Origin of the sequence: Mycobacterium sp. E3251 (assembly GCF_001666835.1) — a bacterium.
Classification (GTDB): domain Bacteria; phylum Actinomycetota; class Actinomycetes; order Mycobacteriales; family Mycobacteriaceae; genus Mycobacterium.
Genome location: NZ_LZJF01000184.1, coordinates 57,050 through 103,629 on the forward strand (window position 1 = coordinate 57,050; position 46,580 = coordinate 103,629).

Below are 46,580 nucleotides of genomic sequence, written 5' to 3' on the forward strand. Positions count from 1 at the left end.
CGACCGGGGGTGGCGGGCGGACGGCGGCGATCCGGATTCTCGGCGATGTGGCAGCCGTCTCCGAGAAGTGGACAGCCATGCGCCCGGCCCCGCACACTGCGGCTACGGTGATCTCTATGACGCCGGCCAGCCGTTCCTCCGCAAAGCCGGTAAAGCGCCGCCCCAAAGACCGCAAGGCGCAGATCGCCCGGGCCGCCTCAGACGCTTTCAGCGAGCTCGGCTACCACGCGGTCAGCATGGAAAACATCGCCGCTCGCGTCGGGGTCTCGGCGGCGGCGCTCTACCGGCACTCGCACGGCAAATACGACCTGTTCCGCTCCGCGGTCCTTGAACTCGGGCAGCGGCTCGTAGACGCCACGGAGTTCGCCGATCACCTGCCCGACGACGCCGATCCTGGGGAGACGCTACGTGCACTGATCGGATCGCTGATCGACACCGCGATTGTGAACCGCACCGCGGGGGGACTTTACCGGTGGGAAGGTCGCTACCTGCACGCCGAAGACCAGAGAGTGTTGTCCGAGCAGGTCAAGCTGGTCAACCGGCGTCTGCAGCGGCCGTTGATCAGCCTCCGGCCCAAACTGCAATCACGGGAGCGTTGGGTGCTCTCGGTGGCGGCGCTGAGTGTCGTCGGCAGCATCACCGACCATCGTTCCCGGCTGGGCGACGGCGAGATTCGGGCGACGTTGGCCGACATCGCGGCCGCCGTGATGAGGTCCGACGTGCCGGTGCCACCGGCCAGCAGGCCGAAATCCCAACGGGCAGCGACGATTACGAGCGCGGTCGGTAGCTACGAATTGCTGTTGCACGAATCGGTCCGGTTGTTCAACGAACGGGGGTTCCGCGAAACCGGTATGGAGGACATCGCCACGGCTGTGGGCATACCGGTAGCGAGCATCTACCAGTACTTTCCGAGCAAGGCCGCGATACTGGCAGTCGCATACCGGCGCGGCGCCGACCAAGTCTCCGGTGACCTGTCCACTATTTTGGCCGCAGGCGGTGATCCGGAGCACTCGCTCACGCAGCTGATCGATGCCTTCGTCACGCGTTCGTTCGCCAACCCAGAATTGGCCCGTGTCTACTACACGGAGCGCAACAACCTGCCCGACACGGACGCGGTACTCCTCTACAACATCAACCGCTCCACCGTCGAGTCCTGGGCCCGGCTGGCCGTAGCGGCGCGACCCGACCTAACGCTCGGCCGCGCTCGATACGCCGTACACGCTGCGCTCGCACTCGCCGTCGACATCGGCCAGCTCGTGATGCCCGGCCCGAGCGAGCCCGCACGCATGACGGTGCGCCGCCTGATGGAAATCACGTTGCTTGGCGAATCTGACACAACTCCCCGCAAGGCCGCTAGGGGCGGGACGCAACGCCGCTGAGTCCACGGGGATGCACGCCGACTTCAGGTCGGAATGACGCTGCACTTGTTCTGGCGTCACTAAAGCGTGACGGCACGCCAGGCTGTCCCTAACACCATGCCGCTCAGGAAAACCTCTCGACCGGATGAATGGCTCCATGGCAACGAACGCTACCCAATATCTCGAATCGTGATTAACATAGTCGCCATCCGTACCGGGCGTCACGGACTCTCCACCTTGCTCTTGCGCCGACGCGCCCGGGGGAGGTTGCCGCGCGAAAGGCACGCCGATGCTGCACAGGCTTCGCCAACTACTGGACTACCAGTTGACGATCGCCGAGCTACTGGGCCTGGCCGTCCTGCTGGGCACGCCGTATCTGATCGTGGGCGTGATCTGGTCGTCCACCCATACGAGCCATCTACGTGACATGCACGGGATCGATTTGGTGGTGTCCTTTCTCGGCTCAATCGTGTCCTGGCCCGTGCTGCTGTTTGCCAACGTCTGCATGACGTAAGAATCGACATGACTAGACGCGGGCCCCTGGTTTTCTCGGTGGCCATAGTGGCCTTGGCCGCAGGACTTTTCGCGCTGCGCTTTCCGGTCTTCATCGACGCGTACGACCAGTACGGCTGGCAAGTCAAGTGCGGCAGCGGATTCACCACCGACCTGACCCAAGCGTCGAGTGCCGACAACGGACCAGATCATGTGGTCCGATCAACCGGCGCCTCGCGCTCGAATTACGTTGCACGATGTGATGACGCGCTGACGATCCGGCGCGCGTGGGCAATCCCCACGGCAGCCTTAGGCGGCCTCACACTGACATGGCTGGCCACGATGGCACTCGCACACGACCGGCGGCGCACCGAAGTCGTTACTGATCATCCAATGGCTGACCACCTGCGTGATCCGTGATCTCCCACGGAGAACAGATGGCGATGATCGCGCCGGCGCGACAGCCCGGTCCGCTGGCAAAACCACCTACCGTGTGCTCTCGTCAGGCAGGTCACGCCGGGACTGGTGCAATCCCGGGGCGTCCGGGTCATCGTCCTGGTGATCCAGTTGCTCCTGCAACTTGCGCTGTTCCTCGGTCGCCTGCCTGGCGTCCTCGGGGGCGGGTGATGGGTCGAAATTGACTTGCTGGTCCACGTGGGATCTCCTCTGAGCGTCTGCGTGCTCCAGTCAGGGTCTCCCGAATCCCACGCACCGAAACCTGTCGGCTGTCCGTGGCCGGCTAGCCGAGGTGCGCGGACAGCAGCCAGGCCCCCATCGACTTGCGGCCGTTGCCCTCGTCGCGGATGTTTGCACCCCCGAAGGCCTGGAAGCCTTCCAGGAAGCTGTCGGGCACGTTGGCGTGAATCCGGGCCGGCCGTATGTCGTCAACCACCCAGTATTTGGAGACCACGTCCCGTAGCTCGTCCTCGGTGACCGCGTTGACCGGGCCGTCGGCCGGCATGCCCGCGCGGTCGAAGACGAGCACGAAGTAGGAGGCGCCCGGCGCGGCGGCACGCACAATGGACTGCTGATAGCCCTCGCGCAACTCGACGGGCATCGAGTGAAAAAGGGTGCTGTCGACGATGGTGCCGAAGCGCCCGTCGTAACCGCCGAAAGCACTGATGTCGGCGACGTCGAACGTGGCATTGGCCAGGCCGCGCCTGGCGGCCTTCTCGCGTGCCAGTTTGATGGCGGTGGGTGACTGGTCCAGGCCCACCGTGGTGAATCCGCGCTCGGCGAGGAACAACGACACCGCCGCCTCCCCGCACCCCGCATCGAGCACGTCGCCATGGAACTTGCCGGCCTCGATGAGGGCCGCGATCTCCGGTTGCGGCTCGCCGATGCTCCACGGCGGCCGATTGCCTTCACCCATCTCGGGGGCCTCGCCCCGGTAGGCGGATTCGAACATATCTTGAGTCGGCTGAGACATACGACCCTTTATATCAACGCGCCTGATATATGTCAACGACCCTGATGCGTGCCAATCCGGACTTACCCGAGGGTCGCCGTCAGGTAACCGGAGTCTTCGCCGAACGAAGCCAGCTCGTCATCGGGCACCTGGAACCCATGGGCGGCGAAGGCCTGGTCGGTTGTCCGGATGTCGACGCGCCAGCCATGCCCGGCCAGGTACTCGGCCGCGGTGTTGCGGTCGCCGGTGTAGAAGAGTTCGGCCAGGTTGATCTTGGAGCCGAGACGCTGCGACCGTTCGGTCAGCTTCTGCGCCCAGTCCGACGGAATGTTGCGCAGATCCATGTGCTCGGTGGCGATCCGGCTGCCCGTCGCCGACAAGGCGACGATGTTGTCGAACAAGCGGTCCTGCGCCTCGGGCGGTAGGTAGACCAGCAGGCCTTCGGCGCTCCAGGCCGTCGGCGCCGTCGCGTCGAGTCCGGCCTCGACCAGCGCGGCCGGCCAGTCCTCGCGCAGGTCGATCGCCACCGTGCGGCGCTCAGCGGTGGGTGCGGCACCCAGCTCGGCCAGTACCCGCGTCTTGAACTCGATCACCTCGGGCTGGTCGATCTCGTAGACAATTGTTCCCGCCGGCCAGGCCAGCCGATAGGCCCTGGTGTCCAGTCCGGACGCCAGAATCACCGCCTGACGAATACCGGATTCGGTTGCCTGCGTGAAGAAGTCGTCGAAGTAGCGGGTGCGCACCGTAATCTGTTCGTTCACGGCCCGGCGGTTCAGCAGGGGATCGTCGGACCGGTCGACCTCGTGATCGATGAGCTTGACGAAGACGTCGCTGCCTACGGCGCGAACCAGGGGATCGGCGAAGGGGTCGTTCAGCAGGGGGTCCGGCCCCTGCGAGGCGATCGCCCGTTGCGCGGCGACCGCCGTCGCGGTCGCTCCGACGCTGGAGGCCAAATCCCACGTGTCGTTCTCGGTGCGGGCCACTACCCGCCTCCTCCCCGCTATTAGTTAGCTCATTTAAGCGACTAAGCCCACTCTACGCTTCCTGGACCGACCATTCGCCGATGCGCCCGGGGGTGACGAAGGCGCGACGACGTGTTGAGATCAGGTATGGCCGACGACATCGAATTGAGCCCGAGGGACTGGGTACGCGAGCAGACCGAGCAGATCTTGAAACAGGGCACGACCGATGGGGTCGAGATTCTCGATCGGCCCGTCGTCCTGGTGACGGTCACCGGGGCGAAGTCCGGCAAAAAGCGTTACGTGCCAATGATGCGCGTCGAGAGCGAGGGTCGTTACGCGATGGTCGCGTCGAAAGGCGGCGCCCCCGCGCATCCGTCGTGGTATTTCAATCTGAAAGCCAATCCCGAGGTCACGTTGCAGGATGGCGAGAGGGCCGTCGCGCTGAGGGCACGCGAGCTCGCGGGGTTGGAGCGCGAGCAGTGGTGGAAGCGGGCCGTCGAAGCCTATCCGCCCTACGCGGAATATCAGACCAAGACGACGAGGCAGATACCGGTCTTCGTGCTGGAGTAATGAACCGCGCGTCAACCTGTTTCGGTAAATAGCGCCGCCGGATATTTCACCGCCGCCCACGGCAAAAGATTTGCATTCGATATGCGGGCGGGCCGTCAGGTTGCGAGCCGCTTGACTGCCCCATACGTTCGATATGCATAAGGCCGTACACGCCTGGCACAACAACGACGTTTGTGGCGATCAGAAATTACCAGTGCCACAGGGCTTTACATCGCAACGATCCGGGCGCATCACGGGCTGATATCCGGCGCGCTTCCTCATGCACATCTCCAGGGAGGGCCGATGCAACACGCCGGGACGGCGGGTCGACAAGACTCCGAAACAGGTCAATCAACTCGAGCTGACCGGTGGGGTGCGGCCATGCAATATGACTTGCCGGCCTCGTTTGTGGTTTTCCTGGTGGCGCTTCCGTTGTCACTCGGGATCGCGATCGCCTCGGACGCGCCAGTACTATCCGGCTTGATAGCGGCGATCGTCGGCGGGATCGTCGCCGGGTGTATCGGCGGATCACCGTTGCAGGTCAGTGGTCCGGCCGCTGGGCTCACGGTGGTCGTCGCCGACCTGGTCTCCCAGTTTGGCTGGGCGGTAACCTGTTTGATCACGGTGATCGCGGGAGGACTGCAGGTCATGCTGGGAATCAGCCGGATTGCGCGCGCCGCCTTGGCGATCTCACCGGTTGTCGTGCACGCCATGCTGGCCGGCATCGGAATCACCATCGCGCTGCAGCAGGTGCACGTATTGCTGGGCGGCGAATCGCAGAGCTCGGCCTGGACAAACGTCATCGGCCTGCCTGCGCAGATCGTCGGCGCGCACCTGCCGGGGCTCGTGCTGGGCCTGCTCGTCATCGCCATTCTGATCGCCTGGCGGCGGGCGCCGGCGCGATTGGCCAAGATCCCTGGCCCACTGATCGCCATCGTCGTCGTTACGATCATGTCGGTCACGTTGCCGTTCAACGTATCCCGCATCAGGTTGGAAGGCTCGGTGCTGGAGGCGCTGCAGCTGCCGCAACTCCCGGATGGGAATTGGGGGGCCGTCGTGATCGCGGTGATCACTGTCACGCTGATCACCAGCGTTCAGAGCCTGCTGACCGCGGTCTCGATCGACCGCATGCACACTGGGCAGCGCACCGATTTCAACCGCGAGCTGATCGGACAGGGCGCGGCCAACATGGCGTCCGGCGCAATCGGCGGGCTTCCCATCGCCGGCGTGATCGTGCGCAGCGCGGCTAATGTCAACGCGGGAGCCAAAACCCGTGCCTCGACGATCATGCACGGGGTCTGGATTCTGCTGTTTGCCGTCCCGTTCGCGGGATTGGTCGAACAGATCCCGACCGCGGCGCTCGCCGGCTTGCTCATCGTCATCGGTATCGAGCTGCTCAAGCCTGCGCACATCGAGACAGCCTTGCGCAACGGCGATCTCATGGTCTATCTGGTGACCATTGCCGGTGTCGTTTTCCTGAACCTGTTGCACGGCGTCATGATCGGGCTGGCCGTGGCGATCGTGGTGACCGGATGGCGGGTGGTTCGGGCCAGGGTGGAGGCCAGGCATGTGGGCGACGAATGGCATGTGTTCATCGAAGGGGCGTGCACGTTCCTGGCCCTGCCCCGGCTGACGGGTGTTCTCGCGACGATCCCCGAACGCACCAGGGTCACCGTCCACCTGACGGCCAACTACCTCGATCACGCTGCCCACCAAGCCATCAGCGACTGGCAGCGTCGGCACTGTGCCACGGGGGGAGCGGTGACGGTTGACAGCGGACCGATGGAATCCTATGGGGGCGTGCGTAAGCCGTCCAAGGCCAACCGTCGCGCGGTTCACCTCAGCTTGGTCGAAGCGGACACTGGCTAGCTCCGTCGCCACGCTCAGGACGCGTAGGCCGTAGGGTTCCGCTACGTCAGGTCGGCGGCGATCCGCTTCAGCACGGCAAGGTGATCATCGACGGTCGCCAGCCCGGCGTTCATCGTGTTGACCGACAAGTGAGTGGCGCCCGCGGCCCGCCAGGCCGCGATGTCGGCGGCGGTCTTTTCGCGGTCGCCGGTCCAGCTCACGCGACCTTCCATGCCAAGGCTTTCCGCGTCGCGGCCGGCGGCCGCGGCCGCGCGCCGCACCTGTTCTCTCGCGTGGTCGAGCCCGCGGCCGGGAGCCGTCATCGGGAACCAGCCGTCCGCAAGCCGGCCCGCACGTTCCAGTCCCCGGTCGGAGGCCGCGCCGATCCACACGGGAATCGGGCGCTGGGTGGGCAACGGGGCCAGCCCCGCCGCGGTCACCGTGTGGTACTGCCCGTCGAACGTGACCGATCGTTCGGTCCACAACCGGCGCAACAGCTCGAGCTGCTCCTCGGAGCGCTTGCCGCGATTGGTGAACTTCTCGCCCAGCGCCTCGTATTCGACCGCGTTCCAGCCCAATCCGACGCCGAGCCGGAACCGGCCGCCGGTGAGCAGATCCACCTCGGCGGCCTGCTTGGCCACCAGCGCCGTCTGTCGCTGCGGCAGGATGATGACGCCGGTGACGAGCTCGAGCGACGTGATCGCGGCCAGGTAGCCGAACATGACGAACGGCTCATGAAATGTCGAGTCGATGTCGTAGGGGCCGTCCCACCCCTGGTGCACGTTCGGGTCGGCGCCCACCACGTGGTCGTAGGCGAGGATGTGGGTGAATCCGAGTCCTTCGACGCCCTCGCCGTACGCGCGCACGACCGCGGGGTCTCCGCCGAGCTCGGTTTGCGGGAACACAACTCCTATGCGCATTGGCGGTGCAACCAAGCCGCAGCGGAATTGCTTCCCGCGCGCGATGAAAAAGTCTGGGACGGTGCCGTCTTCGCGCCTCTCGGCAAGTGGTCGCTCGAAGCGACGGTTTTGAGGTGGTACCCGGGGGAATGTCCGACACCGTCGGGTCCTTCAACGAAGGGTGCCGCCCGAATATTTCGCCGAGACCCGATGATGGTCGGGTGACAACGAAAAAGATCAGGGACGCGCTGCGGATCGGTGACTTCGAGCCGACGTTCGAAGCCGAGCTGACCGCGCGCTACGAGATTCCGAAGCTCCCCGACGGCCCGGGGCGAGCCGATTTCCTGGCCGAGCACGCGGCCGACGTTCGGGTGGTGCTCACGTCGGGGTCGCCCGGCGTCGACGCCCACACGATCGCGGCGCTGCCCCACCTGGAGGCGATCGTCAACAACGGCGCCGGGGTAGACCTGATCGACCTGCCGGCGGCGCGGCGTCGCGGCATCGGCGTCAGCAACACCCCCGACGTGCTGTCGGACACCGTGGCCGACACCGCCCTGGGCCTGATCCTGATGACGCTGCGCCGTTTCGGGGCCGCCGACCGCTACGTGCGGGCGGGCAGCTGGGTGCGCGACGGCCCATTCCCCTACGCCCGCGACGTCAGCGGCCTGCAGGTCGGGATCTTGGGCCTGGGCCGCATCGGTTCGGCCATAGCGGCCAGGCTGGCCGGATTCGACTGCGCCATCGCCTATCACAACCGCCATCGCATCGACGGATCGCCGTACCGCTATGCCGACTCACCCTTTCAGCTGGCCGAATCGGTCGACGTCCTCGTCGTGGCCACCACGGGCGACCCCAACGCGCGCCATCTGGTCGACCGAAGCGTCCTCGAAGCGTTGGGGCCCGAGGGTTACCTCGTCAACATCGCGCGCGGCAGCGTCGTCGACCAGGACGCGCTGGTGGAGTTGCTGGCCGGCGGTGCCCTGGCCGGCGCGGGGCTGGACGTCTTCGTCGACGAACCCCACGTGCCGGCCGAGCTGTTCGACATGGACAACGTGGTGCTCTTCCCACACATCGGCAGCGCCACCGCAAGGACTCGCAGGGCGATGGCGCTGCTGGCGATCCGCAACCTGGAGACTTACCTCGACACCGGTGAGCTGGTGACACCGGTGCTGCGACCGCGCAAGTGACAGCGGGGGTGCGCCTCTGTCAGATGCCTCACACCAGATGGTCCGGCACCCGATTAACGGGTACTAGGCCATCCACCATGAGTGACACGACCCAACGCCAGCTCGGAGACACCGACAGTCCCATCGAGGACGAGCTCGAGGATGCCTTCAGCAGGATGCTCAGCGAGGGCACCCAGCGTCTGCACCGCACCTGACGCGGCGTGTTGGTCACCGGCTTTTTCGGCGGGACCGAGGTGGGGATCGGAGTGCTCGCCTACCTGTCGGTGCTGGACGCGACACACCGGCCACTGTTGGCCGGATTGGCTTTCTCGATCGGCTTCCTGGCCCTGCTTCTGGGCCGCAGCGAGCTGTTCACCGAGGGCTTCATCATTCCCGTCGTGACCGTGGCCGCCAAACGCGCCAGCTTCGGGCAGCTGGCCAAGCTGTGGGGCGGCACCATGCTCGCCAACCTCGTCGGCGGTTGGGTGATCATGTGGCTGATCATGACCGGTTTCCCCGAGCTGCACGCCCAGACCATCGAGTCCGGCACCCATTTCGCCACCGCGCCGGTGTCGGCGCAGAGCATGGTCCTGGCGATCCTCGGCGGCATGGTCATCACGTTGATGACCCGGATGCAGCACGGCACCGATTCCGTGCCGGCCAAGATCGCCGCGGCCGTCGCCGCCGCGTTCCTGCTCGCCGGGCTGCGGTTGTTCCACTCGATTCTTGATTCGCTGCTGATCTTCGGCGCGCTGGTCACCGGGAACGCGCCCTTCGGTTACCTGACTTGGCTGGGCTGGTTCGGCTACACCGTGGTGGGCAACATGATCGGCGGGCTGCTGTTCGTGACCTTGCTGCGGCTGCTGCGCAGCAAGGATCGGCTCGAGGAGGAACGCGCAGACGCCGAGTCGCTTTGATCCTCAAAGCAGTTGCGGCATAACCTCACTCGCCAGCAGTTCAAGGTGCGCCAAATCGGTTAGGTCCAGCAGCTGGGTGTAGACGCGTTGCACGCCGAGGAGTTTCCACGCGCCCAAGTTGTCCACGATTTCCGCGGGAGTGCCGACCAGCGGGCTGTTCGAGCGCAGCTCGTCGAGGTCGCGGCCGATCGCGGCGGCGCGGCGGGCCACCTCACGGTCGTGACGGCCGGCGCAGAGCACGAACGCGCTCGAGTAGACCATCGAGCCGGCCGGTCTGCCCGCCTCGGCGACGGCGTCCGCTACCCGCTGAAATTGCTTCTCGGCCACGTCTATCGGCGCGAACGGGATGTTGAACTCGGCCGCGTACTTCGCCGCCAGTTGCGGGGTGCGGTTGGCACCGAGACCGCCGATCACAATCGGTGGATGCGGGTGCTGCGTCGGTTTGGGCAGGGCCGGCGACCCGGTGATGGTGTAGTAGTCGCCGGCGTAGTCGAAGGTCTCTCCAGGTTTCGTCGTCCACAGCCCGGTGACAATGGCGAGCTGTTCACTGAGCCGGTCGAACCTCTCCCGCAGCGGGGGAAAGGGAATCCCGTATGCCTGGTGCTCCTTCTCGAACCAACCGCTGCCCAGGCCGAATTCGACGCGCCCCGCGCTCATGTCGTCCACCTGCGCCACCGCGACGGCCAGCGGACCCGGATAGCGGAACGTTGCGGAGGTCACCAGGGTGCCCAGCCGGATGCTTGACGTCTCCCTCGCGATCGCGCCCAGGGTCACCCACGAGTCGGTGGGACCCGGCAGTCCGTCGCCGCTCATCGCCAGGTAGTGGTCGGACCGAAAAAACGCCGCGAAGCCCAGCTGCTCAGCGGTTTGGGCTACGGCGACCTGATCGGCGTAACCGGCGCCCTGTTGCGGTTCGATGAAGGCACGGAATTCCATAGGATCCCTCTGTATGTCGTTGTACGGCAACCCGATTCCGAACGTGTACCCGCCTGTGGCCAAAGCGAGACGCGAACGGGTTTAGCACCCCACCCGCACTTGGGTATGCCCTTAGCATGACCTCACTACTTCCACCCAGGGTCGTGACGCCCGCGCGATTGACCTGCGCCGGCTCCGCCGACGCGGTCACGGCGGCGGGAATGCGCCGTGCCCTGCGCCGGTGGCTCCAGGAAGTGACCGAGGCCCCGGCCGAGGTGCGCGACGACATCATTCTGGGCGTCAACGAGGCGCTGGCCAACTGCGTCGAGCACGCATACCGCGCCCAGAACACGGTCGGCACCATGAAACTGCAGGCCAGCTACGATCCTGCCGCCCAATCGATCAGCGTTTGTGTCAGCGATCGTGGATCCTGGCAGCACCCCTCCCCGCAGCGGCTCAACGATCCGCGGCGATCCCGCGGCCTGATGCTGATGCATGCGCTCGCCGACCACTGCACCATCAACGCCCGGCCGAACGGCACGACGGTGTACCTGGACTACTCCACCAGGCCCTAGCTCACACGCCGACGGCGCGCTCGAGGTCCTTCAACGAGGTCTCCAAGTGGCCCAGCAGCCGCTGAAGGTGCGGGACGCTGCGGCGGCAACCCACCAGACCGAAGTCGAGGTTGTCGGCGTTGTTGGTGACCGTGATGTTGACCGCCTGCCCGTCGAGCGGGATGGACAGCGGATAGTTGCCGTCCAACCGGGCGCCACGCCAGTACAGCGGCTCGGAGGGACCGGCCGAGACGTTGGAGATGACGATGTTGAAGGGCGGTGAGGCCGCCGACAGGTACCCGGGGATCAGCCCGAAGAACAGGCCGCCGATATTGAACGCCGACAGGGCCAGTTGCTGGACCGGTGGCAGTTGCTGGAATACCTCTTTGGTGTCGCGGATCGACGTGCTGACGATCTCCAGGCGCCGCCCCGCGTCATCGAGGTCGGTCGCGAGGTTGCACAGGAACGTTCCGACCAGGTTGCCGCCGCGGTCGTCGTCGGTCTTGCGCAGATTGACCGGCACCATCGCGGTCAGCGGCGCGTCGGGCAGGGCATCCTGGTCCAGCAAGTAGGCCCGCAGCGCCCCGGAGCACATGGCGAGCACGACGTCGTTGACCGTCACCCCGGCCGCCGACTTGATCGCCTTGATCCGGTCCAGCGACCAGGACTGCGCGGCCACCCGCCGGGCACCGCCGATCCGGACGTTGAACATGCTGCGCGGCGCCCGGAACGGCAGGGTCAGTTGCTGTTCGAGCAGCGCCGCCCGGGCCAGCTTCAGCGTGGATGGCGCCAAGGCGAGCGCCGACCCCGCCGTGCGGCCGGCACGCTCGAGCAGCGACTGGGTTTTCTGACCCTTGCTGCGTTTGCGCGGCCCCAGGGTCCACGGGACGCGCACCTCGTCGTCGTGCGGGTCGGGGGTGAACGCGCGCTGCACCAGCCGCATCGCGGATACGCCGTCCATCAGGGAGTGGTGGTACTTCGTGTACACGGCGTACCGGCCGTCCTGGAGCCCCTCGACGAGGTGGGCTTCCCACATCGGGCGGTGACGGTCGAGCAGGCTGCCGTGCAGCCGGGACGCCAGCTCCAGCAGATCGCGGACCCGCCCCGGTTCCGGGAGCGCCGAGCGGCGCAGGTGATAGTCGAGCTCGACGTCGTTGTCGAACGACCACGCGAGGTTGGTCAGTCCGCCGAAGAAGGCGGGGTGCTTGCGGAACAGTGGCTGCACGTCAGTGCATTCGAGCATGGCCTGATAGGCCTCACGCACGAAATGGGGCCCGGCGTCCTCGGGCGGCTCGAAAAGCTGAAGCGATCCCACGTGCATCGGGTGCTCGCGGGACTCCCCGATGAGGAACAGCGCATCCGTCGGCGATATCGGTTCCATGGTCAACCCCGTTCATTTCGCTGCACCGTCCGCGCGGTACACGCCCATCTCCTAGTAGCCGCGGTGAGCGTTTGCTAATCCCGAAAGGCGATTCCGAATCCGGTCCCGGGCCGAAGGGCTTGCGGGCGCCGTCGTTTGGGTACATGGATGCGAACACTGGCGCACGGGGAGTTGAATGTCGGCGGGTTTGGAGTGTCCGAAACGGATGGAGTTCGGACCGTGCGGCGGGGTGCGACCCGACGGCCAATGCGAGATGCGGCCGGGTGCGTGCGCGTTCGACGACGTGGTGGCGTGGTCAGGCCCTCAACCCGCGGCGCGTCCCGCTCGTGCGCCGTTGGTGCTCACCGACTTCAGTTGCTCCCCGTTCGATCGCCGCGACGTCGCGGCGACCGCGGCCGCGCTGGCGCCCGGATGCGATGCCGTCCTCGTCGGGGAGCATCAGAACAAGCCCGATTTCCCGCCGACGCTCATGGGGTCACTGCTGCTCGACGCCGGCGTGACGCCGTGGATCACGCTGTCGTGCCGAGACCGCAACCGCGTGCTGCTCGAGCAGGAACTACGGGGGTTGCGCAGCATCAACGTGGAGACGGTGTTGTGCGTGACGGGCGACGGGCGCGGCTATGACGTGCGTCCGGACGTCACGCAGACCTTCGACCTCGACGGTCCCCGCCTGGCCTCGCTGGCCGCTTCGACGGGCGTGGTCGCCGCGGTGCCCGAAACGCCTACCGCCCCGCCCGTACACGCCCGGCCCGCCCGGTTGGTCGAGAAACAACGGGCAGGAGCGAGCCTGGCGGTCCTCAACCACGTGCCCCGTCCGGAGATCGTCGCCGACTTCATGACCATGGCGCGGGCCGTGGGTCTGGCGATCCCGGTGATCGCGGCGGTCGCAGTGTTCACCGACAACGCCTCCGCGGCGGTGCTAGAGGGCTTGCCCGGCCTGAAACTCGATCAGGCGGTGACGGAGCGGGTATTGGGCGCGCCGGATCCGGTGGCCGCGGGGATCGCGGCGGCGGTGGCCGAGGCCCGCGCGCTGCTCTCGATCGAAGGCGTCGACGGAGTCAACGTGTCGGGTCTGGCGTCCGCGTCGGGCGGGCGCGCGGGGGCGGAAATCAAGGCGGAGGTCGGTCGTCGAATAAGGGTGGGGGCGTCGTCGTGACAGAAGCGATGGAGGCAGAGTTCGACACCGTCGCCGAGTGGACGGCGCAAGTGGCGGCCGACCTCGGGCCGGACTATTACGTGCCCGCCGGTTGCCGGGGCAGCGGCAGTCCGGCCGCCCTCGACTGGTTGATAGCGGAGATGGCCCTGGCGCCCGGTGCCACGTTGCTGGACTCCGGGGCGGGCGTCGGGGGCCCCGCGGCCTACGCGGCCCGAGAGCGCTCGGTGCGGCCGGTACTCGTCGAGCCGGAGACGGGTGCATGCCGCGCGGCGAAGAAGTTGTTCGGCTTCCCGGTGGCGTGCGCGGTGGGGTCGGCCCTACCGGTGGCGGACTCGAGCTTCGACGCCGCGTGGGCACTTGGCGTGTTGAGCACGACACCGGATCACCTCGCGGTGCTCGAGGAGCTGCGCCGCGTCGTCCGGCCGGGCGGCCGGATCGGTCTGCTCGTCTTTCTATCCCACGGGAACGAAGCGAACGAGACGTTGGACGGCAACCATTTCCCGACGCCCGCCGGGCTAGTCGAGCTGGTTCGGCGCGCGTCGCTGCACGTCGAGGAACGGCTCGGCACCACCGACCTGCCGCCGATCTCCGACGCGTGGAACGAGCGGGTCGACGCCGTGACGGACGCCCTGAGCGACCGGCACGGGCACACGGAGGCCTGGCAGTTGGCCGAACGCCAGAGTGCGCAGATCGGGCGGTTGCTCGACAAGGGGACGCTGACCAGCGAGCTGCTGGTGCTGCGGCACGAGTGAGAATCCGTTACGCCGACTCGCGGAAGGCGGCGGTGATCTCGGCGACCCTCGGGTCGACCCGTAGCTCCTCCAGCGTCTCCGGGAGCGGGAGCCGCCAGTTCGGGTACTCGTCGATCGTGCCCGGCAGATTGGGCTGCCGAGGTTCGGCCAACACGTCGTAGGGCGAAATCAACTTCAGGCGGCTCGGCGTCGCCGCCAGCAACCGGTGCATCGCGGTGATGATCGCCGCCTCGTCCGGATCCGGACCGGTCAGCAGCCCCTCGGACCGCAGCAGCTCCAGCCACTCCGCCCGCTCCTTGTCGGCCACCGACTGCTCGCCCGCCACGTCGTCGAGCAGCCCGAGGTCGGCGCGGGCGCGCACATGCTCGGCACGCAGGAAGCCCGCGGCCGTGGGCAGGTCGTGGGTGGACAGGCTGGCGGCGGCCCGCGACGGCCATTGCGCCGGCCTCAGCAGCGGTTCCCCCGGGGCGGACTCGTCGCGGGTGAACCAGGACACCGCGCACCCCAGCATCCCGTTGTCGGCCAGCGCCTCCGTCACCTCCGGTTCGACGGTGCCGAGGTCCTCCCCGACGACGGTGGCGCCGGCCCGGTGCGCCTCGAGCGCGAGGACGGCGAGCATGACGTCGGCGTCATAGTGCACGTAGGTGCCGCGATCCGGGCCGTCGCCCGGCGGAATCCACCACAACCGCCACAGGCCGGCGACATGGTCGATCCGCAGACCGTCGGCGTAGGTCACGACGGCGCGCAGCATGTCGCGCAGGGCGGCGTAGCCGGTGGCGGCCAGGCGGTCGGGGCGCCACGGCGGCAGCCCCCAGTCCTGCCCGCGGGGAGTGAAGTTGTCGGGCGGCGCCCCGACACTCACCCCGGTGGCGAGCACATCGGCAAGCGCCCATGCGTCCGCGCCCTCGGCGTCGACTCCGACGGGGAGGTCGTGCAACACCCCCAGGGTCATTCCGGCACTTCGCGCGGTGTCGCGCACGGCGAGCAGCTGCTCGCCGCAGCGCTGCTGCACCCAGGCGTGGAACACCACCCGGGGCGCCAGCTCCCGCCGTGCCGCCGCGACGGCCGGCCCGGCGACGTCACGCAGCGGCTCCGGCCAGCGGCTCCACCGGCCACCGTGCCGCTCGGCCAGCGCGCAGTACGTGGCCCAGTCGCGCAGGCCGGTGCCGGCGGCCGATTCGTCCAGCGGACTGGGCCGGCCCTCGGCGCGCCAGAGCAGTTCCAGCGCCGACCGCTTGGCCGCCCACACGAGGTCGTGGTCGATCCGTTCGGTCGTTGCGGACACCCGCAGCGCATCCACCTCGGCGCGGGTGTCCGGGTCGGCCCGGCGGTAGGCGTCCAGGTCCTCCACGCGCAGCGCCAGCGGGTTGGCGAACCGCCGGCTGGAGGGGGTGTAGGGCGACGGCTGCACCGGATGCGTCGGCCCGGGGGCGCTGAGCGGGTTGAGCAGCACCGCGCCGGCACCGTGCTCGGCGACGGTCCAGTTCATGAACTCCCGCAGGTCGCCCAGGTCACCGATACCCCAGGAGCGGGCCGACCGGAGGGCGTAGAGCTGCAGCATCCAGCCCCAGGTGGCCGAGGCGGCAGGCACCTGGGGTGGTGCCGCGACCAGGGTGGCCTCCTGCCCGTCGCGCAGCTGCAGCCGATACCAGCCCGGTGTCAGGTCGCCGGGCAGCTCGTCGCGCACCTCGGTGCGGTCGCCGTCCTCGCTCACCAAGAGGGCCGCTCCGGGCAGCGGCCGGGGCCGTCCGTCCAGGCGCGCGGAAACGGTCGGTGGCAGGGCGCCGGCGCGGTCGCGCTCGGCCAGCTTGGCCAACTCGCGGCGACGCTCGGCCTCGCTGCCGGCGTCGACGTCGAGCAGGCCGAGCACCCGGATCACGACGTCGGCGTCGACCTCGACGGGCTCGCGCCGCTCGTTGCGGTAGGAAGTGGCCACCCCGTGGGCCGCGGCCAACCGACGCAGGTCATCGGGAACCGGCTTCGGATTCGCCATCAGCGCGCCGGCCCGGGTGTGGAGCCGACGGGGGAAATGGGACGACGAGGACGAGGAAGCACATCGCTTATATACCCAAGCCGGGGTTTCTCACACAGGCCGCCGAAAGCCGTTAAGCGGCAGCCGCTTTCGCCTAGTACCCGGTGGCCTGGAAGATGACCCGCCGAGCAATCTGAACCGCGTGGTCGGCGAATCTCTCGTAGAAGCGCCCCAACAGGGTGACATCCACTGCGGCGGCGACACCGTGCGGCCATCCGGGATCCATCAGCACCGCCAGCAATTGGTGGTGCAGTTCGTCCATCGCGTCGTCGTCGCGACGAATCTGTGCCGCTCGACGAGGGTCTTGGGCCAGCAACACTTCTCGGGCGCCGCCCGCCAACTGCTCGGCCACCGCACCCATCTCGGCGACGTGTCGGCGCACGTCCTCCGGCACGGCATTGCGGGGATGGCGCATGCGGGCGATCTCGGCCACGTGCACGGCCAGCGCCCCCATCCGCTGGGCGTCCGCGGCGATCCGAATGCCACTGACCACGGCACGCAAATCGGTGGCCACCGGTGCCTGCAATGCCAGCAGGGCGAACGCGGTCTCCTCGACGCGAGCATTGACGTCGACGAGGTCTCCCTGGCCCGCGATGACCCGTTCCGCCAGCACCAGGTCGACCGTCAGCAGCGCCTGGGTGGCCTGTCCGATCGAGTCCCCGGCCATCGCGCACATCGCCCCGAGTTGTTCGGTGAGCGAGTCCAACCGGTGGTGAAATGCGCTTCTCATGCAATAGAAGTAGGCCGAAACGCGCGAAATAAACGTCGCAGCGTGCATTGTCGCCGATTGCCGAAAAGCGGCCGGCGAAAGCCGTTCGCCCTCTACGCCTTTCGGTCTGACCGGCGGCTACCTGACGTCGTCGGCCAGCTCGCGCGCCTCCCGCTCGCTTTCCACCGCGGGGCCGGACCCGGGCAGCGGCTTCCTGGCGACCTCGGGCGTGAAGAGTAGCGTGACGGCGCCCACCAGTCCGCCGAAGATCAGCATGTAGGCGGGTGCCATGACGTTGCCGGTGCCCGACACCAGCGCCTGGGCGATCAGCGGCGTCGTGCCGCCCACCGCCGATATCGAGATGTTGTACGAGATGGCCAGCGACCCGTAGCGCACGTTGGTGGGGAAGAGAGCGGGCAGCATCGCGGGTGCCGTGCTGTCGAAGCACAGCTCCATCAGCCCGATCAGCAGCACCCCGATGCAGATCACCGGGTAGATGGCGCCGAAGCGGATGAGCAGAAACGCTGGAATGGAACCCACCACCAGCAGCGCGCAGCCCGTCCACATGATCGGTTTGACGCCGATGCGGTCGGACAACGCGGCGACGAGCACCACGGTGACCATCAGGATCGCCAACGTCACCACGATCATCACCAGCCCGGCGGTGTGGCCGACGCGCACGAACAGCTTGAGGTACGTCGGCAGGTAGCCGGTCAACATGAAGTCGGCGACCTGGGAGGTCAGCACCAGAGCCGCGCAGATCAATAGGCCCCGCCACTGATCCACGACGGTGCGCCGAAACTGTTGTTTCCGTCCGCCCGAGGGCTGCGCCCCCTCCGTCGCGTTCTGGTAGGCGGATGACTCCTTGAGCCGCAACCGCAGAAACAGCGCGAACAGGCCGAAGGGCGCGCCCAGCAGCAGGGGGATCCGCCAGCCGTAGGCCAGCATGGCGTCGTCGGGGAGCCAGGTCTGCAGCCCGGTCACCATCATTCCGGCGAGCACGAAGCCGACCAGATTGCCCATCGGCAAGAACCCGACCATCATGCCGCGTTTGTGGTCGGGGGCCTGCTCGACCAGATAGGTCATCGCGCCGACATACTCGCCGCCGGTCGATAAGCCCTGGAATATGCGGGCGATGACCAGCAGGATCGGGGCCCAGATCCCGATGGTGCTGTAGCCGGGCAGCAAACCGGTCACGGTGGTGCTCACCGTCATCATCAGAATGGTGACGACAAGGACCCGGTGTCGTCCGATGCGGTCGCCGAGCGGGCCGAAGATGAACCCGCCGAGCGGGCGCACCACGAACGCCGCGGCCAGCGTGCCGAACGTGGCGATCAGGTGGACGCCGCTGACGCTCTTACCGGGATAGAAAACCTGGGCGATGGTGGTGGCGATGTAGCCGTAGACGCCGAAGTCGTACCACTCCATGAAGTTGCCGATCGCGGTCCCCATGATGGTTTGGCGCATGGCCGGGTCGGCGACCCTGATGTCCTTGCGTGCCCATTTCCTCCGGCGGCCCCGTGCATTCATCGACGGATTGCGTACCCAGAAGTCTCGCGGGCCGAACAAATCACAACTCCCAACCGGCTCTGTCGTCTCCATCGACCGGTGGCCGATCGTAACGGCCACGGCAAGGTCGGCGGGAACTCACTGACCTTTCAGGCTGCCGATGCGAAGCGAGAAATCCTTGGGTGTCGACTGCTCCTGGGGTGTCGACTGCGTGGTGGCCTCAATTTCCTCGACGTAGCGTCGCGGGTCGCGGTCGACGATCGGTAATCCCTCGGTCGTGGGGTGTTCGGCCATGAAATCGCTGTATTGCCGACCCAGCGCTTCGCGGAGGCCGATGGGGGCGGCGCGACGGAAGTCGGACAACCCTTCGCGCTCCTCTTCGGCCATGTGCTCGTCGTTGGCCTCCCGGGTGCGGCCGACGGCCGCCCACCACTGCTCGGTGCCGGCCCGGGCCGCGTTGGCGTCGCGCACCCCGTCGCGAATGTCGTTGTGATCCCCGATGGCGTCGAGCGTCTCGCCCTCGGCGTCGTCGGTGCCCCGCTTCAGCAATTGCGGGTAGAAGATCTTCTCTTCGATGTAGGCGTGCACGTCCAGCTTGTCGGCGAGGGGACGCCACACCCGCTCCAGCGCGCTTTCGTCGGTCGGTGTCTGCGCCTGCAGGTAATCCAGCTGAGCGAACTGTTCGCGGAACCACTCATGATCAGCGAGGATCAACATGGTGATGTCAGCCATCGCGCCGCCCCACCTCCCTCACCGCTACGGTTCGCGGCCATGGTGTCCCATAGCGGCGGGCCAGTCAACCGGCCGGGAATGCTCCAGAAGGGCTGCATACACCGTGCGGATACACTAGGGCACCAGTGTGTCGATCGCCCTTGATCGCACGCCGCAAAAATCCACCACAATCAGAGGTTGTTTTGTGCCTGAGAACCGCAGCGAGCCCGTGAGCCTAGAGCCGCATTTCGACGACGTTCAGGCGCACTACGACCTGTCCGACGAATTCTTCGCGCTCTTCCTGGACCCGACTCGCACCTACAGCTGCGCGTATTTCGAGCGCGAAGACATGACCCTGGAAGAGGCGCAGCTCGCGAAGGTCGACCTGTCGCTCGGCAAACTCGGGCTGCAAGCCGGCCAGACGCTGCTCGACATCGGCTGCGGCTGGGGCACCACCATCGTCCGGGCGCTCGAACAGTACGACGTCAACGTCGTCGGCCTGACCCTGAGCCGCAACCAGCAGGCACACGTGCAGCAGCGCCTGGACCAGCATCCCAGCCCGCGCAGCAAGCGGGCGCTGCTGCAGGGCTGGGAGCAGTTCGACGAAAAGGTGGACCGCATCGTGTCCATCGGCGCCTTCGAGCACTTCGGGCGCGACCGCTATCCCGACTTCTTCAAGATGGCCTACGAGGCGCTGCCCGACGACGGCGTGATGATGCTGCACACCATCATCCAGCCCAGCCAGGAAGAGTTCGAGGAGCGGGGCCTGCCCATCACCATGACCAAACTGCGGTTCATGAAATTCATCATGGACGAGATCTTCCCGGGCGGAGACCTGCCCGCCGCCAAGACCGTCGAAGAGCACGCGACCCGCGCCGGCTTCAGCCTCAAGCTCTACCAGCCGCTGCGCCTGCACTATGCGCGCACCCTCGACACCTGGTCGGCCGCGCTCGAGTCGCGCCGCGACGAGGCCATCGCGATCCAGTCCCAAGAGGTCTACGACCGGTACATGAAATACCTGACCGGTTGCGCCGACCTGTTCCGCGAGGGCTACACGGACGTCGCGCAGTTCACCCTGACCAAGGGCTGACGACCCCGGCTCCCATCCGGGAGGACATAACTGGCCCGGCGGGTCGGTTTATCGGCACCCCGCGCGGGGTAAATCCACGAGCAACAACCTGTTTCGGTGCGCGTCGACCATCGTCGGCGCAAAACCGCAGGGAAGGACTGATCGTGGGTGCCAAGCATCGAATGACCGCGACCCTGGAGCAAAGACCGCGGGCCGGCTCAACCGCGCGGCGCAGGCCGGGTGTCGCCACGATATGCGATGTCGTTTCCGCGTCTACGCTGTGCGCGGCGGCGTGTGCGGTCCTGGTGCTCAACGTCCCACACAGCGAAAAGCGAACGATCGAGGTGAGCCAGGAGCCGCCTGCGGCTGCGCAGCCCGTGCGGCAAGTGGGCACGGTGATCGCCGTGACGGCGGGCTCGGTCACCGCGCGCAGCGCCAACGGGTACACCCAGACCTATCTGGTCACCCCCAACACCACGCTCATCGGTCGCGGCGGCCAATCCGCTGCTGCCGCTACGCATTTCACGCTCAACGACAGTGTTGAGATCGTCGGAACCATTCAGAATGGCACCGTCCTGGCCACCGCGGTGGCCGATCGCAACGCCGGGCGCGGCGACGGGCCGCCGATGGATTACCTTGACGGTCAGATAGTTCCGGTCGGCCGCACCTGAATCCTTCCTGGCGCAAAGATCTGCCGCTCGGCGCCTTCCACGAACAGCCCTGCCGGGCTAGTCTCTGTGCCATCCAGCCAGAGGAGGGCCCATGGGCGAGCAGGAAGTAAAGATGATCATCCTGTCCACCGACGACCTCGATGAGTCGATCCGGTTCTACAGCGAGACTTTGGGCATGCCGCTGAAATTCCGCGACGGGGCGCACTTCGCCGCCCTCGACGGCGGACTGGTAACGCTCGCGCTGGCGACCTCCGTGGACCATCCCATACCCGGTCAGGTCGTCGTCGGCATCAAGACCGCCGACGTCGACGCCGCGGCCAAGGCGGTGGAGGCCAGCGGCGGCGGGATCGTCAAAGCCCCGTACGACGACGCGCACGAACGCCGCGCCGTGGTCTACGACAACAAGGGCAACGGTCTGGTGTTCTACAAACCGCTCGCCCGCTGACAACTACTTGCCGGTGCGCTCGCGGTGCTTGCACCCCGGCCAGCAGCATGGGCGGCGCTTGCCTTCTTCCAGCTCCTCCTGCGTCCGGCGGATGCGGCGCTGTCGGGTCGTTTCCTGCTTGGCGTCCTCGACCCAGCAGATGAACTCGTTGCGGGCCAGCGGCGTGATGTCCTTCCACGCGGCGAGGGCCGTGGCGTTGCCGATCAACGACTCGCGCAGGTCCGCTGGGAGCTTGTGCACCACCCCGCCGGGTATTCGCTGGCTGCTCATGGGGTTAGGCTAACCCGCCGTTCAGGCTCAAATGTGCGCTGTCGTCGTGTAATTCGTCGCGGCGCAGGCCCATGGGTGTGAGGTCTGGGACGTCCCCGCCGGCGACCACCGCGCGGGTGAGGGGCGTGAGCGCCCGAAACAGCGTCTCCACCTCGTCGTCGTCGAGCGCATTGAGCGCGGACAGCGAGAGCGCATCGGTGGAGCGTTCGATGTGGTCCTTCAGTTCCCGGCCGGCCGCGGTGAGCGAGCCGTCATCGTCCAGCAGTCCCCGTTCGGTCAGCCGCTGCTCGTGGTGCTGCCACGCGGCCTCGTCGTAGTCACGGGTCCGCGCGATGTACTCGCGCGGAACTCCGCCGGCCGCGGCATGCAACACGTTGGACTCCCGTCCCGAGATGCCGGCGGCCGCCAGCACAGCGACGTGCCCGTCGCCACGGTGCTCACGCAGCAACGTCGTCGCGTGCCACAGCGCGGCCAGCGGATCGTCCGGCCACGGCAGTGCCAGGTTCGCGGCGAACAGCGGGCGCGCGTCCAGTGGGGCGTGCCGGGCCGCCTTGCCCGCCAATTCCGCTGCGGTACGGATGTTTTCGTCATCACCCAGCCCGTAGCGGCGCAGCGCCGCGACGGCGGATTCCTGCCGGGCCCGCAACGCCGCGGCCGGGCCGGCGACCTCCCATGCCGCCGGCAGCGCCTTGGCGACGCGTTCGGGAGCGAAGTTGTAGAAGATCGCGGTGACCACCTGCCGGGGCACCGGGCCCAGCGGCGCCGATCGGGCGGCGAAGTAGCCCATCCAGAAGCCGCGGTAGCCCAGACCGTCCAGCGCCGCCCGTGCCTCCGGAGCGAAATACGTCACCGCATGTAGCGGTTCGAACCGGTCGAAGAAGCGCCGCGCCAGCGCCGGTTCCCTTTGCACGATCGCAGTTAACCACACTCGCCGCTTCGGGCGGCCCTGACGACGGCTCGCCGGATCGCCTCGTACCCGGTGCAGCGGCAAAGGTTGGAAGTTAGCAGCTCCCGCAGCCGCTCCGGGTCGTCGACGATGCCGAGGTCGGCGTCCAGCGCACCCGCCGCCAGCATCAGGAAACCCGGAGTGCAGAAACCGCACTGCAACGCGTGCTCGGCCGAAAACGCTTGCTGCAACGGGTGATCGGTGCCATCCGGTGCGGCGAGACCCTCCACCGTGCGGATCTCGCGCCCGCCGCACTGAACGGCGAACATCAGGCAGGAGCGCACAGCGTCGCCGTCGACCAACACCGTGCAGGCCCCGCAGACGCCGTGTTCGCAGCCGAGGTGGGTGCCGGTCAGCCCGCAGTCCTCGCGCAGGGCGTCGGCGAGCGTGCGACGCGGCGGCACGTCAATGACGTACTGGCGCCCGTTGACCGTCAACTCGATGTGCACGGCATCATCCTCGGGCTCGGGCCTGGACGAGGGCGCGGCGGGTGAGCACGCCCACCGCGTGCCGTTGGTATCCGATGTCCGCGTGCGGCTGGGGGATCGGCGCGGCGTCCTCCTCGGCGGCGGCACGCGCGGCGGCGGCGATGGCGGAGTCGTCGAACGGACGCCCGATCAACGCGGCCTCGGCCGCGGCCGCGCGCAGCGGTCGGTCCGCCGCGTTGACCAGTCCCACCGAGGCGGATGCGACGCGGCCGTCCGCGACGGTCACGGCCACCGCCACCGCGAGTTCGGCGAAGCTGGCGTGGGTGCGCCGATGTTCGACGAAGCCGACGGCGGTGCCGTCCGGCAGCAGGGGCAGGCGCACCTCGGCGAGCAGTTCGTCGGGGCGCCGGACCGTGGTGAACGGGCCGGTGAAGAAACCCTCCGCGCGCACCGTGCGCCGCCCGCCCGAGCCGAGCAGGTCGACTTCGGCCCCCAGCGCCACCGCGATCGTCGGCCACTCCGCCGCCGGGTGGGCGTACGCGAGGCTGCCCAGCATCGTGCCCCTGGCGCGGATCGGAGGGTGGGCGATGTGGTGGGCGACGCGGCCCAACAGCTCACCCAGTGGCCCTGGCGCGCAACCGGATTCGAACGCACGGTGCCTGACCAGCGGGCCGACCCGCAGCACCGCGCCGTCGCGCGTCATGCGGTCGAAACCCGCGACGCCGTTGATGTCGACCAGCCGCCGGGGCCGGAAGGCGCGGAAATTCATCTCCAGCACCAGGCTTTGCCCGCCGGCCAAAACGTGCGCATCGCCGTCGGCGAGCGCGGCCACGGCTTCGTCCACGCTGCGCGCGGCGACGTAGTCGAACGGCGCGGGTTTCATCGGGTGGCCCGCCAGCAGTTGTACGCGGTGAGCGGCATCTGCAGTCGGGAGGGGTCGTCGATTCCGAGCGCGTCGACGACGGCGTTGACGATTGCGGGGGGCGTTCCGATGCAGCCCGCCTCGCCGGCGCCCTTCGCGCCCAGCGGTGTGTTCGGGTTGGGCGTGCAGGTCTCCGCGAACCGCAGCGGCGGCAGCTCCGAGATGGTCGGGATCAGGTAGTCGAGCAGGCTGACCGTGGCCGGGCGACCGTCCGGGTCGTAGCGCACTTCCTCGCACATGGCCTGCCCGAGCCCCTGCACCGTCGAGCCGTAACCCTGCCCGTCGACGATCAACGGATTCACCACGACGCCGTAGTCGTCCACGGCGACGACCTTCAGCACGGCGATCTCCCAAAGCTCGGTGTCGACCTCGACCACGGCGATGTACGCGCCGAACGGAAACCCTTCCGGCGGCGCGAATATCTCGTCGGCGCGCAATTGTCCCTCCGCGGCCAGGTCGGCCAGACTCATCGCGTGGCCGCCGGCGTGCACCTCGCCCTTGCGGTATTCCACGTCGGCGGCCGGGACGGCGCGGATTTCCGCCATGCGCTGCCGGGCGGTCTCGATCAACTTGCCGGCCGCCCGGTGCAACGCGGCGCCGCCCGTCTGCATCGACCGGCTGGCGAATGAGCCGATGCCCTGGGGGATCACGGCGGTGTCCCCCTCGACCAGCCGCACCCGCTCCACGTCCACGTCGAGCACCGCGGCGACCACCTGCGGGAAGGAGGTTTCATGGCCCTGGCCCGTCGAGCAGCAGCCGGACAGCGCCACAAACGTGCCGTCCGGGCAAGCTTCGACCGCGCCGAATTCGTCACCCGCCCCGGAACGTTCGACGTAAGTGCACAGCCCGATGCCGATCGGCGGCTCACCGGCGGCGCGGCGGCGGGCCTGCTCGGCGCGCCACCCGTGGTAGTCGACCTCGCGCACGGCCAGGTCCAGGGCGGCGGCGTAGTCACCGCTGTCGTAGGTGTACCCGGTCGGGGCGGCATACGGAAACGCCTCGGGGGCAATGAAATTGCGCCGCCGCAGCTCGACCGGATCCATGCCGAGCCGCCGGGCCAGCAACTCGACCGTCCGCTCGATCGCCGACGCCGCCTCGGGGCGGCCGGCGCCGCGGTACGGGCTGGTGGGCGCGGTGTTGGTGACCACGGCGCGGGCCCGCACGTGCACGTGCGGAATCGCGTAGGCGCCGGTGGCCATCAGCGCCGTCGCCGTCGGTACGAACGAGCCGGTGTGCGGGTAGCCGCCCACGTCGGCGTCGACGTGCAGCTCGTAGGCGAGGATGCGCCCTTCGGCGCTGGCCGCCATGCGGACCCGCTGGTTCTGCCCCCGCCCGTGCGGCGCACCCGTCAGCGACTCGGCACGGTCCTCCAGCCAGCGCACCGGCCGGCCCAGCCGCCGGGCCGCCGCGACCACCGCCAGGTACTCGGGCCACGTCTCACTTTTGCCGCCGAACGCGCCGCCGACGTCCGGCACGATGACACGGACCTGCTCCGGCCGCAGCCCGAACCCGGCGGCCAGGTCGCGGCGCAGACGGTGCGGCGCCTGATGCGAAACCCACACCGTCAGCCCGCCGCCCGGCTCCGGGCGCACCACAATCGCCCGTGGCTCCATGAACATGTGCGAGACCAGTTGTTGGCGATAACCGGCCGTCACCACCACGGCCGCGTCCCGCCACACGGACTCGTCGATGCGATCGCCAAACTCCTTGTCGGTGGCGGCATTTCCCTTGCCCGGGAACAACTGCACGTCGCTGGCGGCCGCCTCGGTCGGGTCGAGCAGGACGGGCAGCGGCGCGATGTCGACACGCACCGCGTCTCGGGCGTCCTCGGCCAGATACCGATCGTCGGCGACGACGATCGCCACCGGCTCCCCGACGTAGCGCACCCGCTCGGTGGCCAGCGCCGGCCATGGCCGGCCCTCCACGGACCCCGGGTCCAGCATCGGGGGGGTGTCGGGCAGGAACGGAAGGTCGGTGTGCGACCACGCGGCGGCCACCCCCGGCAACGACCGGGCCGTCACCACGTCCACCGCGCGCAGCTCCCCGTGGGCGACGCCGCTGCGCACGAAGGCGGCATCCAGGCATCCGGGGAGGCGCAGGTCACCGACGTAGCCACCCGCTCCGCGCACCAGCCGCGAATCCTCACGGCGTTGCAGCCGCGCACCAATCATCCGGCCCATTTACCCATGTACCGGGCGTGACAAACGAATCACCCCGGGGCTCAAAGCCTCAGCAGGCGCTCGGCGTTGCGGTGGGCGATCTTCTCCCGATCGGCCTGGCTGATCGGCATCCGATCGAGAAACTCCCGGCACGCCTTGATGTTTCCATAGGGATAGTCGGCGGTGAAGACGACGCGGTCGATCCCGATGACGTTGACCATCGCCAGGTAGGCGTTGAACGACAGGCTCCAACTGGGATCCATTGCGCCGGGCCGCTGGCTGAAGAAGTCGCCGGCGAGGATGCCGCCGTAGAAGTTCTCCCGCAGGTACTCCTTCACGGTGCGCTTGAGGCCCGTCTCGGCCGGCGGAAACGAATAGTCGGTCCGCCATCCCATCCAGCTCAGCGCCTCGAAGTGGTGACCCACAATGACCTGCAACTGGGGGAACCGGTCGAACACCCCGCCGAGGATCAGTCGTAGGCAATGCAACCCGGTGTCGATGTGCCAGCCGACCCCGGCGGCCGCCAACCGTGCCGTTATTTTCCGATCAAAACCGGCGTAGTAGGCGTCGATGACCGGCAGGGGCGGCAGGGTGGGATGCAAAAAGATTGGCACGCCGAGTGATTCGGCGGATTCGAAGACCGGCCAGAAGAAGGTGTCGTCGAGGTAGCGGCCGTTGACGTGACCGTTGATCAAGGCGCCCACGAAGCCGTGGTCGCGGACGGTGCGTTCGAGCTCGGCGGCGGCCACCGCCGGGTCGCGCATCGGCAGGGTGGCGAAACCGCGGAACCGATCCGGGTGCCTGACGATCGCGGCCGCCACCTCCTCGTTGGCCCGCCGCGCCAACTCGGCCGCCACCGCTGGTTCCAGCGTCTCGGGGCCCGGGACGGAGTGCGAGAGGATCTGCACGTCGATGCCCGCGGCGTCCATCGCGGCGAGCCGGCCTGCGCCCAGGTCGTTGATTCCCGGCGGCCACTCCCCGTCCGCTCCGGGCGAGCCGTAGCCCGCGTGCATCAGCAGTTCGGTCGCCGGATCCAGCCCCTGGTTGTGGTGCTCTTCGGCTATGGCCGCAAACCTGTAGTGCTCCTCGATACCGATGACCTTCATCCGTCTCCTCCCATCCATGGACACCCACGAGACCGGGGCGCTCGGCGTTCACCGGGTACCAGGCGCGGGCTGCCCCCGCATAGTCTCGAACCCGTGACCATCCCGTACGACGATGCGCTGTGCGAGCGGATTCGGGGCCACCTGGCGGACCATGAGCGTCGCGAGGTGACCGACCCGACCAAGCGGCACGCGGCGGTCGCCGTGGTGCTGGTCGACTCGGCCCTGGGCGAGGACCGGGTCGACCCGGCGCCCGTGGAGGAGTGGAACGGTGACCGCCCCTTGCCGGGGGCCGGCCTCGACGGCCGGATGGTCGATGTGTCCGGCGGCGCGGCATTCCTGTTGTGCCGCAGGGCATCCCGCCTCACCTCGCACGCTGCGCAGTGGGCGCTGCCCGGCGGGCGGCTCGACCCGGGTGAGACCGCCGTCGACGCGGCATTGCGGGAACTGCACGAGGAAGTCGGCATCAGCCTGCCCGAGTCGACCGTGCTCGGGCTGCTGGACGACTACCCGACCCGGTCCGGGTACGTGATCACCCCGGTGGTGATCTGGGGCGGCGGCCGGCTCGATCCCCGGCCGGCGCCCGACGAGGTGGTGGCGGTGTACCGGGTGGGTCTGCACCAGTTGCAACGCGACGATTCTCCGCGGTTCATCACGATCCCGGAAAGCCCCCGCCCGGTGGTGCAGATTCCGCTGGGAAACGACCTGATTCACGCCCCGACCGGCGCCGTGCTGCTGCAGCTGCGGTGGTGGTGTCTGGAAGGCCGACACGACCCGGTGGGCGGGCTCGAACAACCGGTCTTCGCCTGGAGGTAGCGGTCGGTGGACGACCCCCGGGCAAGCCTGCCGGCTCACCGACGGCGGGTTCTCGTCTTCCTGGCCGGCGTGGACAGGCGGCGGTCGACGGCGGACAGCGCGCGCTCGGCCCACCGAATGTTCTCCTCCTCGAACGCGATTCCGCGCAGCAGCGTCAAGTAGGGACCTATTCGCTGGGCATGGGCCAGGAAGTCCTCCTCGTCGCGGCCGTCGAGCATGCGCGCACGCAACCGTTCGTAGCGTTGCAGTTTGGCCGTCGCCCATTGCAGTCGTTCGACGATGGACTCGCGCACCGCCCGCGTGTCGCCGGCGTCTGCGGCCTGCACCTTGATGAGCAGTTCATCGCGGATCACCGACGGCTTGGGCGGCTGCGCGGTGAACTCCTGGATCGCCTCGCGGCCGGCATCGGTCAGCGAGAACAGGCGCTTGTTGGGCCGCCGCTCCTGGTGCACCACCCGCGCCGCGATGAGACCTTGCTCGGCGAGCCGGTCGAGCTCGCGGTACAGCTGCTGCGGCGTGGCCATCCAGAAGTTCGCGACCGAGGCGTCGAATTCTTTGGCCAGGTCGTATCCGGATGACTCCCCCTCGAGGAGGGCCGCCAATACCGCATCCCGCAGCGACATCGACACAGGCTACAACGCGATGAGTAGTCAACAAAGTGATTAATCGCACTATGGACATGCCGGGGCCTTCGGCATAGCGTCAACGGCACTCCTGAAACGAATTCACTAGGCGAGGTGTCGGATGCATCCGTTCCGCAAGGCGGTCGAAGAACGCGACGAGAAGGGCATCCAGGCGCTGCTTGCCGACGACGTGGTGTTCACCAGCCCGGTGGCGTTCAAGCCGTACGTCGGCAAGCCGATCACCGCCGCGATCCTGCGCGGCGTCATGCGTGTCTTCGAGGACTTCCGCTACGTCCGTGAGATCCACGACGGGGGCGGTCGCGACCATGCGTTCGTGTTCGAGACCGGGATCGCCGGAGCGCCGGGGGTCAAGATCACCGGTTGCGACTTCCTGCACTTCAACGACGACGGCCTCATCGACGATTTCGTGGTGATGGTGCGACCGCTATCCGGCGCGAAGGCGCTGTCGGAGGCGATGGGCGCCCAGTTCGACCGAATCCAGCAGGAGGCGCTCGAGCTGGCCGACGAGTTCACCACCGCGTAGGAGTAGCGAGCATGCGAATCGGATTGGGCATCAACTACGCGGGCGGTTTCAAGGACGTGGCGGCCGAAGTGGCCGACCTCGAGCGCGCCGGACTCGACATTGTCTTCGTCCCCGAGGCGTATTCGTTCGACGCAGTGAGCGCGCTGGGCTACCTGGCCGCCAGCACCGACCGGGTCGGGCTGGCCTCGGGGATCCTGCAGCTCTACACGAGAACGCCGACGCTGACCGCGATGACCGCGGCCGGCCTGGACTACGTCTCCGACGGTCGGTTCACGCTGGGCCTGGGAGCTTCGGGCCCACAGGTCATCGAGGGCTTCCACGGTGTCCCGTACGACGCGCCGATCGCCCGGACCCGCGAGGTGATCGACATCTGCCGCCAGGTGTGGCGGCGCGAGACGCTCACACACCAGGGCAGGTACTACACGATCCCGCTGCCCGCCGGGCAGGGCACCGGGCTTGGCAAGCCGCTCAAGCTGATCAATAAGCCCGTGCGGGAACGTATTCCGATCCTGGTGGCGGCGCTGGGACCTAAGAACGTCGAGCTGGCGGCCGAGATCGCCGAGGGCTGGCAGCCGATCTTCTACCTGCCCGAGAAGGCGTCGCAGGTATGGGGAGAGGCGCTGGCCGCCGGCCGGGCCAAGCGCGACCCCAGTCTGGGTGACCTCGACATCTACGCCGGACCGGTGCTGGCCATCGGCGAAAACGTGGAACCACTAAGGGAATTCGTCAAACCGCACCTCGCCCTCTACATCGGCGGAATGGGCGCCAAGGGCAAGAACTTCTACCACGCCCTGGCGACCAAGTACGGCTACGGCCCGCAGGCCGATCGGATTCAAGAGCTCTACCTTGCCGGGGACAAGGACGGCGCCGCCAAGGTCGTCCCCGACGAACTCGTGCGGGACGTGAACCTCATCGGCAGCCGCGAATTCGTCAAGGACCGCGTGGCCGCGTTCCGGGAGGCCGGGGTTACCACGCTCAATGTCTCGCCCATCGCGTCCACAACCGCCGAGCGGATCAAGCTGATCGAGACGCTGCGCGAACTCGTCTGACCGTCGGGCCTCGTCAGCCCTGGCGGTGGGCGCCTCGGCGGAGTCGAACCGCTCGAGTCACGGCCGTCAGCAGCGCCAGCGCCGCCATCACGGCGAGGATGGCCGTCGAAACAGTCGACCCGACCGTCGTCAGAATCAGCGGCAGGCCGAAACCGATGTACGTCACCACGTAGAACGCGCCAACGAGCGCGCCGCGCAGGCGTTTTGGCGCCGCGGCCTCCAGGTCGATCAAGCCCTCGCGCAGACACAGACCGGAGGCGCTGCCCAGCACCAGGAACAGTGGCAGACCGAGCGCCGGCGACATGTCCGGCGGGGCCAGCGCGGTGACCGCGTAGCCGAGCGCGGCGAGCACCGCACCGGCGGTGCCGGCCTGCGGCCCCCACCGGCGCGCGCGGGCGAGCACTTGGATAAGCCCGCTGACCCCGTTGACCAGCAGCGTGGCCAGGCCGGCGGCCATCGGAGCCGCGAGCCCGGTGTGCACGCGGCTGGGGATCGCGATGAATCCGAGTGTCGCCGAAGCGAATACCCACGGCGCCAGCGGCATCGCCCAACTCAACGCCCGCGCCGCACCCCGCCCGCCGCCGCTCGACGGCTCCCAAACCTGGGTGGTTTCCTGCTCCGTGGCCCTCGCTCGCCCCGCGACGACGATCGCGACGGCCATCGCGGCCACTCCGACGGCGGCCGCGATCCCGAACGACAGCCGGACGCCGACCGGACCCGCGCCGGCGATCAACGCTCCCGCGAACGGGCCGATCGCGAAGCCGGCCATCAACGCCGCGCCCGCGGCGGCCGCGCCGGCGGGGCCTTTCAGGTCCGAGGCCCACGCGGTGCAGGAACTCATGGCCAGCCCGACCCCGAGCCCGACTACCAGGCGTCCCAGCAGCAGAACGTCGTACTGCTGCGAATAGAACATGGCCACCGTCCCCGCCACGGCGGTAGCCGTCCCCGCCAGTGCCACCGACCGACGCCCGAAGGCATCCGAGGCGCGTCCGCCGACGATCAGACCGGGCAGCAAGCCCAGCGCGTAGATGCCGAAGATCGCATCAAGGGTGGCCGAGCTGAGGTGCTGCCGAACGCTGAGCAAGGGCATCAACGCGACGAAGTGGTTGGCCACCCAGCCGATGGACAGCAACAACACCAGGACGGCGGCGAACGCGCTCCGGACCGGAGCCGGGCGGTCACCCATGTCCAGCGTGACCAAAGCCGACGGCGGAGTTGACCCGTTGGACCCGGACACCGGACGTTCCTCCCCTCGGGTCCCGGCGCGGTGGGGACCGACGAAACCTAAACGACGACGCGGACGTGGCAGTTATTCCCGTTCGGCAGCGAGATGCACGCTGCGCAAACGGCTGATTCACCGGCGCAATCGCACGGCGGGGTTTCAAATCGGTCGATTTGGTGTACTGATACCACTACTCGGCTCCAGGAAGGCAAACGATGAAGCAAATTGCGGCCGCCACGTTCGCGATCGCCGCCGTGCTGCTGTCCAGCGCGTGTTCGGCCTCACAGGTCATCAACACCGGCGGCGACACCAAGTGCAAGGACTTCACCTCTCAGGACGAGAAGAAGCAGAACGACGAGGTCAGCAAGATGCTGAAGGACAAGAACGGCACGGACCCCGCCAACGCTGAGATCTCGGCCACCCGACTGTCGGCGCTGACGTACTGCCAGACGTTGGGCAAGCCGGACACCAAGATCTCCGACGCGCCCCGCGGCTGACGGTCACTGCGGCGGTGAGCCGCACCTTCGGAACGCTCGCCGCACTGGCGCGATGGGGAAGCGCAGGTGCGCCGGCGAAACTAGTGTTTGTCGGCGGCGTCTGCGTCGGCCGCCGCACTCACGAGTTCTCGGCGTCCCGCGTGTGCCTCGGCCCGCATCCGCTCCACCATGTGCGGGTAGTGCAGCTCGAAAGCCGGTCGCTCCGAACGGATCCGAGGCAGTTCGGTGAAGTTGTGCCGCGGCGGCGGGCAACTGGTCGCCCACTCCAGCGAGTTGCCGTGGCCCCAGGGGTCGTCCACCAGGACCGGTTCGCCGTAGCGCCAGCTCTTGAACACGTTCCACACGAACGGCAGAACCGAGACGGCAAGGATGAACGCCCCGATGGTGGAGACGAAGTTGAGCGTCGCGAACCCGTCGGTGGGCAGGTAGTCGGCGTAGCGGCGCGGCATACCCGAAGTGCCCAGCCAATGCTGGACCAGGAACGTGGTGTGGAAGCCGATGAAGGTCAACCAGAATTGCAGCTTGCCCAGCCGCTCGTCGAGCAGCCGGCCCGTCATCTTGGGGAACCAGAAGTAGATGCCGGCGTACGTGGCGAACACGATGGTGCCGAAGAGTGTGTAATGAAAGTGCGCCACAACGAAGTAGGTGTCACTGATGTGGAAGTCCAGCGGCGGGCTGGCCAGCATCACCCCCGTCAGGCCGCCCAGCAGGAAGGTCACCAGGAAGCCTACGGAGAACAGCATCGGGGTCTCAAAGGTGAGTTGCCCCTTCCACATCGTGCCAATCCAGTTGAAGAACTTGATGCCGGTGGGGACGGCGATCAGGAACGTCATGAATGAGAAGAAGGGCAGCAGCACGGCGCCGGTGGCGTACATGTGGTGGGCCCATACCGCGACCGACAATGCCGCGATGGCCAGCGTCGCGTAAACCAGTGTCGTGTAACCGAACAGCGGCTTGCGCGAGAAGACCGGGATGATCTCGGAGATGATGCCGAAGAACGGCAGCGCGATGACGTACACCTCGGGGTGCCCGAAGAACCAGAACAAATGCTGAAACAGGATGACCCCGCCGTTGGACGCGTCGTAGATGTGCGCGCCGATGCGGCGGTCGGCCTCCAATCCGAACAGTGCGGCGGTCAGGAGCGGGAAGACCACCAGGACAAGAACACTGGTCACCAGAATGTTCCAAGTGAAGATGGGCATCCGGAACATCGTCATGCCCGGGGCCCGCAGGCACACCACGGTGGTGATCATGTTGACCGCGCCCAGAATGGTGCCCAGACCCCCGACACCCACCCCCAGAATCCACAAGTCGCCGCCCACGCCGGGGCTGTGCACGGCATCGGAGAGCGGCGTGTAGGCGGTCCAGCCGAAATCGGCCGCACCGCCGGGAACGATGAAGCCGCCCAACGCGATCAGCGCTCCGCAGATGAAGAGCCAGAACGACAGCGCGTTCAGCCGTGGGAATGCGACGTCGGGCGCGCCGATCTGCAAGGGCAGCACGAGGTTGGCGAATCCGAAAACGATGGGAGTCGCGTAGAACAGCAACATCGCCGTGCCGTGCATGGTGAACAGCTGGTTGTACTGCTCGTTGGAGAGGAATTGCAGCCCGGGCCGCGCCAGCTCGAGGCGCAAGAGCAGTGCCATCAGGCCGCCGATGAAGAAGAAGATGAAACAGGCGACCATGTACATGATGCCGATCATCTTGTGGTCGGTGGTGCTGATGATTTTGTAGATCAGGTTGCCCTTGGGGCCCGTTCGCGCGGGAAACGGCCGGCGGGCTTCCAGGCCGCTGACCGGCGGTGCTTCAGCCGTCATCGATTACCTCCACGGGGCCCAGCGATCAAGCCGCCCAAGTATTTCGAGGCAGCGGCGAGCCGACCTAGGGTCAAACGTCCCTAAATTCGCGCGGATTTCGTGCGACGCGGCGCGGGAAGGGGAGCCTTTCCAAGGTCTGCGGCACCGTCGCGACCCGAAGGGGGGTGTTGTCCGCCGACCGATGAGCGGCGAACATCAATCGGCGCGCCAATCCGACACGCTCTGCAGCGAATTGGGCAGCTCGTCCTGCCGGACGGCCTGAGCGAGCAGTTCACCCAGCAGCGGACCGAATTTCATCAGGTTGGCGCCGACGAACGCGACGACGCGGCCGCGGCGCGCCACGGTCCAGCCGTCGCCGCCCGAGTCGAGCCACGGCGCGCGGATCGTCACGCAGTCCACGCGGCCCACCGGGTAAAGCGCCGGGAACAGCGCGCGCACCGTCGCAGGGTCCGGCACCTCCTGCCCGAAAGCCCACCGGCCGGTCCTGTCCAGCGGCAGACCGTAACCCTCGGGCGCCGACAGGCACGCCGAGCCGGTCGCATCGGCGCCCTCGTAGGAGAACCGAGTGTGCGAGACGAAGTGCATGCCGAGCGGGCCGAAGAGTTCCGCCGTCCGCACCCCGGCGCAGATCAGCACCCGCTCGGCCCGCAGCACCGTCCCGTCGGCGAGGATCACCTCGCCGTCGTCGGCGACCGACACGACGTCTCCGCGCCGGATTTCGACCCGCCGCGCCAACGCGGACAGTGCGCGGCGGACACGCAGGCTGCCGCCGAGCGGATCGAGCACACCGGCCTCCCACGGCGGGGCGGCGAATGGGATCCGCGTGGCGATCTCGGCGGCGTCCGCCCAGCGGAACTTCGCGCCGGCCTCCGTCATCGCCGCCGCGGTCTCGTCGCAGGCGCCGGTGGCGATGAACCCCTCCGGGCCCAGCAGCCGGCCCGCGCCGAGCTCGGCTTCCCAGCGCTGCCAACCGGTGCGGGCTTGCAAGGCGAGGTGGCACAGCTCGGGGCGCCGGTGTGCGGTCCGGAAGATGCGGGCCAGTCCCGTGGACTGCTCGCCGAACGGCCGGCCGCGTTCGAGCACGATCGCCGACTCCCCGCACCGCGCGAGCTCGTAGGCGGCGGCCAGCCCGCACATCCCCGCGCCGACGATGACGATCACGCGATCGGCATACCCACGCGGCTAGAAGAAGAACCCGGCGTGGGGCGCGTCCGGCACCGCGAACAGCCGGTCGGCCACCGCAATCGCCGACGGGTCATCGGCGCGGACCAAACCGGCGATGGCGAGGTCGCGCCAGGTCGTGCCGCCGAGCAGGACGCCGGCCAGCCCCTCGACGTCGACCTCCAGCTGCGCCCGCCGTTCGGTCGGTTCGGCGCCGCCGCCGGTCACGCTGAAACGCCGCGAATTGTCCGGCACCATAGGGTCTTTCACCGCGATGGTGACGGCACCGTCGTCGCTGTAGTGCCGTGCCGCTAGCGCCCGCGATGCGTCGAGGATCCGCAGCCATGTCTCGTCGTGCACCGCGGTGACCCGCGCCGCTCGCCGGTCGGTCAACAGCCAGGGCAGCGGGTCGTCGAGCGGGAGCATCCAAAACACCACGCGGTCAATGAGATCCAGGCCGAGCAGGAACCGCAGCAGTCCGAGGTAGGCCTGCGGGGTGGGCGCGAAGAAGTCCTCGACGGCGATGGTGCGCTGGTCGCTGACGAACCACCGCTCGGTGTCGACGGGACGGTAGCGGGCGAACCCCGATTCGGCTCCCGGGGCACCGTGCACCGCGACGTACGAGGGCTGCGGTGAGGACTCGGTGCGCAGCCGCAGGCTTTGCCACCAGACGTCCGGCCGGTCGATGGTCCCCGGACGCGACGGGCGATGCTCGGCATAGATGCGGGGCAACAGCTCCCACGCTTGCGCGGCGTCGATCAACCGAACCGGACCGCCGGCCCCGACGTCGCGCCGCAGCGCCGCCCGCGCGGTGTGCACCTCCACGGTCTGCGACGAACTGGCGACACCGTATCCGTACCGGCCATAGATCGTCGCCTCCGACGCCCGCAGCGACGCGACCACTTCACCGCGGGCCGCGAAGTCCCCCAACTGATGACGGATCAGCTCTGTGGCGATGCCCTGTCGGGTGAATGACGGCAGCACCCCGATATGCGTGACGGCGGCGTGCCCGACCAGCACGCCGCCCGGGAGCGTCATCCGACTCGTCACCGCGTCCGCGGTGCCGACCAGTTGACCGTCGGCGAATGCGCCGACGGTGCGGCCGGGTTCGAGCAGCCCGGCGATGCGGCCGGGCGGCAGGTCCGGCAGCGGCGGGAAGCCGATCATGGCGACGCGAAACACGTTGGCGGCCGCCAGAAGCTCGTCCTCGCTGTCGAGGGCCCGGATCTCGGTGGTCATCCGGCCATCATGTCGCGTGCGCGCCGCGGCCTGGACCGCGGGCCGCTAACGAATCTGCAAGCCGGTCAATGCCCGCGAGATCACCAGGCGCTGGATCTCGCTGGTGCCCTCGAAGATGGTGAAGATCTTGGCGTCGCGGTGCATCCGCTCGACGGGATAGTCGCGGGTGTAGCCGTTGCCGCCCAGGATCTGGATCGCCTCGTCGGTGACGTAGACGGCCGTTTCGCTGGCCACCAGTTTGGCCATCGACCCCTCCGCCGCGTCGAACGATTGGTTGTTGCGCGCCATCCACCCGGCCCGCCATACCAGCAGGCGGGCGGCGTCGATGCGGCTCTTCATGTCGGCCAGCTTGAACGCCACCGCCTGGAATTCGCCGATCTTGCGGCCGAATTGCTCACGCTGGCAGGCATAGTCGAGGGCGTACTCGTACGCGGCCCGGGCGACGCCGACCGCCATCGCGCCGACCGTGGGCCGGGTGCGCTCGAAGGTCTTCATCGCCGCCTGGCTCCGCGCCGAGGCGCCCGACTTGACGCGGGCGATCCGCGCCTCGAACTTCTCCCGCCCACCGAGGATGTGGTCTTCGGGAAGCCGCACGTTGTCCAGCACCACCTCGGCGGTGTGGGACGCCCGAATCCCGTGCTTCTTGAACTTCTGTCCCTGCGCCAGCCCGTTGACCCCCGCGGGGACGACGAAGGTGGCCTGGCCGCGGGTGCCGAGCTCGGGGTAGACCGATGCCACGACGATGTGCACGTTGGCGATGCCGCCGTTGGTCGCCCACGTCTTGGTGCCGTTGAGGACCCACTCCCCGGCGGCCTCGTCGTAGCGGGCCCGGGTGCGAATGGCGCCGACGTCGGAACCCGCGTCGGGCTCGGACGAGCAGAACGCGCCCAGCTTCGGCTCGTCGGCCGTACCGAACATCTCGGGCAGCCAGCGGCCCAGCTGTTCGGGAGTTCCGTTGCCCGCCAGGGCCGCCGCGGCCAGGCCGGTGCCCATGATGGACAGCGCGATGCCGGCGTCGCCCCAGAACATCTCCTCGAATGCGGTGAGCATGCCCAGCCCGGTGGGCTCGGCCGCCTGCTGCGCGAAGAAGTCGGGAGAGTACAGGCCCACCTTCGCGGCCTCCTGGATCACCGGCCACGGGGTTTCCTCCCGTTCGTCCCACTCCGAGGCGGCGGGGCGGATGACGTCGGCGGCGAACTTGTGCACCCAGTCGCGCACCTCGATCACGTCGTCGGTCAGTTGCAATGAAAAAGTCACGGCTTCACTCCTGAATTATCTGTGCTCTCAACGGTTTCCGTATTGGGCGAGGACGCTGACGGTCTGGCTGACCCACGCCTCGAAGTACCGCTCCTCGTCGATGTTTCCCGGCAGGCGGCCGGTCAGCGCCTGCAGCGTTGCGGCATAGGACAACGACCCGATGGCGACGGCGGCGGCCGCGTCCGGATCGGGGATGCGGGTGCGGCCCGACCGGTTCGACGCGGCCAGTTCGTCGGCGAAACGCTGATAGGCGTTGTCGGTGATGACCTGCCAGGTCTTCTCGTCGAGATCGCCGAGCTCGTCGGGTTCCCGCAACATGACCTTGAGCAGGTCCTCGCTTTCCTTGAGGTTGCTCCAGATCAGCTGGCCGGCCGTGCGCACCGCCTGCTCGACGCCGCCGGGCTGCCCGGCGTCGTACTGCTCGCGTGCCGCCACGATGCTGTCGATCCGGTGCGCGACGGCGGCCTCGAGCAGTTCGCGCTTGGAGCCGAAGTGCTTGTACAACGCACCCGATCCCGGCGCCAGACCCGATGCCCGCTGGATGTCGGCCACCGACGTCGCCGCGTAGCCCTTGGCGGCGAAGAGCTTCAGCGCCTCGGCCAGCAGCCGATCACGTCCGGAGGCGAGCATGGTGAGAGAGTACTCACTCACTGCCCCAGGGGCAAAATGACCCCAGTCGCAGCCGCGGGACACCGGGCCGAAGATTGGCGCTAGATTCTCTGCGAAACGCCACGAGGCCTGAGCGCGGCGAATCGATCTCGGTGTGAAGGTTGTGGTCAGGTGGTCGACACCGTCGCCGTCCCGGCGCGGCGAGCTGCACAAGAGGAGCCTGACATTCGCGTGTTACCGCACGTAGATCTGCCGATGCGAGTGTTGTCGCTGCGCACCATCGTCGTCGTCGCGGCGGTGTCGGTGATCACCCTCGTGGTGCTGCTGGGCACCTGGGTGTGGGTCGGTGTCACCAACGATCAGTACAGCCAGCTCGACCGCAGGCTCGACTCGGTCAGCAGCCTCGGCGACATCAATTCACTGCTGCACAACGTGGAGCACGCCAGCCCCGACCAGCCCATGCCGGACGGCAACCTGGTGCGCACCGCACGGATCGGAGACGAGACCGTCTCGGCGCCCGGAAATATCGTGCTGCCCAAGCTGCCCAACGGGTACGCGAACACCACCATCAACGGGGTGCAATACCGCGTCCGCACCTTCTCCGCGGGGCCCGCATCGATCGCGCTGGCCGCACCGTTGGCCGAGGCCCAACACCGGATCAACGAGCTGCACCTGCGGGTGCTGTTGATCTGTGCCAGCGTCATTGGCGGCACGGTGGTCGTCGGCTGGGTGATCTCGTTGATCATGGTCAACCCGTTCCTGCTGCTGGCCCAGCAGGCCCGCGCCATCAACGCCCAGTCCAGCCCCGACGAGGTCCAGGTGCGCGGGGTGCGCGAGGCCGTGGAGATCGCCGAAGCCGTCGAGGGGATGCTCGCGCGCATCGGCAAGGAGCAACAGCGGACCAAGGCCGCCCTTGAGTCGGCCCGCGACTTCGCGGCGGTCGCCTCGCACGAGTTGCGGACCCCGTTGACGGCGATGCGCACCAACCTGGAGGTGCTGTCCACCCTCGACCTGCCGCGTGAACAGCGCCAGGAGGTCATCGGTGACGTCATTCGGACCCAGAGCCGCATAGAGGGCACCCTGACGGCGCTGGAACGGCTGGCGCAGGGCGAGCTCACCACCGTCGACGATTTCGTCCCGTTCGACATCACCGAACTCTTGGACCGGGCCGCACACGACGCCCTGCGCATCTACCCCGAAGTGGAGGTGTCGCTGGTGCCGTCGCCGACCGTGTTGATGGTGGGGTTGCCCACGGGGCTGCGGCTGGTGATCGACAACGCCATCGCCAACGCCGTCAAGCACGGCAACGCCGGCAAGATCCAGCTCACGGTGAGCAGCTCCAGCGAGGGCGTGGAAATAGCGATCGACGACGACGGCACCGGTGTGCCGGAATCGGAGCGCGCCACGGTGTTCGAACGCTTCGCGCGCGGTTCGACGGCCTCGCGTTCGGGATCCGGTTTGGGTCTGGCGCTGGTCGCCCAGCAGGCCGAATTGCACGGGGGCACGGCGGCGTTGCAAACCAGCCCGCTCGGGGGGACCCGGCTGTTGCTCAACCTGGCCGGCGATGGGCGCGGCCCCGCGTAACGTACGTCGCAATTTCCGGCCCCGGGAACGGGTGGAAACAGTTGGCCGATTCTTCGTTAAGTCGACGACAATTCGGCCGTTTTTAGGCGCCGCCATTCCTGCCACGCATTCGCATGACCCGCTCGCACTGAAGCTTTCGGCGGTGACTTCGTGACCACTGTGTCTGCAGTGGCATACGAGGTTGTTTGACGGATGACTTATAAGGGGAATACCGGCGGTCAGAACAATCGCGTAATTTCCTGCCCGTGGCCGGAGGTAAAGCTAGTGAATACACGAACGGTCGAACCCCACTAGACTGATGCGCCAAGCCCGTCTTTTAGGCGCTGAGCAATCGGAGGGAAATCATGGTGCTGCAGGTGCAATCGGAAGCAGTGCTGGCGTCGTCATCCGCGGAGGCGGCCATCAGCGCGGAAACTCAGGCGGCGGCTTCGGCGGCCGCGCCGGTGCTGTTGGGAGTCCTGCCGATGGGCGGGGACCCCGACTCGGCGATGTTTGCGGCAGCGCTGAACGCATGTGGCGGAAGCTATCTCGGAGTGGTTTCCGAGCACGCCGCTCAGCGCGGCCTGTTCTCCGGCGCGCAGAGCCTCGCGTCGGGAACGTACGTCGTCACCGAGCTCATGCGTAGCTTGGCGTTGGCGATCGGCGCCTGAGACCAGCGACGCACAAAGGGGGAAGTACGCATGGCCGATCCGGGGTGGGCCGCGCGTACGCCTGAGGACAATGATTTGTTGCTCAAGGCGGGCGCCGGCGTCATCACCCATCTGGCCAACCAGGCTGCGTGGACGGCGCTCGCGGCCACCCATCACGGCTCGAGCATCGCCTCGACGATCAACACCGTGGCCACGTCGGCGAGCTGGGTGGGCACCGGCTCCCTGGCCTCCGCGGCCAACGCCACCGCGCTGAACGCGTCGCTGCACGGGCTGGCCGGGTGGGTGGACGTCAAGCCGGCCGTGGTTTCCACGGCGGTCTCGGCGTATCAGATGGCGTACGGTTCGATGCGCCCCGCGCCCGAATGCATCGAGAACCGCACCGAATGCGCCACCGACTACGGCATCAACCCCCTCGTCCTCGGGGCTTTGACGCCCCGCATCACGTCGCTGGAACTCGAGTACTTCGGATCGATGTGGCCGAACAACTCCGCCGTCGGTGCCAGCTACGGGGCGATTCTCACCGCGCTGACCCAAAGCCTCGCCATTCCGCCGCCGCTGGCAACCATGGGTGCGTCGCCGGCGGCGCCGGGGGCGGCGGCCTCGGCGATCGGTCAGTCCGCCGCCCAGGTCGCGGCCGGAGACGGCATGCGCTCCGCTCTTCAGGGCGCGCAGACGGGCACGCAGGGCGCGGGCCAGGCGGCATCGGGCGGCCAGGACTTCATGAGCCAAGCCGGATCGTTCATGGAGCCGGTGCAATCGATGATGGGCGCGGTCCCGCAGGCGATGCAGGCGCCCATGCAGATGATGCAGGCGCCGATGCAGATGATGTCGCCGCTGCAATCGATGATGGGCATGTTCGCCAACCCCGGCGCCATGGCAGGGGCGGCGCCGGGAGTTTCGGCCGTCTCGGCGACGGAGGTGTCGGCCGTAGGCGCCTCGGGCGGCGGCGGGGCCGCATCCCTGGGCGGTGCGGGTATGCCCGCGACGACCTTCACCCGTCCCGTCAGCGCCTTCGAGCCCGTCAGCAGCGGCCGGCCGGTCGGGTTGCGGCCGAGTGGGGCGTTGGGGGCCGAGGCCATCCGTCCGCAGACCACCACGGTCGGCGGCGGCACACCGATGGGCGGCATGCCGGTGGGGCATGGGGCGGGAGGAGAGCGCGGATCCCGAGACAAATCGGAACAGCCCGCGACGGTGCGGGTTGTCGACACCAGAGTGTGAAGCCGGCCCGGCCAAGGGTGAATCGACAGGTCCAAATAGCCCTCATACACTTCGTTTCATGCCCCAGGTAATTCCCGGGGGAGGGCAGCAGTAGTTAGGAGAAACCGCAAGTGGACAGTTCAACAATCCAAGTATCGTCGCAGGTGCTTCGCGACGCTTCCAACCACATTCAGGCGAACATGGAGCACGCGATCGCAATCGCTCAGGGCTACATCGCAAATCACGAAAACGTGATGAACCCTTCGACCTGGTCCGGTGAAGCGGTGACCGCGTCCCACGCGACGGCTATCGAAATTCAGAACGACCTGAACAAGGTCCTGTCCGGCGGAACCCGCCTGGCCGAGGGCCTCAAGCAGGCGGCGGCCTTGATGGAACACCACGAGGCGGATTCCACACACGCCTTCAGCGCGCTATTCGGCGGCCACGGCTCCTAACCGCCCCACTCGCTCGTAATTTCACTATTGGTCTTTGAAAGGAAGCTCGCAAATGTCCAACCCGATCACTTATAACCCGGGCGCCGTCGCCGATTTCGCCTCCGACATCGGCTCCCGCGCCGGCCAGCTGCAGGGAATTTATGACGACACCTCGAACCGGACCAACCAGCTGACGGAATTCTTCGCCGGCCATGGTGCGAAGCAATTCTTCGAGGCGCAAGCGCAGATGCTGTCCGGTCTGCAGGGGCTGATCGACACCGTGAGCCAGCACGGGACGACGACCTCGCACGTGCTGGACAACGCGCTCGCGACCGACCAGAACATCGGCCACTTGTTCGGCTGAGATCGGCTAACCACCGCGATTGAAGGTGGGGCAGATGCGTGAGCGCATGTGCCCCCCTTCGGCGTCTGGCCCGCCGGTTCGATGGGCGCGCTGCCCTGAAAGCGAAATGAGATGCTGACGACGACGGTCGATGGCCTGTGGGTGTTGCAGGCGGTTGCAGGGGTGGAGCAGACGTGCCCCGAGCTGGGGTTGCGCCCGTTGCTGCCGAGGCTCGACACCGCCGAGCGGGCGCTGAGCCACCCGATCGCGGACGAGTTGAGGACTGCCGGCGCCCTCGACGAGGCCGACAATGTCGACCCGATGATCCGCGAGTGGCTCACCGTGCTGTTGCGGCGGGACTTGGCGCTGATGGTCAGCATCGACGTGCCGGGGCGCGAACCGACCCGGGTGTCCATCTGCCGCTTTGCCAGCTGGTGGGTGGTGCTGGAACGCCACGGCGAGCTCATTCGCCTGTATCCGGCCGGCACCGCCAACGACGAGGGTGGGGCCAGCGAACTCGTCGTGGGGCAAGTCGAGCGGTTGTGCGGTGTGGCGGAGGCGGCGCCGTTGCGGCCGGTCACCCTGGACACCGAACAATTGCTCGCGTCGGTGCGCGACTCCGTCAGCCTGCGGACCTTTCTGCTCGCCCAGCGCCTCGGCGCCGATCAATTGCAGCTCGTGCTCGCTGCCGCCGACCCGGCGCGCTCGGCGCGCGCGTCCATCGTCGCGCTGCAGGCCGGGGTCGGGCCGGACGAACTTGCGCGGGTGGCGGTCGGCGATTCGTCCGTGTCTATCGTCGACACCCCGTCCGGACGCGTCTGCATCGAGTGCGTCATCTCGGGGCAGCGGCGCTACCAGATCGTCTCGCCGGGTTCGCGCAGCGACATCAGTGGCGCCGTGCAGCGGCTCATCCGCCGCTTGCCCGCGGGCGACGAGTGGTACTCGTATCGGCGGGTGGTCTGAGGAGGGGGACGATTTCTCAACTGACGCAAGATAAGTCAGTTAACCAATGCCGTGGAATAGCAACCCCTTACGTTCTTGAAGGGTTTCTTGATCGGTAAACGCGGTATCGCCGAGCGTGTTAGCATCGCGACGTGACGAGCCCTTGGAATGACCCGAATATGTCGGACGAAGGGGCGCTCAGACGGGGGGATCCGTCAGGGGGCCGCAACTTCCCGGATTCGGTGTCGGACACCATGCGCATTACCGATCTGGCCGCGCCTCGAAAGATTCCTCCGGGCTCGGGTTGGCGGAAATTCATCTACGTCATCTCTTTTAAGAAAATAAACCCGGGTGAATCACCCAGTGAGCGGCACTACCGGGACTTGCAGAACCGTATCCGGCGGCACATCCGGCGCCAGTACGTGATCACGGTGGTGTCCGGCAAGGGCGGCGTCGGCGTTTCGACGATGGTCGCCTGCATCGGTGGGGTGTTCCGAGAATGCCGCCCGCAGAACGTGATTGCGATTGACGCGGTCCCGGGTTTCGGCACGCTGGCCGACCGCATCGACGAGTCGCCGCCGGGCGACTACACCGCCATCATCAACGACACCGACGTCCAGGGCTACGCGGACATCCGTGAACACTTGGGGCAGAACCCGATCGGACTCGACGTGCTGGCCGGAAACCGCACGTCGGATCAGCCCCGGCCGCTGGTGCCTGCGATGTTCTCGGGTGTCTTGTCGCGGTTGCGGCGAACCCACACCGTGATGATCGTCGACACCTCGCCGGACCTGGAACACGAGGTGATGAAGCCGGTTTTGGAGAACACCGACACGCTCGTGTTCGTTTCCGGGATAACCGCGGACCGCTCCCGGCCGGTGCTGCGGGCCGTCGACTACCTGCGGTCGCAGGGCTACCACGAGCTGGTCTCGCGCAGCACCGTGATCATCAACCACACCGATCAGATCGCCGACAAAGATGCGCTGGCGTACTTGACCGAGCGGTTCAGCAAGGTCGGCGCGACCGTCGAAGAGATGCCGTTCGATCCGCATCTGGCCAAAGGCGGGCTCATCGACACGGTTCATGAATTAAAGAAAAAGACGCGGTTGCGGCTTTTTGAAATCACCGCCGGCCTGGCCGACAAATACATTCCGGATGCGGAGCGGACGGCGCCGTGACATCGGCGCATAAGGTCGCTTTCCCGGCGCGCTGCGCGGTCAATATTTCCTACGAGAAGCATCTCTGCTCCCAAGTGTTCCCGGCCGGAATTCCGGTGGAGGGATTCTTCGAGGGAATGGTCGAGCTCTTCGACGCCGATCTGAAGCGCAAAGGTTTTGACGGCATTACGTTGCCTGCGGGCAGCTACGAACTGCACAAGATCAACGGTGTCCGGCTGGACATCAACAAGAGCCTGGACGAGCTGGGCGTGCAGGACGGGGACACCCTGGTGCTGGTGCCCCGGGTCGCCGGCGAATCCTTTGAACCGCAGTACGAGTCGTTGTCGACCGGCTTGGCGGCCATGGGCAAGTGGCTCGGCCGCGACGGCGGGGACCGGATGTTCGCCCCGGTGACGCCGCTGACGGCCGCGCACACCGCCGTCGCGATCATCGCGATGGCGGCCGCGGTGGTGGTGGCGCTGACGTTGCGGGCGCGGACCTTCACCGACGGCCCCGTTCCGGCCGCGGTGTCCGGCGCAGTCGGGGCCCTGCTGGTGGTCGGGGCCTCCGTGGTCTGGTGGGGGTGGCGGGAGCGCCGCGACTTGTTCAGCGGGTTCGGCTGGCTGGCCGTGGCGTTGCTGGCCGTCGCGGGCGCATGCGCGCCGCCGGGCACCCTGGGGGCGGCGCACGGGGTGATCGGCCTCGTGATCGTGATCCTGGGTGCCATCGCCATCGGCGTGATGACACGCAAGCGGTGGCAGACCGCCGTCGTCACCGCGGTGGTGACGGTTAGCGGGATCCTCGCCGCCGTTGCCGTCGTTCGGATGTTCCGCCCGGCGTCGGCTCAGGTGCTGGCCATCTGCGTGCTGGTTGGATTGCTGATCCTGGTCAGGATGACCCCGCTGATCGCGCTGTGGGTCGCCCGGGTGCGGCCACCTCACTTCGGATCGATCACCGGCCGCGACCTATTCGCGCGCCGCGAGGGCATGCCCGTCGACACGGTCTCTCCCGTCAGCGAGGACGAATCCGAGGACGAGGACAACGAATTGACCGACATCACCGCGCGCGGCGCGGCGATCGCCGCGTCGGCGCGGCTGGTCAACGCGGTCCAGGTCGGTGTGTGCGTCGGGGTGTCGATCGTCCTGCCCGGCGCCGTGTGGGGGGTGCTGACGCCGGGGCGTCCCTGGGCGTGGCTGGCGCTGGTGGTCGCCGGGCTTGTGGTGGGCATCTTCATCACCCAGGGCCGGGGATTCGCCGCCAAGTACCAGGCCGTCGCGCTCGCCTGCGGCGCCGCGGCCGCGGTATGCGCCGGAGTGGTCAAATACGCCATCTACGAACCGAAAGACGTTGTGAGCGGCCTGCTTTGGCCAGCGGTGGCCATCGCCGCCTTCGCGGCGTGCGGGCTGGCCGCGGCGCTTCTGGTGCCGACGGTGCGGTTCAGGCCCTTCATCCGGTTGACCGTGGAATGGGTGGAAGTGTTGGCGTTCATCGTCCTGCTGCCAGCGGCGGCGGCCCTGGGAGGGCTGTTCACGTGGATTCGCCACTAAAGAGGGTGGCGGCGGTGACTGCCGCCCTGACCCTGGTCGCGCTGTCCGCGAATATCCCTGCCGCGCAAGCGATTACACCCCCACAGGTGGATCCGGGATTGGTGCCCCCGGACGGGCCGCCCAGGCCAGACCAACCGATGCGCCGCGCCAACAGCTGCTCGTCGCCCATCACCGTGCGCAATCCCGACGTGGCGCAGCTGGCACCGGGCTTCAACCTGCTCAACATCAGCAAGGCTTGGCAATACAGCACCGGCAACGGCGTACCGGTGGCGGTCATCGACACCGGCATTTCGCCCAACCCGCGGCTGCCGGCCGTACCCGGTGGTGACTACATCATGGGTGAGGACGGCCTGTCGGATTGCGACGCGCACGGCACAATCGTGGGCTCGATCATCGCCGCTGCGCCGCAAGGGACTTTGCCCATGCCGCGGCCCATGCCGCCGACCCCGGCGTTCCCTCCGCCGGCCGGACCGCCGCCGGCCAACGGCGCCCCGCCGCCGCCGGTCGAGGTCCCGCCGCCGGTGGCGCCCCCGCCGCCACAACACCAGCCATGACCACGCC

The 46,580-nt window shown here is 67.8% G+C and carries 47 protein-coding genes and 2 pseudogenes; 26 read left to right on the forward strand and 23 right to left on the reverse strand.

Annotation, left to right across the window (positions count from 1 at the left end; genetic code table 11):
- Positions 1-116 precede the first annotated feature (116 nt).
- From A5697_RS22640 to A5697_RS22650, 3 genes are all read left to right on the forward strand, one after another.
- Positions 117-1,379 (forward strand): TetR/AcrR family transcriptional regulator, encoded by a 1,263-nt coding sequence (locus tag A5697_RS22640; RefSeq protein ID WP_068012104.1) that lies wholly within the window; start codon positions 117-119, stop codon positions 1,377-1,379.
- 268 nt (positions 1,380-1,647) lie between these two features.
- On the forward strand, positions 1,648-1,872 hold the full coding sequence (locus A5697_RS22645; protein WP_067946551.1) for a hypothetical protein: 225 nt from the start codon (positions 1,648-1,650) through the stop codon (positions 1,870-1,872).
- 8 nt (positions 1,873-1,880) lie between these two features.
- Positions 1,881-2,270, forward strand: a complete 390-nt coding sequence (locus A5697_RS22650; protein WP_068012105.1) for a hypothetical protein — start codon at positions 1,881-1,883, stop codon at positions 2,268-2,270.
- Positions 2,271-2,336: 66 nt separating this feature from the next.
- On the opposite strand, the gene A5697_RS28190 is transcribed toward A5697_RS22650, so the two are convergent.
- From A5697_RS28190 to A5697_RS22660, 3 genes are all read right to left on the reverse strand, one after another.
- Positions 2,337-2,504, reverse strand: coding sequence for a hypothetical protein (locus A5697_RS28190; protein ID WP_197501087.1), 168 nt, complete (start codon positions 2,502-2,504; stop codon positions 2,337-2,339).
- A gap of 85 nt (positions 2,505-2,589) precedes the next feature.
- Positions 2,590-3,279: a class I SAM-dependent methyltransferase gene (locus A5697_RS22655; RefSeq protein WP_067946547.1), complete on the reverse strand. Its 690-nt coding sequence runs from the start codon at positions 3,277-3,279 to the stop codon at positions 2,590-2,592.
- A 62-nt stretch (positions 3,280-3,341) separates the two neighbouring features.
- Positions 3,342-4,241 (reverse strand): class I SAM-dependent methyltransferase, encoded by a 900-nt coding sequence (locus A5697_RS22660; protein WP_068012106.1) that lies wholly within the window; start codon positions 4,239-4,241, stop codon positions 3,342-3,344.
- Between the two features lie 126 nt (positions 4,242-4,367).
- Between A5697_RS22660 and A5697_RS22665 the strand changes: the two genes are divergently transcribed.
- Positions 4,368-4,790 carry a nitroreductase family deazaflavin-dependent oxidoreductase gene (locus tag A5697_RS22665; protein WP_067946542.1) on the forward strand — a complete coding sequence of 141 codons (423 nt, stop codon included), beginning with the start codon at positions 4,368-4,370 and terminating at the stop codon, positions 4,788-4,790.
- A 360-nt stretch (positions 4,791-5,150) separates the two neighbouring features.
- The gene (locus A5697_RS22670; protein WP_068012107.1) at positions 5,151-6,638 is read left to right on the forward strand and encodes a SulP family inorganic anion transporter; all 1,488 of its coding nucleotides are present in this window, start codon (positions 5,151-5,153) and stop codon (positions 6,636-6,638) included.
- Between the two features lie 41 nt (positions 6,639-6,679).
- Here the strand turns inward: A5697_RS22670 and A5697_RS22675 are convergent, their stop codons facing one another.
- The gene (locus A5697_RS22675; protein ID WP_067946540.1) at positions 6,680-7,537 is read right to left on the reverse strand and encodes an LLM class F420-dependent oxidoreductase; all 858 of its coding nucleotides are present in this window, start codon (positions 7,535-7,537) and stop codon (positions 6,680-6,682) included.
- A 128-nt stretch (positions 7,538-7,665) separates the two neighbouring features.
- Here A5697_RS22675 and A5697_RS22680 point away from each other — a divergent pair, with 128 nt between their 5' ends.
- Complete coding sequence (locus A5697_RS22680; protein WP_197501088.1) at positions 7,666-8,703, forward strand: 2-hydroxyacid dehydrogenase; 1,038 nt, start codon at positions 7,666-7,668, stop codon at positions 8,701-8,703.
- 77 nt (positions 8,704-8,780) lie between these two features.
- Positions 8,781-9,599 (forward strand): annotated as a pseudogene (locus A5697_RS22685) (formate/nitrite transporter family protein).
- Between the two features lie 3 nt (positions 9,600-9,602).
- On the opposite strand, the gene A5697_RS22690 reads toward A5697_RS22685, so the two are convergent.
- Positions 9,603-10,535, reverse strand: a complete 933-nt coding sequence (locus A5697_RS22690) for an LLM class F420-dependent oxidoreductase (RefSeq protein ID WP_067946535.1) — start codon at positions 10,533-10,535, stop codon at positions 9,603-9,605.
- A gap of 116 nt (positions 10,536-10,651) precedes the next feature.
- On the opposite strand from A5697_RS22690, the gene A5697_RS22695 reads away from it, so the two are divergent.
- Positions 10,652-11,089, forward strand: coding sequence for an ATP-binding protein (locus A5697_RS22695; protein ID WP_067946533.1), 438 nt, complete (start codon positions 10,652-10,654; stop codon positions 11,087-11,089).
- Position 11,090: 1 nt separating this feature from the next.
- On the opposite strand, the gene A5697_RS22700 is transcribed toward A5697_RS22695, so the two are convergent.
- Positions 11,091-12,449 (reverse strand): wax ester/triacylglycerol synthase family O-acyltransferase, encoded by a 1,359-nt coding sequence (locus A5697_RS22700; RefSeq protein ID WP_067946530.1) that lies wholly within the window; start codon positions 12,447-12,449, stop codon positions 11,091-11,093.
- Between the two features lie 205 nt (positions 12,450-12,654).
- On the opposite strand from A5697_RS22700, the gene A5697_RS22705 reads away from it, so the two are divergent.
- Positions 12,655-13,605 (forward strand): methylenetetrahydrofolate reductase, encoded by a 951-nt coding sequence (locus A5697_RS22705; protein WP_369806147.1) that lies wholly within the window; start codon positions 12,655-12,657, stop codon positions 13,603-13,605.
- Positions 13,602-14,357, forward strand: a complete 756-nt coding sequence (locus A5697_RS22710; protein ID WP_231972147.1) for a class I SAM-dependent methyltransferase — start codon at positions 13,602-13,604, stop codon at positions 14,355-14,357. Before A5697_RS22705 ends, A5697_RS22710 begins: the two co-directional genes overlap by 4 nt.
- Positions 14,358-14,364: 7 nt before the next feature.
- Here A5697_RS22710 and malQ read toward each other — a convergent pair whose 3' ends face one another.
- From malQ to A5697_RS22730, 4 genes are all read right to left on the reverse strand, one after another.
- Positions 14,365-16,350 carry a 4-alpha-glucanotransferase gene (malQ, locus tag A5697_RS22715; RefSeq protein ID WP_068012109.1) on the reverse strand — a complete coding sequence of 662 codons (1,986 nt, stop codon included), beginning with the start codon at positions 16,348-16,350 and terminating at the stop codon, positions 14,365-14,367.
- 133 nt (positions 16,351-16,483) lie between these two features.
- On the reverse strand, positions 16,484-17,119 hold the full coding sequence (gene phoU / locus A5697_RS22720) for a phosphate signaling complex protein PhoU (protein ID WP_067946522.1): 636 nt from the start codon (positions 17,117-17,119) through the stop codon (positions 16,484-16,486).
- Between the two features lie 117 nt (positions 17,120-17,236).
- Positions 17,237-18,565, reverse strand: a complete 1,329-nt coding sequence (locus A5697_RS22725) for an MFS transporter (RefSeq protein ID WP_068012133.1) — start codon at positions 18,563-18,565, stop codon at positions 17,237-17,239.
- A 180-nt stretch (positions 18,566-18,745) separates the two neighbouring features.
- Positions 18,746-19,339, reverse strand: a complete 594-nt coding sequence (locus tag A5697_RS22730; RefSeq protein WP_068012110.1) for a hemerythrin domain-containing protein — start codon at positions 19,337-19,339, stop codon at positions 18,746-18,748.
- 184 nt (positions 19,340-19,523) lie between these two features.
- Between A5697_RS22730 and A5697_RS22735 the strand changes: the two genes are divergently transcribed.
- The 3 genes from A5697_RS22735 (at position 19,524) to A5697_RS22745 (ending at position 21,503) form a co-directional block, all read left to right on the forward strand.
- Positions 19,524-20,408: a cyclopropane mycolic acid synthase family methyltransferase gene (locus A5697_RS22735; protein ID WP_068012111.1), complete on the forward strand. Its 885-nt coding sequence runs from the start codon at positions 19,524-19,526 to the stop codon at positions 20,406-20,408.
- A gap of 161 nt (positions 20,409-20,569) precedes the next feature.
- A complete protein-coding gene (locus tag A5697_RS22740; protein ID WP_231972148.1) occupies positions 20,570-21,058 on the forward strand; it encodes a hypothetical protein in 489 nt (162 codons plus the stop codon).
- 91 nt (positions 21,059-21,149) lie between these two features.
- Entirely contained in the window at positions 21,150-21,503 is a 354-nt protein-coding gene (locus A5697_RS22745) for a VOC family protein (protein ID WP_068012113.1), read from the forward strand.
- Between the two features lie 3 nt (positions 21,504-21,506).
- On the opposite strand, the gene A5697_RS22750 is transcribed toward A5697_RS22745, so the two are convergent.
- Genes A5697_RS22750 through A5697_RS22775 form a run of 6 tightly spaced genes read right to left on the reverse strand, consistent with a single transcriptional unit; the run spans position 21,507 to position 27,334 of the window.
- Complete coding sequence (locus A5697_RS22750; RefSeq protein ID WP_067946512.1) at positions 21,507-21,773, reverse strand: YdeI/OmpD-associated family protein; 267 nt, start codon at positions 21,771-21,773, stop codon at positions 21,507-21,509.
- Positions 21,774-21,777: 4 nt separating this feature from the next.
- Positions 21,778-22,683: a hypothetical protein gene (locus A5697_RS22755; RefSeq protein ID WP_068012114.1), complete on the reverse strand. Its 906-nt coding sequence runs from the start codon at positions 22,681-22,683 to the stop codon at positions 21,778-21,780.
- Positions 22,684-22,691: 8 nt separating this feature from the next.
- Complete coding sequence (locus A5697_RS22760) at positions 22,692-23,168, reverse strand: (2Fe-2S)-binding protein (protein ID WP_068012115.1); 477 nt, start codon at positions 23,166-23,168, stop codon at positions 22,692-22,694.
- A gap of 4 nt (positions 23,169-23,172) precedes the next feature.
- On the reverse strand, positions 23,173-24,030 hold the full coding sequence (locus A5697_RS22765; protein WP_068012116.1) for a xanthine dehydrogenase family protein subunit M: 858 nt from the start codon (positions 24,028-24,030) through the stop codon (positions 23,173-23,175).
- A complete protein-coding gene (locus A5697_RS22770; RefSeq protein ID WP_197501089.1) occupies positions 24,027-26,249 on the reverse strand; it encodes a xanthine dehydrogenase family protein molybdopterin-binding subunit in 2,223 nt (740 codons plus the stop codon). The genes A5697_RS22765 and A5697_RS22770 overlap by 4 nt, the downstream gene beginning before the upstream one ends.
- A gap of 41 nt (positions 26,250-26,290) precedes the next feature.
- Positions 26,291-27,334 (reverse strand): amidohydrolase family protein, encoded by a 1,044-nt coding sequence (locus A5697_RS22775; RefSeq protein WP_068012117.1) that lies wholly within the window; start codon positions 27,332-27,334, stop codon positions 26,291-26,293.
- 93 nt (positions 27,335-27,427) lie between these two features.
- On the opposite strand from A5697_RS22775, the gene A5697_RS22780 reads away from it, so the two are divergent.
- Complete coding sequence (locus A5697_RS22780) at positions 27,428-28,147, forward strand: CoA pyrophosphatase (RefSeq protein WP_068012118.1); 720 nt, start codon at positions 27,428-27,430, stop codon at positions 28,145-28,147.
- Between the two features lie 35 nt (positions 28,148-28,182).
- Here A5697_RS22780 and A5697_RS22785 read toward each other — a convergent pair whose 3' ends face one another.
- Positions 28,183-28,770 carry a PadR family transcriptional regulator gene (locus A5697_RS22785; protein WP_068012119.1) on the reverse strand — a complete coding sequence of 196 codons (588 nt, stop codon included), beginning with the start codon at positions 28,768-28,770 and terminating at the stop codon, positions 28,183-28,185.
- Positions 28,771-28,891: 121 nt separating this feature from the next.
- On the opposite strand from A5697_RS22785, the gene A5697_RS22790 reads away from it, so the two are divergent.
- Together A5697_RS22790 and A5697_RS22795 are read left to right on the forward strand one after the other, a co-directional pair.
- Complete coding sequence (locus A5697_RS22790; RefSeq protein ID WP_068012120.1) at positions 28,892-29,314, forward strand: nuclear transport factor 2 family protein; 423 nt, start codon at positions 28,892-28,894, stop codon at positions 29,312-29,314.
- An 11-nt stretch (positions 29,315-29,325) separates the two neighbouring features.
- Complete coding sequence (locus tag A5697_RS22795; protein WP_067946497.1) at positions 29,326-30,363, forward strand: LLM class F420-dependent oxidoreductase; 1,038 nt, start codon at positions 29,326-29,328, stop codon at positions 30,361-30,363.
- 13 nt (positions 30,364-30,376) lie between these two features.
- On the opposite strand, the gene A5697_RS22800 is transcribed toward A5697_RS22795, so the two are convergent.
- Complete coding sequence (locus A5697_RS22800; RefSeq protein WP_068012135.1) at positions 30,377-31,549, reverse strand: MFS transporter; 1,173 nt, start codon at positions 31,547-31,549, stop codon at positions 30,377-30,379.
- 251 nt (positions 31,550-31,800) lie between these two features.
- On the opposite strand from A5697_RS22800, the gene A5697_RS22805 reads away from it, so the two are divergent.
- The gene (locus tag A5697_RS22805; protein ID WP_068012121.1) at positions 31,801-32,082 is read left to right on the forward strand and encodes a hypothetical protein; all 282 of its coding nucleotides are present in this window, start codon (positions 31,801-31,803) and stop codon (positions 32,080-32,082) included.
- An 80-nt stretch (positions 32,083-32,162) separates the two neighbouring features.
- Here the strand turns inward: A5697_RS22805 and ctaD are convergent, their stop codons facing one another.
- The 5 genes from ctaD to A5697_RS22830 all read right to left on the reverse strand — a co-directional run bounded on the left by ctaD (position 32,163) and on the right by A5697_RS22830 (position 38,186).
- Positions 32,163-33,899, reverse strand: a complete 1,737-nt coding sequence (gene ctaD, locus A5697_RS22810) for a cytochrome c oxidase subunit I (protein ID WP_067946493.1) — start codon at positions 33,897-33,899, stop codon at positions 32,163-32,165.
- Positions 33,900-34,094: 195 nt separating this feature from the next.
- Positions 34,095-35,060, reverse strand: a complete 966-nt coding sequence (locus A5697_RS22815; protein ID WP_068012122.1) for an FAD-binding oxidoreductase — start codon at positions 35,058-35,060, stop codon at positions 34,095-34,097.
- Positions 35,061-35,081: 21 nt separating this feature from the next.
- Positions 35,082-36,299, reverse strand: a complete 1,218-nt coding sequence (locus A5697_RS22820; protein ID WP_068012123.1) for a GNAT family N-acetyltransferase — start codon at positions 36,297-36,299, stop codon at positions 35,082-35,084.
- A 45-nt stretch (positions 36,300-36,344) separates the two neighbouring features.
- A complete protein-coding gene (locus A5697_RS22825; protein ID WP_067946487.1) occupies positions 36,345-37,556 on the reverse strand; it encodes an acyl-CoA dehydrogenase family protein in 1,212 nt (403 codons plus the stop codon).
- 27 nt (positions 37,557-37,583) lie between these two features.
- Positions 37,584-38,186: a TetR/AcrR family transcriptional regulator gene (locus A5697_RS22830; RefSeq protein WP_068012124.1), complete on the reverse strand. Its 603-nt coding sequence runs from the start codon at positions 38,184-38,186 to the stop codon at positions 37,584-37,586.
- A 234-nt stretch (positions 38,187-38,420) separates the two neighbouring features.
- Here A5697_RS22830 and A5697_RS22835 point away from each other — a divergent pair, with 234 nt between their 5' ends.
- From A5697_RS22835 to A5697_RS22875, 9 genes and pseudogenes are all read left to right on the forward strand, one after another.
- Positions 38,421-39,749, forward strand: a complete 1,329-nt coding sequence (locus tag A5697_RS22835) for a sensor histidine kinase KdpD (protein WP_067946482.1) — start codon at positions 38,421-38,423, stop codon at positions 39,747-39,749.
- A 344-nt stretch (positions 39,750-40,093) separates the two neighbouring features.
- Entirely contained in the window at positions 40,094-40,399 is a 306-nt protein-coding gene (locus A5697_RS22840; RefSeq protein ID WP_067946481.1) for a PE domain-containing protein, read from the forward strand.
- 30 nt (positions 40,400-40,429) lie between these two features.
- Entirely contained in the window at positions 40,430-41,617 is a 1,188-nt protein-coding gene (locus A5697_RS22845; RefSeq protein ID WP_068012125.1) for a PPE family protein, read from the forward strand.
- A 110-nt stretch (positions 41,618-41,727) separates the two neighbouring features.
- Positions 41,728-42,051, forward strand: a complete 324-nt coding sequence (locus A5697_RS22850) for a WXG100 family type VII secretion target (RefSeq protein ID WP_066953556.1) — start codon at positions 41,728-41,730, stop codon at positions 42,049-42,051.
- Between the two features lie 52 nt (positions 42,052-42,103).
- Positions 42,104-42,394 (forward strand): WXG100 family type VII secretion target, encoded by a 291-nt coding sequence (locus tag A5697_RS22855; protein WP_067207998.1) that lies wholly within the window; start codon positions 42,104-42,106, stop codon positions 42,392-42,394.
- A gap of 111 nt (positions 42,395-42,505) precedes the next feature.
- Positions 42,506-43,336: an ESX secretion-associated protein EspG gene (locus tag A5697_RS22860; RefSeq protein WP_068012126.1), complete on the forward strand. Its 831-nt coding sequence runs from the start codon at positions 42,506-42,508 to the stop codon at positions 43,334-43,336.
- Between the two features lie 131 nt (positions 43,337-43,467).
- Positions 43,468-44,493 (forward strand): MinD/ParA family protein, encoded by a 1,026-nt coding sequence (locus A5697_RS22865; protein WP_156622511.1) that lies wholly within the window; start codon positions 43,468-43,470, stop codon positions 44,491-44,493.
- Positions 44,490-46,019, forward strand: coding sequence for a type VII secretion integral membrane protein EccD (gene eccD / locus A5697_RS22870; protein WP_082953545.1), 1,530 nt, complete (start codon positions 44,490-44,492; stop codon positions 46,017-46,019). Before A5697_RS22865 ends, eccD begins: the two co-directional genes overlap by 4 nt.
- Positions 46,004-46,558, forward strand: a pseudogene (locus A5697_RS22875) (type VII secretion-associated serine protease); the annotation flags it as partial. The gene eccD and the pseudogene A5697_RS22875, both read left to right, overlap by 16 nt.
- Positions 46,559-46,580 lie beyond the last annotated feature (22 nt).

Coding starts and splice junctions, on each gene's coding strand:
- A5697_RS22640 (WP_068012104.1), top strand. CDS start 117: ATGACGCCGGCCAGCCGTTCCTCCGCAAAGCCGGTAAAGCGCCGCCCC.
- A5697_RS22645 (WP_067946551.1), top strand. CDS start 1,648: ATGCTGCACAGGCTTCGCCAACTACTGGACTACCAGTTGACGATCGCC.
- A5697_RS22650 (WP_068012105.1), top strand. CDS start 1,881: ATGACTAGACGCGGGCCCCTGGTTTTCTCGGTGGCCATAGTGGCCTTG.
- A5697_RS22655 (WP_067946547.1), bottom strand. CDS start 3,279: ATGTCTCAGCCGACTCAAGATATGTTCGAATCCGCCTACCGGGGCGAG.
- A5697_RS22665 (WP_067946542.1), top strand. CDS start 4,368: ATGGCCGACGACATCGAATTGAGCCCGAGGGACTGGGTACGCGAGCAG.
- A5697_RS22670 (WP_068012107.1), top strand. CDS start 5,151: ATGCAATATGACTTGCCGGCCTCGTTTGTGGTTTTCCTGGTGGCGCTT.
- A5697_RS22675 (WP_067946540.1), bottom strand. CDS start 7,537: ATGCGCATAGGAGTTGTGTTCCCGCAAACCGAGCTCGGCGGAGACCCC.
- A5697_RS22680 (WP_197501088.1), top strand. CDS start 7,666: ATGTCCGACACCGTCGGGTCCTTCAACGAAGGGTGCCGCCCGAATATT.
- A5697_RS22690 (WP_067946535.1), bottom strand. CDS start 10,535: ATGGAATTCCGTGCCTTCATCGAACCGCAACAGGGCGCCGGTTACGCC.
- A5697_RS22695 (WP_067946533.1), top strand. CDS start 10,652: ATGACCTCACTACTTCCACCCAGGGTCGTGACGCCCGCGCGATTGACC.
- A5697_RS22700 (WP_067946530.1), bottom strand. CDS start 12,449: ATGGAACCGATATCGCCGACGGATGCGCTGTTCCTCATCGGGGAGTCC.
- A5697_RS22705 (WP_369806147.1), top strand. CDS start 12,655: ATGGAGTTCGGACCGTGCGGCGGGGTGCGACCCGACGGCCAATGCGAG.
- malQ (WP_068012109.1), bottom strand. CDS start 16,350: ATGGCGAATCCGAAGCCGGTTCCCGATGACCTGCGTCGGTTGGCCGCG.
- phoU (WP_067946522.1), bottom strand. CDS start 17,119: ATGAGAAGCGCATTTCACCACCGGTTGGACTCGCTCACCGAACAACTC.
- A5697_RS22725 (WP_068012133.1), bottom strand. CDS start 18,565: ATGCGCCAAACCATCATGGGGACCGCGATCGGCAACTTCATGGAGTGG.
- A5697_RS22730 (WP_068012110.1), bottom strand. CDS start 19,339: ATGGCTGACATCACCATGTTGATCCTCGCTGATCATGAGTGGTTCCGC.
- A5697_RS22740 (WP_231972148.1), top strand. CDS start 20,570: ATGACCGCGACCCTGGAGCAAAGACCGCGGGCCGGCTCAACCGCGCGG.
- A5697_RS22745 (WP_068012113.1), top strand. CDS start 21,150: ATGGGCGAGCAGGAAGTAAAGATGATCATCCTGTCCACCGACGACCTC.
- A5697_RS22750 (WP_067946512.1), bottom strand. CDS start 21,773: ATGAGCAGCCAGCGAATACCCGGCGGGGTGGTGCACAAGCTCCCAGCG.
- A5697_RS22765 (WP_068012116.1), bottom strand. CDS start 24,030: ATGAAACCCGCGCCGTTCGACTACGTCGCCGCGCGCAGCGTGGACGAA.
- A5697_RS22770 (WP_197501089.1), bottom strand. CDS start 26,249: ATGGGCCGGATGATTGGTGCGCGGCTGCAACGCCGTGAGGATTCGCGG.
- A5697_RS22775 (WP_068012117.1), bottom strand. CDS start 27,334: ATGAAGGTCATCGGTATCGAGGAGCACTACAGGTTTGCGGCCATAGCC.
- A5697_RS22785 (WP_068012119.1), bottom strand. CDS start 28,770: ATGTCGCTGCGGGATGCGGTATTGGCGGCCCTCCTCGAGGGGGAGTCA.
- A5697_RS22790 (WP_068012120.1), top strand. CDS start 28,892: ATGCATCCGTTCCGCAAGGCGGTCGAAGAACGCGACGAGAAGGGCATC.
- A5697_RS22795 (WP_067946497.1), top strand. CDS start 29,326: ATGCGAATCGGATTGGGCATCAACTACGCGGGCGGTTTCAAGGACGTG.
- A5697_RS22800 (WP_068012135.1), bottom strand. CDS start 31,549: ATGGGTGACCGCCCGGCTCCGGTCCGGAGCGCGTTCGCCGCCGTCCTG.
- A5697_RS22805 (WP_068012121.1), top strand. CDS start 31,801: ATGAAGCAAATTGCGGCCGCCACGTTCGCGATCGCCGCCGTGCTGCTG.
- ctaD (WP_067946493.1), bottom strand. CDS start 33,899: ATGACGGCTGAAGCACCGCCGGTCAGCGGCCTGGAAGCCCGCCGGCCG.
- A5697_RS22820 (WP_068012123.1), bottom strand. CDS start 36,299: ATGACCACCGAGATCCGGGCCCTCGACAGCGAGGACGAGCTTCTGGCG.
- A5697_RS22830 (WP_068012124.1), bottom strand. CDS start 38,186: ATGCTCGCCTCCGGACGTGATCGGCTGCTGGCCGAGGCGCTGAAGCTC.
- A5697_RS22835 (WP_067946482.1), top strand. CDS start 38,421: ATGCGAGTGTTGTCGCTGCGCACCATCGTCGTCGTCGCGGCGGTGTCG.
- A5697_RS22840 (WP_067946481.1), top strand. CDS start 40,094: ATGGTGCTGCAGGTGCAATCGGAAGCAGTGCTGGCGTCGTCATCCGCG.
- A5697_RS22845 (WP_068012125.1), top strand. CDS start 40,430: ATGGCCGATCCGGGGTGGGCCGCGCGTACGCCTGAGGACAATGATTTG.
- A5697_RS22855 (WP_067207998.1), top strand. CDS start 42,104: ATGTCCAACCCGATCACTTATAACCCGGGCGCCGTCGCCGATTTCGCC.
- A5697_RS22860 (WP_068012126.1), top strand. CDS start 42,506: ATGCTGACGACGACGGTCGATGGCCTGTGGGTGTTGCAGGCGGTTGCA.